Genomic DNA, 57,080 nt, shown 5'->3' with positions numbered 1-57,080 from the left:
CCCAGTCCATAGCACTTAACGGATTCACCGACTGACTCTGCGGCGCCAGAATGCGATGCAGAGACGATGCCCGACGCGGCACTTTTAACGGGCCGGGTAAAATGCCTTCCGTACTGAGGCCGCGGGTAATCGCATTGCGCATGGTTTGCCATATCTGCGCCATGTTTTCTTCCACCTCTTTGCGGCCATAGCGGGCAATCTCATTCTTCATCATCACCGCTGAAATCGACAGGTTATTATCATGGCAATGCGCCAGCAGGTTGCGGGCGGAGTAGAACGGAAAGGGGAGATCGATTTCGTTATCCAGGTTTTTACCGAAATCATCTTCGGTCACGATAAAACCGCCGCCGATGGAATAGTAGGTCTGGGAATGAACGGTTTTGCCGTCACAAAAGGCGGTAATGCTCATACCATTTTCATGTAATGGCAGAAACTCGCTGTGAAAACGCATGCACTCTGCCACCGGGAAGGCAATTTCCCGCTGACCTTCTTTGATACGCAACTGTTGCAGGCTATTCACGTCACGAATGATGGCTGGGATCTTATCAATATCCACGGTGTCAGGCAGATAGCCACTCAGGCCGAGAATAATCGCAATGTCGGTGTGGTGGCCTTTACCGGTCAGAGAAAGCGAGCCATAAATATCCACCACCAGACGAGTCACCTTATCCAGCAGGCCTTTTTCACTCAGCGTATCCACAAAATGTTTGCCTGCCTTCATCGGCCCGACCGTGTGTGAACTGGATGGCCCGATGCTGATTTTAAAAATATCGAAAACGCTAATCATGATTCACCCATGCGGATTGCAATAGGAAAGTGGCGCTCGCCGGGAGGGCGAGCGACGGTCATCAGCTGTGTAATGAATAAGCGATGGCGGAAATAGCAATCAGGCCAATGACGATGACAAAAATATTACTCAGATGACCGCTGTACTTGCGCATCGCCGGGACTTTATTGATGGCGTACATCGGCATCAGGAACAGAATCATGGCGATAACCGGCCCGCCCAGTTTTTCAATCATGCCTAAAATGCTGGGATTCAGGGTGGCGACAATCCAGGTGGTGGCCAGCATAAAGCAGGCGGTGATCCGGTTCAGCTTATTAAGCTCAATGGTTTTGCCTTTGCTGCGCAGCGACTTAATCACCATGCCGTTGAAACCTTCACGCGCGCCCAGATAGTGACCGAGAAAGGATTTGGTAATGGCGATGATGGCGATAATCGGCGCCATCCAGGCAATTAACGGAGAGTTAAAATGGTTAGCCAGATAAGAGAGAATAGAAATATTCTGCGCTTTCGCCTCGGCCAGGTTTTCCGGTGAGAGACTCAGTACGCAGCTGAAGACGAAAAACATCACGGTGAGAACCATCATGATATGGGCGCAGGCTAAAATACGTGAGCATTTTGATGCCGCCTGATCACCGTACTCCTGACGCTTGGCCACCGCAAAGGAGGAGATAATCGGGGAGTGATTGAAAGAGAAAACCATGACCGGAATGGCCAGCCACAGCGTGAACCACAGTCCACCTCCGGTGGTCTCTGAACCACTAAATGAGAGCGTATTCAGAATAGCGCCGTTCCATTGGGGGATCAGATAAAGCGCCAGCAGCATCAGCGCGGCAACAAACGGGAAGACCAGCACGCTCATCGCTTTCACGATCGCTTTTTCACCGAAGCGTACAATAGCCATCATGCCGACAATCAGAATCAATGCCAGTAACGCACGCGGCGGCGATACCAGATGAAGCTGGTGGGTGAGAAAACTTTCGACGGTATTGGTAATCGCCACGCTATAAACCAGCAGAATGGGATAAATAGCAAAAAAGTAGAGCAGGGTAATCAGCTTGCCTGCACCGGTACCAAAATGTTCCTCCACCACTTCAGTAATATTTTCACCCGGATTCCTGCCGGAAAGTACAAAGCGGGTAAGCCCACGATGGGCAAAAAAGGTCATCGGGAAGGCTAACAGCGCCATCACGATTAACGGCAGCAAACCGCCCGTGCCGGCATTGATCGGCAAAAACAGCACGCCGGCACCAATTGCCGTGCCGTAGAGTCCCAGCATCCAGACGGTATCGCTTTTTCTCCAGCGTAGGGTGTCACCTGATAACAGCGTATTTTGAACGGCATCCATAATAGGGTTCCTAATAATAAGAAGAGATAAAATGAATCGGGCAATATTTAAAAACAGGCTTTTTATTTGCTGGCTATTTTAGTAGGGTTTGTCATGGCGGGTTATTTACGGCGATCACATTATTCGGTTTGTAATTTATTTTTTAAGGTATCAAAAGTCATCCCTTATTAATGATGATTTTTAAGGTATCACTTTTAATCCCGCTGTTATCTTTGGCGGCTTTAAATTCCGTGGAAATATCACCAGTGTGATATTCGGAAAATAAATTAACAGAGTTTCTGCGTGGCTGTTATCTACCGGCTTTATCAATTTACCTTTATGTCCGTTTTTTCCCTTCATCCCGCCTTCTAACCGGTTCGTTCTGTCCCGTTCAGTAATCCGCCCGCTTTTGTTCAATGATTTTGAACAGAGGCGTGAACTTTTTCAGCTATCAATCAAACCGCCGCAGGGAGAGACTATAAAAAACATTGAGGAGATTTGAACATGATTTATGTACGCAAAGCAGAAGAACGCGGTCACGCTAACCACGGCTGGCTGGACAGCTGGCACACCTTTTCTTTCGCCAGCTATCACGACGCTAACTTTATGGGTTTCTCCGCGCTGCGGGTGATCAATGAAGATGTGGTGGAAGGCGGCCAGGGTTTCGGTACCCATCCGCATAAAGATATGGAGATTCTGACCTACGTGCTCTCCGGAACGGTTGAGCATCAGGACAGCATGGGCAACAAAGAGCAGATCCCGGCCGGAGAGTTTCAGATCATGAGCGCCGGCACCGGTGTACGTCACTCCGAGTACAACGCCAGCGCCACCGAGCCGCTGCATCTGTATCAGATCTGGATCATTCCTGAGCGTACCGGCATTGAGCCACGCTACGATCAGCGCCGTTTCCCGGATGTGCAGGGACGTCAGCTGGTGCTGAGTCCGGATGCGCGTGAAGGCTCGCTGAAGGTCTATCAGGATATGACCTTATCGCGCTGGGTGCTGGCGGCGGGTGAGCAGGATAACGTGGCGATCGATGCCGGTCGTCGCATCTGGATTCAGGTGGTGAAAGGGGAGGTTACCGTCAACGGTCAGGCGGTGACTACCAGCGATGCGCTGGCAATCTGGGATGAAAGCGCACTCACCATCGAGGCCAGCAGCGCCGCCGAAGTCCTGCTGTTTGATCTGCCACCGGTCTGATTCGGTTACGGGCGCGCCTCGTCGCGCCCGGTTGGCAATCTGTTGTCAGAAAAGTGATAGACTCATCGTACTGAAGCTATAAGGGCGATCCCAGGCGCTACGATGAAGAAGAAAAGACCGGTATTACAGGACGTTGCCGATCGCGTCGGCATTACAAAAATGACCGTCAGCCGTTACCTGCGTAACCCTGAGCAGGTCTCCATTGCCCTGCGCGATAAGATTGCGGTGGCGCTGGATGAGCTGGGTTATATCCCCAACCGCGCGCCCGATATGCTCTCAAACGCGACCAGCCGCGCCATTGGCGTGCTGCTGCCGTCGCTCACCAACCAGGTCTTCGCCGACGTGTTGCGCGGCATTGAAGCCGTCACCGATGAGGCGGGCTATCAGACGCTGGTGGCTCACTTTGGCTACAACCCACAAAAAGAAGAGTTACAGCTGCGCTCGCTGCTCGGCTGGAACATTGATGGGGTGATCCTGACCGAACGCACTCACACGCCCGGCACGCTGCGGATGCTGGAAGTAGCCGGCATTCCGGTGATTGAGGTGATGGACAGCGTGACGCCCTGCCTGGATATGGCGGTAGGCTTCGACAACGTGGAAGCGGCGCGACAGATGACCCAGGCGATCCTCAGCAAAGGTCATCGTCACACCGTTTACCTCGGGGCACGTCTCGATGAACGTACGCTGCAAAAGCAGCGCGGCTATGAAGCGGCGATGCGCGAAGCGGGGCTGACTCCGCGCAGCGTCATGATGGAAGATGCTTCATCCTTCAGCGCCGGCTGTGATCTGCTGCGTGAGGCACAGCGGCTCTATCCTGAAACCGACAGCCTGTTCTGTACCAACGATGACCTGGCCGTCGGCGCGATGTTTGAATGCCAGCGACAGGGTTTGCAGGTGCCGAGCCAGATGGCGATTGCCGGTTTCCACGGGCATGACATCAGTCAGGTGGTGACGCCGCAACTGGCAACGGTCCTGACGCCGCGCGACCGGATGGGGCGTGAAGCGGCAGCACTGCTGCTGGCGCGTATCGGCGGAGAGAGCAGCGCAAATCAGTCGCTCGATGTCGGTTTCGAAATCAGTGAAGGTGGCAGCATCTGATTCTGGCGATTTTATGAGTCAGCTCACACTTTCGTGCTTTTCCCGGTAAAAAGGTTGCCAGGCTGTTAAGTGGTCAAGACAATGAGAAACGACATTGTTATCGGTAACATTGGCAAATCCACACCTGCCGGAGCAGAAAAATGACAACGCAATCCCCGTCGCATCACGTTTTTATCCTGATGGGCGTTTCAGGCAGCGGTAAGTCTGCCGTCGCCAACCAGGTTTCGCATCAACTGAATACCGCCTTTCTCGACGGTGATTTTCTCCATCCGCGCGCCAACATCCTGAAAATGGCTGATGGTCATCCGCTGGATGATAACGACCGCCAGCCGTGGTTACAGGCGCTGAACGATGCTGCGTTTGCGATGCAGCGTACCCAGGCGATTTCAGTGATTGTCTGCTCGGCGCTGAAAAAAAGTTATCGCGATATTCTGCGCCAGGGTAATGACAACCTGCGTTTCGTCTATCTGAAAGGCGACTTCGATACCATCGAAGCCCGTCTTAAAGCGCGCAAAGGTCACTTCTTCAAGCCGCAAATGCTGGTCACCCAGTTTGCGACGCTGGAAGAACCGGGCAGTGATGAGCCGGATGTACTGGTGGTGGATATCGATCATTCACTCGACGAGGTTGTGGCGGCTACGGTTGCGACTATCAGGGACGCAATCAGCCAGGGTTAGAGATGAATACCGCAACACTTGTACTGACCGCAGCAGGCTCCGTCCTGCTGCTGCTTTTTCTGGTGATGAAAGCGCGTATGCACGCCTTTGTCGCCCTGATGTTAGTGTCGATTGGTGCCGGGCTGTTCTCCGGTATGCCGCTGAATCAGATCGCCGAAACCATGCAGAAGGGGATGGGCGGCACGCTCGGCTTCCTAGCCATTGTGGTGGCGCTGGGCGCGATGTTCGGCAAAATCCTGCATGAAACCGGGGCGGTCGATCAGATTGCTATCCGGATGCTGAAAACTTTTGGTCAGAGTCGCGCCCATTACGCAATGGGCATTGCTGGCCTGATCTGCGCGCTACCGCTGTTTTTTGAAGTGGCGGTGGTGCTGTTAATCAGCATCGCTTTTGCCGTGGCGCGGCGTACCGGCGGCAATCTGGTTAAGCTGGTGATCCCGCTGTTTGCCGGGGTCGCCGCAGCCGCCGCTTTCCTGCTGCCGGGTCCGGCACCGATGCTGCTGGCCTCGCAGATGCACGCTGACTTTGGCTGGATGATCCTGCTGGGTCTGTGCGCCGCGATCCCCGGCATGCTGATTGCGGGTCCGCTGTTCGGCAACTTCATCGGGAATCATGTCTCGTTCAGCGCACCGCCGGAAGATCATCAGCCGGATGTGGATGAGAGCAAGCTGCCTTCGTTTGGCTTCAGCCTGTCACTGATTCTGTTCCCGCTGGTGCTGGTTGGCCTGAAAACCATCGGCGCGCGCTTCACCACCGAAGGCACCCCGTTGTATGAGTGGCTGGAGTTTATCGGTCATCCGTTTACCGCGATCCTGCTGGCGTTGCTGGTGGCGATTTATGGTCTGGCCTACCGTCAGGGCATGGACAAAGAGCGGGTGATGCAGGTGTGCGGCAGTGCGCTGCAGCCGGCGGGGATTATCCTGCTGGTGATCGGCGCGGGCGGCGTATTCAAACAGGTGCTGGTCGATTCTGGCGTCGGGCCGGTGCTGGGGAATGCGCTGACCGGTGCGGGACTGCCGATTGCGCTGGCCTGCTTTATTCTGTCGGGCGCAGTGCGGGTGATTCAGGGCTCGGCAACGGTCGCCTGTCTCACCACGGTCGGATTGATCATGCCGGTGATTGAACCGCTGCACTACAGCGGCGCTCAGCTGGCGGCCCTGTCGATCTGTATCGGCGGCGGTTCGATTATCATCAGCCACGTCAACGATGCCGGTTTCTGGCTGTTTGGTCGCTTCACCGGGGCCAGCGAAGCGGAAACCCTGAAAACCTGGACCCTGATGGAAACCATTCTCGGCACCGTCGGTGCAGTGGTGGGGATGATCGCCTTTACGCTGTTATCGTAACGGCGCGGCCTCCGGATGCTCTGTTTAACCGGTCTGTATCGGGCATTGAAATCTGGAGGCCCATCCGTTTTAAATGTTCCTGCTATGTATATTATTGCAACCTAAGGCACGGGCGGCCCTCACTATTCACCGCAATGCTGTTTCTTCACATCTATGATGGGGCGGATAGGCAGCTACAGAGATCATGGTACAAACCAGGGAGAAACGCTGGTGGGATCAACCGCAGCCCGCCAGAACCCAGCTCACCGACAGTAAGTCCGCACTTCCTCCCGGACTCAAATTGCGCGTAATCAGAGCTTTGTCCATCTCTAAAAGCGCCGCTCGATCCCAGCCCTGATCCAGAAGCTGACGCGCATAGCCTTGCACGTAGTGCAACCCGGCCATGCCGCCACGCGATACCAGGTTAGTGTCCTGATTCACGGCCAGCAGACGTAGTAAAAGCTCATGCAGCGTTTCTCCCTGCCAGAGCGCCAGCACCTCGCGCACGGTGGCAAATCCGCTCTCTGCCTCGCCGCGGGCACCGGTTAAGCCAAATTGCTGATACTGTCGCTCGCCTGCCGTCGCCAGGCCTGTGCGGTTCGCGAGTTCATGTTCCACCAGACCCCGACACAGGCGACTGACTTCGAGGCAGAGCCTCCGGGCATCGGGATACGATACGCGTCCGGCGGCAAAGCAAAGTAAGCCCAGTGCAAAAATTCCGCCTTTATGCGTATTTACTCCACCCGTTGCGGTATACATCGCCTGTTCACAAGCGATTCCCATCGGACGAAGCAACCGGAGCTGCTGCTCTGGCGGTTTATCCGCATACTCAAACCCCAATTCGGTAAACCGTGAGAACCAGGGCGTGATGGCGGTAATACTTCGGGCAAACATCGCGTGGTCCATATCACGATGCGAACCGTTATTAAGCGTGTCTACCAGCCCCGGTTTAGGCGTCAACGCCAGTTCAAGCCATAATGCCTCTTCCGCAAGCCTCGCCACGTTCGCTACCCGTGCTTTAGTCGCGAGAAAACCAGTCATTAATCAGTTTCTCCACACATGCAGCGACCTGCTCAACAGGATGCTGACGTGAACGGGAACAGGCATGGGCAGGTTGGTCGCACACCAGGCAACGGCGTAGATTTCTTCCCAGCGAGAGCCGGCCGATATGCCCGTTAGCCGGGCAAATTACGTCCAGATCCCACAGTCTGCCAAGAGGATGTGTCTGTTCCAGCTCAGCACAATGGGCTTTGATTTCTGCCGCTGGATGAGCCACACACCATAACGCCTCCGGCCCGGTTGGTAACCACAAAACATTGCGGTCAAGCACGCGCCAGCGATGCTTTCGCAGCAGTTGATCGCACATTAGCAGCGCCACGCCCATACAGTTGCGATAGCGCTGGTTGTCTTTGACGCTTCCGGGCGTGACCAGCGTCAGGGAAATAATGGGTTGTCTGTAGAGCCTGAGCCAGTCAGCCTGACGCGCCGCGCGCTGCTCACGTGCTGTCAGCAATGCCTCCAGACTGACGCTAGTTCGTGTGTGGGTTTCTGCCGGCATCACGGTTATTCCTTCACTTGTCGAACCGTGTCGATTACGCTGCCGTCACGGTAACGAATGACACCCACAATTCTGTCGGTATACTCAATCGGTGTCGGCTCGCCAACCAAAGAAATTGCCCGGGCATACAACGCTTCGATAGTCACAATGTTTAAACCAGCCGCTTCAAGTCGTTCACGGATTTCCGGGCGGGCCGGGTTTACTGCGATACCCTGATCGGTAACCAATACATCAATACTTTCCCCTGGCGTTAAGCGCGTAGTAACCCGCTTCACGATGGTCGGTATGCGGCTTCGCACTAATGGCGCCACGATAATGGTCAGATTTGCCGCCGCGGCGACATCACAGTGGCCACCGGATGCGCCGCGCATCACCCCGTCTGAGCCGGTGATAACATTCACGTTGAAGTTCGTGTCAATTTCCAGCGCACTGAGGATCACGACATCAAGCTGGTCACAACTCGCGCCCTTGCTCCCGGGATTGGCATAAACGTTGGTGGAAATCTCAATATGATTTTGACTTGTTGCCAGCGAATCTGCGGCCTCACTGTCAAAACACTGCGTATCCAGCAGTGTTTCGATCAGTCCTTTTTTATGCAGATCCACCAGACTGCCGGTAATGCCCCCCAGCGCAAAGCGCGCTTTTATCCCGTGGCGTTCCATTTTATCGCCCATAAAGCGTGTACAGGCCGTAGCTGCTGCGCCAGAGCCGGTCTGCATCGAGAAACCGGGTTTAAAGTAGCCTGAATATTCAATGACCTCTGCCGCGTGGCGGGCAATCAACAACTCCCGGGGATTGCTGGTGGCTCGCGCTGCCCCCACGCTAATCTTCGACGGATCACCTACGCTTTCAACCTGTACAATGTAATCCACCTGATCCTGCACCAGGCTGGCCGGTATATTAGGAAAAGGGACCAGTGCTTCAGTGAGCAGCACGACTTTTTTGGCGAAATGAGCATCGACCATGGCGTAGCCCAGCGAGCCACAGCAGGATTTACCGTGAATACCGTTAGCATTGCCAAATGCATCGCTACAGGGTACGCCTAAGAATGCCACATCGATTTGAAGCTCCCCGTCCTGCAACAGTTTTACGCGGCCACCGTGAGAGTGAATTTGTACTGGTTCGTCCATCAGCCCGTGGGAAATAGCATCGGCGAGCTTGCCGCGCATGCCTGAGGTATAGATTCGGTTGATCACGCCCTGTTCGATATGTTCAATCAGGGTGTCGTTACAGCTCATTAGCGAGCTGGAAGCCAGTGTCAGATTTTTAAAGCCCATTCTGGCCAGCAGGGCAACCACACTGTTAATTACCCGATCGCCTTCACGAAACGCATGGTGAAAGGATATGGTCATTCCATCCTGCAGACCACTGCGCACTACGGCTTCTTCTAAGGAACTACACAGTTTGCGACGCTGTTTCGCCTCAGTATCAGCGAGCCACGGAGTGGTGCTGCAGGCGGTGTCAAACGGGGTTAAGTTCCGCAGATGAGGAAAATTGATATGAAGAAGTTCTGTCTGATTCATGTGAAATCCTTAACGACGTAAGCCTGAGGCAGCCGCGCGTTCCAGTACCCTTTGCGCATGCTCAATAATCGGTGCATCTACCATTTTGCCGTTGAGCGACACGACGCCCAGGCCATTGCGTTCGCCCTCTTTTGCCGCTTCTGTTACCCGCCGGGCGTGTTCTACTTCAGACTGGGTTGGCGCATAGGCGTTATGTAACAGATCGATCTGGCGAGGGTTAATGAGCGATTTACCGTTAAAACCCATTTTGCGGATAAGCTCTACTTCACGCAGGAATCCAGCCTCATCGTTCACGTCTGACCATACGACGTCAAAGGCATCGATCCCGGCGGCACGTGCGGCGTGCAGTACAGCGCAGCGGGCATAAAACAGCTCGGTACCATCCCCGCGTTCCGTCTGCATATCCATCACATAATCAAAACCAGCCAGCGCGATACCGATCAGGCGCGGAGTACTTCGGGCAATCGCCACGGCGTTAATCACGCCAAGTGCGGACTCAATGGCCGCCATCACTCGCGTCGATCCCACTTCACGCCCGCATGCGCCTTCAATTCGGGTTAGATGTTCTTCAAGCTCGTCAATTTCTTCGGGCGTATCCGTTTTTGGCAAACGAATAACATCAGCGCCTCCTCTTACGGCGGCTTCCAGATCCAGCAAGCCAAATGGTGTGTTCAGCGGGTTAATGCGTACGACAGTTTCAATCTCCTGATACATCGGATGTTGCAGTGCATTGAAAACCAGCAGGCGAGCACTGTCCTTCTCGCGCAGAGCGACAGCATCTTCAAGATCAAACATGATGGAGTCGGGATGGTATATGAAGGCAGTTGAGAGCATGGCAGCATTGGCACCGGGTAAAAACAGCATGCTGCGACGAAGTGGGCTCATTGCATTTTTCTCCAGTCGATGGATGTTTCGTCTGTTGCGCGAAGAATCGCGCTTTGCAGACGGGCGCGAATCACGCAGTCCAGTGCGCCTTTATCCTGGATGATAATCAGTCCTTCCTGTACGTTCAGGGCGTGCAATGTCTCATCGACGACCCGGCGAATCTGCTCGCCAAACTGCTTAATGACTTCACTGTTGATGATAATTTCCAGCTCGCCAGCCGCCGGGGCTATCCTGACCATCAGGTCGCTGGATTCCAGCGTTCCAGCCAGCGCTTCCCTTACAATATTCATTTTAATTTCCTGATAATTATGCTGTTTCTTTGCCCGAGCTACAGTGCAATTTAAGGTGTGAGAAGGTGGATTGCGGCACAATCTCCTGGATACGCGAAAACTGGTCTGTTTTTAGTAACCGACGGACTTCGGACGCTGAAATGGCTTTGCCATTCGCTTCTAGCCGCTGAATTTCGATTACCTCGATTTGTGAAGCGAGCAACAGATGCAATGTCTGATTGTATTGACGGGTGATATCGCAAAAGGGTTCGGTACCGATAAAACGATGGGTGATGCCTAACGCGGGTCCGATAAAATTACGAAATATCAGTACGTCGATTTCACTCCATGCCTGTTCTACTTTGACGCTGTCCTTTAGGAAATAGGCCGGAAAAGTCGCACGAGAAATGATGTATTGTGAACCTTCATGTACGGATACATTTGGCAGATGCGCGACACCTGCCCGCACCATATTCAGGCGGGCGGTAAACGAGAAGAACGACGAGTCTTGTTGCACCACAAAGATATGCAACCAGTCGCACTGTTTCACCGCCTGCTCCACTAAGTGACGATGTCCCAGGGTGAAAGGGTTAGCATTCATTACAATCGCACCGATACGATCGCCGTTCTTGCGCAGCGCGCTGAGCGATTGACAGTAACGCGTAATGCCCTGCGGGGTATTCTCCAGTAGAACGGCGTTATTGCCACTTTGCGCAATCGGCCAAAAACCACAACGTGCAAAACGCGTCATATTATTGGGTCGGGAGCAAAGGAATAGGTGAAAATGGCCGCGAGCCAGTGCGGCATTTTCTACTTCTGTCAGCAGTCGGCTGCTCAGATTGGTGCCTCGTAGTTGCTCCCTGACCGCTACACACTTAATTACGTTAGCGGCAAGTCCTGCACATCCCACCAGTTCTGAACCAGACCAGGCTTCTACAAACAGCGTGACATCGTTATCCAGTTCCAGACCGCTGTCTGCCAGCAAACAGCGAATCTGCCTTAATCGTTCCGGATGCGTTGATACCACCGTCAGGTGGAAATCAAGAATAGGTTGTCTGAACATCATGTGTTACCTGGTGCGCTGTTTTCAGCACCTGTGCTGGCGCTTCCATGATCATATTGCTCAAATGGCCGATATTTTCGATTTCAACCTCAATGCAATCGCCATCCTTCATAAACAATGGGGGATTACGCTTTTTACCTACTCCACCAGGCGATCCGGTGATGATGACATCACCCGGGCTCAAACGCGTGAAGGTGCTGATATATTCGATCAACTCAGCGACCTTATGGATCATGCTGCCAGTGTTATCCTCCTGTACCATGCGGCCATTGAGCCAGGTGCGGATCGCAAGTTGATGAGGATCGGGTATTTCATCTGCTGTCACCATCCAGGGACCAAACGCACCGGTCTGGCGCCAGTTTTTACCGGCGGTGAACCAGGAGTGCTGCCAGTCGCGCGCAGAACCATCCATATAGCAGCTGTAACCGGCCACATAGCGGAGCGCGACATCACGACCAATGCTTTCACCGCCTTTTCCGATGATCACCGCCAGCTCTCCTTCATAGTCGAACTCGCTGGAGTGATGTGGCTTAAGCACCGGTGATTTATGGCCGGTCTGAGAGTCAGGAAAGCGGATAAACAGCGTGGGTGCTGGATTATGCTGATCGAATTCCTCGCGTTTCGCGGAATAATTCATGCCTACGCAGAGGATTTTCCCAGGCTGCTCAATAACCGGTAAAAAGGCGATTTCGTCTGTTCTCATATCAACGGTATCGTTGAGATAACGCATCGCCTCAGTTAGCCCGTCGCCCTGCAGCAGCGCTTTCAGATCGATAAAGCGATCGCCCAGTCGCTGGCCCAGGTCTATCACTCCGTTGGCTGTTACGAGGCCGTAACTGCGTTTACCCTTATGGATATAGCTTGCAAGTTTCATTGTGATTTCCTGAAAATTTAAACGAGGAAGTTGCCCAGTATCAGCAAAGAAACGGAGACGTTAATCGCGCCACCGATACGGGTTGCAATCTGGGCGAAAGGCATCAGGCTCATACGGTTACCTGCGGTCAGAATGGCTACGTCGCCGGTACCTCCCTGACCGCTCTGGCAACAAGAGACGATGGCGACATCAATGGGATGCATACCAATTTTTTTACCCACAATGAACCCGGTCGCAACCAGCGCAGAGACGGTGCTGATAATCACCAGCAGATTGCTCAAGGTGAAAGCATTTACCAGCTCTTGCCAGGGGGTGATTGCCACACCAACAGCGAAGAGAATCGGATAGGTCACCGAGGTCTGAAAGAACTTGTATACCACCTGCGAGCCTTCCAGAAGCCGTGGAGAAACCCCGTGACATAGCTTTACCAGTACGGCCATAAAAAGCATGCCAACCGGTGCTGGCAGCCCGATCAATTTGTGGCCGAGCATACCCAGCATATAAAGCAGCACCGCCAGCAGCACACCGGAGGCAATAGTGGTCACGTCCATTTTTCCAGAGAGGGCTGGCTGAGAAGGGGTGGCATCCACATTGGTGCAGTCAGGCATTAACTGACCTTCACCGGTCAATTGTGGGAAGCGTTTACCGAGTTGGTTAAGGCAACCGGAGATAATGATGGCAGTTAAGCTACCCAGCATCACCATCGGCAGTACACGACCAAGCGCAACACCCTGGTCCATATGCAGCAGCGTAGCGTAGCCGATTGAAAGGGGGATGGCACCTTCTCCTACGCCTCCTGCCATAATCGGTAAAATGATGAAAAAGAAGATCTGGAATGGTTCAAGACCAAGTGCGATACCCACACCCATTCCGACGAGCATGCCGACAATTTCGCCGCATACCATCGGGAAGAAAATACGCAGGAAACCCTGAATCAGGACGGTACGGTTCATGCTCATAATGCTGCCGACAATGATGCAGCAGATATAAAGATAAAGAATATTGGTGGATTTATAAAACCGGGTGGTGGACTCTACGACGACATCAGGCAGAAGACCGTAATAGACCATTGCGGAGGGGATAAACGTCGCACAAATTGCAGCGGCACCGAGTTTACCTATAACAGGCAGGCGCTTGCCAAACTCTCCACAGGCAAAGCCGAAGAATGCCAACGTGGCAACCATCACCACGATGTCGCTGGGCAGTTTGCCGCCAAGGCAATCAATCGCAATTAACGCGCCAGCTAATACAAATAGTGGCAGAGGAATGATACCCACTTTCCAGGTATCCATAATGTGCCACCAGCGTTCTTTTAATGACGGGCGTTTGATATTTATCTGATCATGGATTGCTGAGATAGAATCGTCAGTTGTGCTCATAAGTAATCCCCTTAATTATTTAAGGGTTAAGTTTAAGATCGTCGGTGATAATTTTTTGTGAGGGATGGCATATAAAAATTTAAGTTTTTATGGTCTCTATAGTTTTAATGGTTTTTATAGTTTAATGTGATTGAGGGTTTAATTAATTTTGTGGTTTTAATGGTTTTTTTTCATTATCGAACAATCAAATAACATTTGGGTGCTTTTCACGTAAGTAAATATTTTCTGTCGAGGTTTTAATAAATCGCTCTGTGCAAGCGATCGCAACTTTCAGCTAAATAGCTCATCATCCGAAGTAAAAGTGATATATTTTCTGCTCCCGTTGATTCTGCTCATAACAGTGATGAGAGTATCATTTCAGATGAAAGTGTCATTCCAGGTAAAGTTGTTTCTTTCGCTGGTTGTTTTTTTCTCCGGACTGTTTTCGCTTCTGGCAGGGTATTATTACTTCGATGTTTCAAGAGAACTCTATAAAGAAATGAGTATTCGCGCGAAAATACAGGCGGAGGAAATTGCACTTATTCCTGGTTTACGTCAACAAGTGGAGGAAAAAAATGCTTCTGCAATCCATCACCTCATGAATCAAATTGCCGTTCATAGCGATGCCAGCTTCATGGTGGTTGGAGATAATAAAGGGACACATCTGTTTCACTCGGTGCGCGAGGAGCGAGTAGGTACTCCGCTGGTTGGGGGTGATAACGACGCCGTGCTGCAGGGTAAAAGCATTACCACTATCCGGGAAGGTGGTCTGGGCATCTCACTGCGGAGTAAAGCGCCTATCTTTAACGCTACCGGGCAGGTTATTGGTATCGTTTCTGTCGGTTATCTGACCAGTTATCTCAACACTATCACCGTCACGAAGGTCGTAAACATTCTGATTGCTGCGGTGCTGCTGCTTATTGCTTTGTTTATCTTCTCATGGTTCTTCACCCGCAGTATCAAGAAACAGATCTTCTCACTGGAGCCGCGTGAGATTGGATTACTGGTACGCCAGCAAAGTGCCATGATGGAGTCTATTTATGAAGGAGTCATAGTCATTGATCGTGACCTGCGGATTGAGGTAATCAATCAGGCTGCCCGCAAGCTATTGAGTTTGTCTCAAAGCGCACAGCAACTGCGAGGTCAGCTGATAAGCCAGATTATTCGCCCTGTGTCGTTCTTCGAATCCTCAACCATTTTAAGCCAGGATACCCACGATGAAGTGTGTCATTTTAACGATCTTAGAGTATTTGCCAGCCGCGTAAGCGTCATGCTGGAAAATTCGCTACAGGGCTGGGTCATTACCTTTCGCGATCGCAATGAAATCGACACGCTCAGTGCCCAACTCAGTCAGGTCAAATGCTACGTTGATAATCTGCGCGTTATGCGCCACGAACAGCTTAATCTCATGACGATACTTTCCGGCCTGCTGCATATGGGGCGTTATGAGGAAGCGATCGGTTTTATTCAGGCGTTATCGGCGCACGAACAAGAGCTGTTGGACTTCATCTCTTCACGCTTTTATTCACCTATGCTCTGCGGCCTGCTGACAGGGAAATCGGCTCAGGCACGTGAGAAAGGTGTCGAACTGCGTTTTGATCCCGGCTGCCGGATGGACGAACCTTTTGTTTCTATACCGGAAGCTGAGCTGGTTTCCATCATTGGAAACTTACTGGATAACGCAATTGAATCGACCCAACGAACTTCACGCCCATACCAACCTGTTGAAATTTTTATAAAACTAAACGCGAGTGAGTTAGTCATTGAGGTGGCTGACCAGGGGGCTGGAATTAAGCCTGAGATCCGCGACAGACTATTCGAACGGGGCACGACCACAAAAAATCAGGGCGATCATGGCATTGGCCTGTACCTGATTGAGCACTATGTCACCCACTCAGGTGGGGTGATTGAGGTCGCTGATAATATCCCCCGTGGCGCCATTTTCTCGCTTTTTATTCCAGTGACGGCAGCCGCCCGGCCCCTTACGCGGAAGGTGAAAGAGACCGACTATGCAACATGAACCCATTGATGTACTTATCGTTGAAGACGAGAAAGAGCTGGCTCAGCTTCACGCCGAACTGATAAATAAGCATCCACGTCTTCGACTGGTGGGCATTGCCTCTTCACTTGCTGAGGCGCAGGCCCTGCTGACAAGTTTAAAGCCGCAGCTTGTCTTACTGGACAATTATCTGCCCGATGGTAAAGGGCTTAGTCTGGTCAGTAATCCCTTACTGATCCCTGCTCACTGTTCGGTCATTTTTATCACCGCGGCAAGCGATATGGATACCTGCAGCCTGGCGATCCGTAGCGGTGCGTTTGATTATATTCTTAAACCCGTATCCTGGCGGCGACTTAAACAGTCACTGGAGCGCTTCGTGCAATTTGCTGAACAGCAGCGGATCTGGAAGATTGTTGATCAACAAAACGTAGATTCGCTTTATCAGTTACAGGCTAAAAACTACCGTCAGGATAATGGCAACAAAGGTATCGAGGAAAGCACGCTGGCACGGGTGCAGCGCTTTTTTAACGAAAGCGAAAGACACAGCTTCTCTGTAGATGAAGTGGTCAGCAAAACGGGGCTCAGCAAAACGACCAGCCGACGCTATCTGGAACACTGCGTAGAGGCAGGATTTCTGAGCGTGGAAATGTTGTATGGAAAAATTGGACACCCCCGGCGGATGTACAAACGGAGTGAACATTGATGGTGGATTTTTGGCGGCGCGCTTCCCCAATGGAAAGGGGAAGCGCGTACAGGCTACAGCTTGAGGTAGGCCCGAATCCCATCGAGGAACATCTGGGTTGCCAGCATAATCAGAATCAATCCCATCAGCCGCTCCAGCGCATTGACTCCTTTATCACCCAGCAGCCGCAGGAACAGGCCTGACAGCAGCAAAATACCTACCGTCACGCCCCAGGCGATCAACAGCGCGCCAACCAGGTGCGTCATCTGTTGCGGATACTGATGTGACAACAGCATCAGGGTCGCCAGCAGCGAGGGTCCGGCAACCAGCGGGATCGCCAGCGGCACCAGAAACGGCTCTTCACCCGCCGGTAAACCGGTACTGCTGCTCTCTTCCGACGGGAAAATCATTTTGATGGCAATCAGGAACAGAATCACTCCGCCAGAAATCGATACCGTCTCGGTACGCAGGTTGAGAAACGCCAGGATGCGCTCGCCGGTAAACAGAAACAGCAGCATGATGATTAACGCGATCAACATTTCGCGAATCAGCACCACTCGCCGCCGTTTCGGTTCCAGATGCTTTAAAACCGACATAAAAATCGGCAAATTGCCCAATGGGTCCATAATTAACAACAATAATATGGTCGCTGAAATCATTTCAGTCATTCGTTTTACGCCGTCTTGTGTGCCGGAAATGGCTGTTATTAGTTACGCTGCTGAAAAAGTTAGCGTAATCGAATTAATTCACTTGCCAGAAAGCCTGCATTTTGTAGAGTTGATGGTCACAGGTAAATCTTATTATTACGCAGAGCGACGTGCAAAGAACACGTCGTTCTCTCCTCTGACATAAAAGCAGGTGTAAAACCGCCTGAGACGGACACGACATGAAGAATGTAGGTTTTGTTGGTTGGCGCGGTATGGTCGGCTCAGTGCTGATGTCCCGCATGAGCGAAGAGCGCGATTTTGATCTCATCAATCCGGTCTTCTTCTCGACGTCGCAGCACGGTCAGGCGGCTCCCGCCTTTGCCGGTAAGCAGCAGGGCGTACTGCAGGATGCGTTTGATATTGAGGCACTGCGTGCGCTGGATATCATCATTACCTGTCAGGGCGGCGACTACACCAGTGATGTCTATCCGAAGCTGCGCAGCAGCGGCTGGCAGGGTTACTGGATCGATGCGGCCTCTACGCTGCGGATGAAAGACGATGCGATCATCATCCTCGATCCGGTTAACCATCAGGTGATTCGTGAGGGTATCGATCGCGGCATTAAAACTTTTGTCGGCGGAAACTGCACCGTCAGCCTGATGCTGATGTCGCTTGGCGGACTGTTTGCCCAGGATCTGGTGGAGTGGGCTTCGGTTGCCACCTATCAGGCGGCTTCTGGCGGCGGTGCGCGCCACATGCGTGAACTGCTGACCCAGATGGGGATGCTGCACGATCACGTTGCCCCTGCGCTGCAGAACCCGGCCTCCGCCATCCTCGACATCGAGCGTAGCGTGACCGACTTCACCCGTTCCGGTACGCTGCCGACCGATAACTTCGGTGTGCCGCTGGCGGGCAGCCTGATTCCGTGGATCGACAAGCAGCTGGAAAACGGTCAGAGCCGTGAAGAGTGGAAAGGTCAGGCGGAAACCAACAAGATTCTGGCGACCCGTCATGTGATTCCGGTCGATGGGCTGTGCGTGCGCGTCGGTGCGCTGCGCTGCCACAGTCAGGCGTTTACCCTGAAGCTGAAGCGTGACCTGCCGCTGGCTGAAATCGAGCAACTGCTGGCATCCCACAATGAGTGGGTCAAAGTGGTGCCAAACGATCGCGAACTGACGATGCGCGAACTGACGCCTGCCGCGGTGACCGGCACGCTGACTACGCCGGTTGGCCGATTGCGTAAACTGAATATGGGACCGGAGTATCTCTCCGCCTTCACCGTCGGTGACCAGCTGTTATGGGGCGCGGCTGAACCGCTGCGTCGTATGTTGCGGTTGTTAACCAACTAAACAGCAAACATCGCCAAAGGCCGGATTTATGATCAATGCCGATCAGGTGAGACAAAGATGATCGGCTAACCGCCTGGTCGCTATGTAAAAGCCCGTAATCAATACTGATGGTTGCGGGCTTTTTGTTTTTCGTTAAGCATCTGGATGATTTTTTGAGTTTCAGCGAAAAAGCTCTCAGCGTTTTATGACGTATGTTTTGAGACTGATAGGATGGCTTAGGACAGAGACTTGCATCATTGTAATATGCACATTGCATCGCTGCTCAACGGGGCAGATAGCGTCTTAAAAATTGAATTCGTCAGACTGAATCTGCCAACACTCTCATTGAGGTCTTAATCGTCAACAAATCATCATTTATCAAACATACGCAATGCAGGCTTTTTGAGAAGCTAATGCATTTGACGGCATGAGAATGATGGTGTGGTGGTCACTAAGGATGTAATACAGTGGTTAAAAAGAAAAAGCCCCGTGGGGCTTTTTCTATTCAGTATCACTTTTCTTTATAGTGATGATTGTTTTTGCATGGCGGGAATGGATCATCTTTTTTTACATGGCGGTCATAGGCAGTTCCTGCGTATGAATTGTCAGTATCATGATACTGACCATAAGTTCCAGTCTTAGGGCATGGTTGCCCTGACCAATGTTTTGCCATTGTTAATTTCCTTATTAATATAGACATCTTAATTGATGTCTTTTGTTTAGATACGACTAACTCCTCTTGCTTTCAATCATTTTGTTTTAACTTTCACCGCTTCATTTCCAAAGTGTGATGATGTTCAAAACTGAATGAATTATTCATTCTTTAGAATGTTAATTCTCTGTATTTGCAGAGTTGGTAAAGTAAAAAAATAGTTGCGTCATTACAGGCAGCAATGTTTGGAGCGAAGGTAGTGTCTGCGAGTTTCTTTCTGAAATAGACTACCTATACGATGATACTGGTATGCCATTTTAGCGCTGCAGCGATGAGTATAAGTTCATGTCATTATATTTTTTCAGTTGTTTTTTCCGCATTAATCTCTTTCAGCTACGCGTTTCTTTCCGATGCTCTATGCCCGTACATTCCAGTCATCGGTATACTGCACATTTCCATCAACATAACGCCATGTGATTTTGTCATACATCATGGATATCGATTCCATATGATTAATTTGCGCATTACCTGACATTTTAGCGTTTGGCATACCGGGATTCACACCAGTAATCTTTACCCCCTCGATAGTCATGACAAAGTAACACTCTTCCTGTCCTGCATAGTTGATTCTATACCAACGGATTTCCGCACTTTTCAGCGTCTGCCCCGTAGCTACCGCCTTGTAAAGATAAGGACTTGAGCTATCAAACTCCTTTTCGATCATCATCGGTGAGTGTGAACGCTTACCGGTAATCTTGCCGTTGGTGCTGTCTACAGGAATATTCAGCCCATGACTGAAACCAACAATCTCAATGCTGCCCTCGCGATCCCTGACATCAACAGAGCCTTCAATATGAGCACCGCCATCATCTTTGAGCCACATATAAGCAGGAATTGGCATGTCATCATCTCCTTATTTTTCTGATTAACTTCATTGTTATGGAAAAAAGTGCTGTAGTGATAACTATGTTAGTGAGGAAACTAATATAGAAATACGTATCATCTATTGCCTCTGCTCCAATTTCCCCAGGGCCATAAAGCATACTTCCCAGCTTTAAAACGAAATCATAGTGAATCCAGTTATAGGGTTCACCCATAGCCCGGCCCACGAAAATTAAAAGCAGAAGGAAGAGGGCTACCTTCCCTGATTTATGGGCAAGTGTCGCCATAAGTGATGACCTCAATAGTGCCATAGGCTTTTAAGTCTGTGTCCGGAACCGGGATTTTGGACGTTCTTAACAGAGCATTCCTCAACATGTTGAAGTCTGATTGCCAGGCCAGCGTAATGCAGCCCTCTGAGACCTGACCAGGATGAAGTCTGAAACTCCCCCGGTCTACACCCCTAAAGAAAGTGCTATCGTCGATCATGCTATCAGCACGAAAAAGGGCAAACCATTCTGAATGATCAACATGATACTTAAATGCACTTTTTATTTCGTCAATAGCCCATGCTCTGACGCTATTGACCCAATTTCCAGAAGGTCTGTCAACTATGTAGTAATATCCGGCAGGTAATGGCCCCTTATTGATTATCATCCCGCAGCCACCTTTATTACGGTAGATACCATTACCAGAAAAAGCTAAAAATGTGCCTAAACCTGGAAAAATGAGTGGGGAATAATCAGCGTTATTGATTACAAACTTTCCTTGTAAAGCCATAGCAATCCTTTGGCCTCTGACAATGTGTATTTGCATGCTAATGCACAGTAAAAAACAGATGTACGGCTATTTCGTGCAAAGTTTAAGATCGTGAAGCAGATTCACTTCTTACCCTTTTTATGGCGTGATTCTGTTCATGTCAGAAACATGCTGTTAACCATCGATTTACAGCTCATTATCAGGTAGCTTTTCTTAACCGTCGTCTGCACTCATTGATCCTGGCGTCTGACAGGGGTCGGCATCAGCGACACATTTCCGATCCGATGAAAAATGTTGCTTCATCAGTCGGGATATTGCAGGCAGCATAAATGAAAATAATCATTGTTTTTACCCGGTTTTTTTGTCCCTGTCGTACACGAAACAACCTGCCGTTTCGCTTACAAAGTGATCAGCTTCCCTTTTTTGCCGGTCGATGAATAATTTTTTGGTTTCGACCATGGCAACTGCCGCTACCAAGCTATGATTTAACCATGATGTACCGCGAGTTGACTGTTTTGCTTTCCGGACTAAATGGTTGTTGTACACGGCAAAGACCTTTTCCCATGGAATGGCCAGATGCCTTTTGTCGTCGTACGTATGGCTCAATAAAGAGCAGCGCATGTGAAGCGTGACAGGCTGCGTCGCGTTCATTTCGCCTGCCAACTATCACAGGAAGAAAGTCATGTCAGAGCTTCCCGATCGCGATGCGATCAACGCCCTGTTTGCAGGTAATTATGCCGATCCGTTTGCGTTACTGGGGATGCACCAGACTCAGCAAGGCCTGGAAGTCCGGGCGTTGTTACCCGAAGCGCTGGAAGTGTGGGTTATTGAAACCTCCACCGGGCGTAAACTTGCCCAGCTGGCGTGCGAAGATGCACGCGGCTTTTTCAGCGGTGTGATCCCACGCCGCAAAAACCGTTTCCGCTATCAGCTGGCGGTGAACTGGCACGGCCAGCAGAACCTGATCGATGATGCTTACCGCTTTGGCCCGTTGCTGCAGGAGATGGATCTGTGGCTGCTGGCTGAAGGGACCCATCTGCGTCCCTACGAAACGCTGGGCGCGCACGGTGACGTGATCGATGGCGTTACCGGTACCCGTTTCTGCGTCTGGGCGCCGAACGCCCGTCGCGTATCGGTAGTGGGTGATTTCAATTTCTGGGATGGCCGCCGTCATCCGATGCGTCTGCGCAAAGAGATGGGCATCTGGGAGCTGTTTGTGCCAGGTGCGGTAAACGGTCAGCTGTACAAGTTTGAGATCATTGATGCCAACGGCGAGCTGCGTATCAAAGCGGACCCGTTCGCTTTTGAAGCGCAGATGCGCCCGCAAACGGCCTCAATGATTTGTGGCCTGCCGGATGCGATCGAGATGAAAGAGGAGCGCAAAGCGGCCAACGCCTTCGATGCGCCAATCTCTATTTATGAAGTACATCTCGGTTCATGGCGACGCCACACCGATAATAACTTCTGGCTGAGCTACAAAGAGCTGGCTGAGCAGCTGGTGCCCTACGTTAAAGAGATGGGCTTTACCCATATTGAACTGCTGCCGATCAACGAACATCCGTTTGATGGCAGCTGGGGTTATCAGCCGCTGGGCATGTATGCGCCAACCCGCCGCTTTGGTACCCGTGATGAGTTCCGCGCCTTTATCGACAGCGCTCACGCCGCCGGCCTGAACGTACTGCTGGACTGGGTGCCGGGCCACTTCCCGAGCGATGACTTCGGTCTGGCGAAATTCGACGGCACTGAGCTGTATGAACACAGCGATCCGCGTGAAGGTTTTCATCAGGACTGGAACACCCTGATCTATAACTTTGGCCGGCGTGAAGTCAGCAACTATCTGTCGGGCAATGCGCTCTACTGGGTCGAACGCTTTGGCATCGATGGTCTGCGCGTCGATGCGGTGGCGTCGATGATCTACCGCGACTACAGCCGCGCTGAAGGCGAATGGGTGCCGAACCAGTATGGCGGACGTGAAAACCTCGAAGCGATTGAATTCCTGCGCTACACCAACCGCACGCTGGGCACGGTCGCTTCCGGCTCGGTGACGATGGCGGAAGAGTCAACCGACTATCCTGGCGTGACGCGCCCGACCGAGGGCGGCGGGCTGGGCTTCTGGTTCAAATGGAACCTCGGCTGGATGCACGACACGCTCGACTACATGAAGCTCGATCCGATCCATCGCCGTTATCATCACAACCTGATGAGCTTCGGCATGATGTACAACTACACCGAGAATTTTGTCCTGCCGCTGTCACATGACGAAGTGGTGCACGGCAAGCGCTCCATTCTCGACCGTATGCCGGGTGACGCCTGGCAGAAGTTCGCCAACCTGCGCGCCTATTACGGCTGGATGTGGGGCTTCCCCGGCAAGAAACTGCTGTTCATGGGCAACGAGTTTGCTCAGGGCCGCGAGTGGAATCACGACGTCAGCCTTGACTGGCATCTGCTGGAGGGCGGCGACAACTGGCACCACGGCGTGCAGCGTCTGGTACGCGACCTCAACCATACCTATCAGCACTATACGCCGCTGCACCAGCTCGACTTCGATCCGCAGGGCTTTGAGTGGCTGGTGGTCGACGATGCGGAACATTCGGTGTTTGCCTTTGTCCGTCGCGACCGTGAAGGCAATGAAGTGATCGTGGTCAGTAACTTTACGCCGGTGCCGCGTCCGGGTTACCGCTTTGGCGTCAATCAGCCGGGCCGGTGGCGCGAAGTGCTGAACACTGACCAGCATGAGTATCACGGCAGTGACGTGCGCAACCACGGCGTGCATACCGATCAGCAGCCGAGTCATGGGCGACCGCAGTCGCTGAGTCTCAACCTGCCGCCGCTGGCGACCCTGTGGCTGGTGCGGGAGGGCGAATGACCATAACGGCCGGCGATCCGCAGCCGCCTGGCGCCAGTTACGATGGCAAAGGCGTCAATTTCACCCTGTTTTCGCAACATGCCGGGCGCGTCGAGCTCTGCCTGTTTGATGAAAACGGGGTGGAGCAGCGTATGGATCTGCCTGGCCGCAGCGGGGATATCTGGCATGGCTATGTACCCCGACTCAAGCCGGGACAGCGCTACGGCTATCGGGTACACGGTCCCTGGGCTCCGCAGCAGGGCCATCGCTTTAATCCGGCTAAGCTGCTGGTCGATCCCTGCGCCCGCGCCGTTGACGGTGATGTCCCGGACGATCCCCGCTTTCATGGCGGCATTGACGCACCCGATCCCCATGACAGCGCGGCCATCGCGCCAAAGTCGCGGGTGGTCGCCGACGATTTTGACTGGCAGGACGATGTCGCGCCGCGCACGTCGTGGGGCAACACCGTAATTTACGAGGCGCACGTGCGTGGCCTGACCCGCCAGCATCCGGAAATTCCGGAAACGCTGCGCGGCACTTACGCGGCGCTCGGCCATCCTGTTATGGTGGATTACCTGCGTCGGCTCGGCATCACGGCGATTGAGCTGCTGCCGATTGCCCATTTTGCCAGTGAACCGCGGCTGCTTCAGCTGGGGCTGAGCAACTACTGGGGCTACAACCCGTTTGCCTTGTGGGCCGTCGATCCGCGCTATGCCTCGGGTCAGGATGGGCTGACGCCGCTGCAGGAGTTTCAGCAGGCAGTTAAAAACCTGCACGCGGCGGGCATCGAAGTGCTGCTGGATGTGGTGTTTAACCACACCGCTGAGCTGGACGTCATCGGCCCGACAATTTCACTGCGCGGCATCGATAACGCCAGCTACTACTGGCTGGATGAGCAGGGCGACTACCAGAACTGGACCGGCTGCGGCAACACGCTCAATCTGCATCATCCACAGGTGATGGCGTGGGCGCTGGATGCGCTGCGTTACTGGGTGCAGGTCTGTCACGTCGATGGTTTCCGTTTTGACCTGGCTCCGGTGCTGGGCCGTACGCCCGACTACCAGCGCGATGCGCCATTGTTTGAAGCGATACGCGCCTGTCCGGTGCTGTCACAGGTCAAGCTGATTGCCGAACCCTGGGATATCGGCCCCAACGGCTATCAGGTTGGGCATTTTCCTGCGCCGTTTGCCGAGTGGAACGATCGGTTCCGCGATACCGCACGACGCTACTGGCTGCACGGCGCGTTAAGCAACGGCGAGTTTGCCCGCCGCTTTGCCGCCTCCAGCGATCTTTTTCAGCATGAGAACCGGCTGCCACACGCCACTGTCAACCTGATCACTGCGCACGACGGCTTCACGCTGTGGGACGTGGTGAGCTTCGAGCGCAAGCACAATGAAGCCAACGGGGAAGATAACCGTGATGGGCACGGCGACAACTACAGTCACAACCACGGCAAAGAGGGGCTGAGTGTCAGCTTCGATGTGATTGAGCGCCGCCGCCGCAGCGTACGCGGTTTGCTCACCACGCTGTTGCTGTCGCAGGGCACGCCGATGTTGCTGGCGGGCGATGAGCGCGGCAATACGCAGCACGGCAACAACAACGCCTACTGTCAGGACAACGCCCTGAGCTGGCTTGACTGGCAGGCGGACGAGAAAGGACTGGTTGGATTCACCGCCGCCCTGATTCAGCTCCGTCAGCGCATTCCGGCGCTGACGGCGGATCGCTGGTGGCAGGACGGTGATGGCAATGTGCAGTGGCTCAATGCCGGTGGTCAGCCACTGCAACACGATGAATGGGCACAGGGAACGCACAGATTGCAGATCCTGCTGTCCGGCCGCTGGTTAATAACAATAAACGCCACGGATTCGGTGAATGACATCGTCTTACCAGACGGAGAATGGCGTGCCCTTCCTCCTTTCGCCGGGGACGACAACCCCATCCTGTTAACTGTCTGGCATGGTCCCGCACACGGTGTGTGCGTGTTCCAAAAGCAATCATAAGGAGTCAGACATGGTTAAATTAGATAGAACAGAACACCTGATGCTGGCGCGCCAGCTCCCTACACAAACGGTTGCTCTGATCCTCGCCGGTGGACGCGGTACACGCCTGGTCGACCTGACGGCAAAACGCGCCAAACCGGCGGTGCACTTCGGCGGCAAGTTCCGCATTATCGACTTTGCCTTATCCAACTGCGTTAACTCCGGTATCCGCCGCATTGGCGTGATTACCCAGTATCAGTCTCATACCCTGACCCAGCACATTCAGCGTGGCTGGTCGATCTTCAATGAAGAGATGAATGAGTTTGTGGATTTGCTGCCAGCGCAGCAGCGCTTTTCCACCGAACAGTGGTATCGCGGCACCGCCGATGCGGTGACGCAGAACCTTGATGTGATTCGCCGTTATCAGGCGCAGTACATCGTGATCCTTGCCGGGGACCACATTTATAAGATGGATTATTCGCGCATGCTACTGGACCACGTGGTCAACGAGGCGAAATGTACCATCGCCTGTTTGCCGGTGCCGGTGCATGAAGCCACCGCGTTCGGCGTGATGGCGGTGAACGAAGAGAACATGGTGATCGACTTCGTCGAAAAGCCGCCAAAACCGCCGACCATGCCGGGCGATGACACCAAAGCGCTGGCCAGCATGGGGATCTACGTTTTCAACGCCGATTATCTCTATGCGTTGCTGGAAGAGGATCTGCAGACGCCAGGCTCTAATCACGACTTCGGCAAAGATATCCTGCCGAAAATCGTGGCGAGCGGTGAGGGCTATGCGCACTCTTTTGCGCTCTCCTGCGTACAGAACGACGACAACGCGCCGCCGTACTGGCGCGATGTCGGCACGCTGGAAGCCTACTGGCGCGCCAACCTTGATCTGGCTTCGGTGATGCCTGAACTGGATATGTATGACGTCACCTGGCCGATCCGCACCCATATGGAGCCGCTGCCGCCCGCCAAGTTTGTTCAGGATCGTTCCGGCAGTCACGGCATGACCATGAACTCGCTGGTATCGGGCGGTTGCATCATCTCCGGCTCAGTGGTGGTGAACTCGGTGCTGTTTCCCCGGGTGCGCGTTAACTCGTTTTGTAACATTGATTCAACCGTGCTGCTGCCCGATGTGGTGGTTGGCCGATCCTGCCGTCTGCGCCGCTGTGTGATTGATCGCGCCTGCGAGCTGCCAGAAGGAATGGTTATCGGCGAAAACCCTGATGAAGACAGTCGCCGGTTTCACCGTTCGGATGAAGGCATCGTACTGGTTACCCGCGCCATGCTGGCTAAACTGGCCAGGGCCGGGCAGTAAGCGATAGCGGAACACACGCAATCGGCACGCGGATCGTGCCTGATAACTTAATGAGGTCGAGGATGCAGGTTTTACATGTCTGTTCAGAACTTTTCCCGCTGCTTAAAACGGGCGGACTGGCTGATGTAGTCGGGGCATTACCTCAAGCACAAATTGCGGGTGGCACGGATACGCGGGTGTTATTGCCCGCTTTTCCAGCATTGCGCAAGGGCATACCTGATCTTCAGGTGGTTACAGAACTGGATACCTTTGCCGGACATGTGCGATTACTGTTTGGTGAGTTTAACGGGGTAGGCATCTACCTGATTGACGCGCCGGGGCTCTATGACCGTCCGGGCAGTCCGTATCATGATGAGTCGCAGTTTGCCTACGTCGATAACTATCTGCGCTTCGCGCTGCTCGGCTGGATGGGCTGTGAGCTGGCGTGCGGGCTGGATGCGATGTGGCGACCGGATATTGTTCATGCCCATGACTGGCATGCTGGCCTGACCTGCGCCTATCTGGAGGCGCGCGGTCGCCCGGCGAAATCGGTGTTCACCGTGCATAACCTGGCCTATCAGGGGCTATTCGCGGCGCATCACATGGAAGAGATTGGTCTGCCGTGGTCGTTTTTCAGCATGTATGGCCTGGAGTTTTTCGGCCAGATCTCGTTCCTCAAAGCGGGCCTCTACTACGCCGATCACGTCACGGCGGTCAGCCCGACCTATGCGCATGAAATCACCTCGGCCGAGTTTGGTTATGGTATGGAAACCTTACTGGCACAGCGGATGCTCGAAGGCCGCCTGAGCGGCATTCTCAACGGCGTGGACCCGTCAATCTGGGACCCGGCGCATGACCTGCTGCTCAGCGCGCGCTATAACCGCGACACGCTGGAAGCCAAGGCGGAAAACAAACGTCAGCTGCAGGTGGCGATGGGGCTGAAGGTGGATGATAAGGCGCCGGTGTTCTGCGTCATCAGCCGTCTCACCAAACAGAAAGGGCTGGATCTGGTGCTGGAAGCGCTGCCGGGCCTGCTGGCGCAGGGCGGACAGCTGGTGCTGCTGGGGCAGGGCGACGCCGAGCTGCAACAGGGCTTCCTCGCCGCGGCGGCCGAGCATCCGGGCAGCGTCGGCGTTCAGATTGGCTATCACGAGGCGTTTTCGCACCGCATTGTCGGCGGCGCGGACGTGATTGTGGTGCCGAGCCGATTCGAGCCGTGCGGTCTGACCCAACTCTATGGCCTGAAGTATGGTACGTTGCCATTGGTGCGTCGCACCGGCGGCCTGGCCGATACGGTCAATGACAGTTCATTAGAGAACCTGGCGGACGGTATCGCCAGCGGTTTCAGTTTTGAAGATGCTAACGCCTGGTCGCTATTGCGGGCTATCCGGCGTGCCTTTGTGTTGTGGTCTCGTCCTTCGCTGTGGCGTTACGTTCAGCGCCAGGCTATGGGGATGGATTTTAGCTGGCAGGTGGCGGCACAAGCCTACCGTGATCTCTACCAACGTTTGATGTAACGGATTGGGAAAACTGGATATGAATGCACCTTTCACTTACGCCTCACCAACGTTGACGGTTGATGCCTTAAAGCATTCGATTGCCTACAAGCTGATGTTTACCATCGGTAAAGATCCTTCTATCGCCAATAAGCATGAGTGGCTTAACGCCTCGCTGCTGGCGGTGCGCGACCGGATGGTTGAGCGCTGGCTGCGTTCCAGCCGTGCTCAGCTGTCGCAGGATGTGCGGCAGGTCTATTACCTGTCGATGGAGTTCCTGATGGGCCGCACGCTGGGCAATGCGCTGCTGGCGATGGGGATTTATGACGATCTGAACCAGGCGCTGGATGAGATGGGGCTGGATCTGGCCGAGCTGATGGAAGAGGAGAACGATCCTGGCCTCGGCAATGGCGGTCTGGGTCGCCTGGCGGCCTGCTTCCTCGACTCGCTGGCGACGCTGGGGATGCCCGGTCGCGGCTACGGCATTCGTTATGATTACGGCATGTTCAAACAGAACATTGTGGAAGGTGAGCAGAAAGAGTCACCGGATTACTGGCTTGAATATGGTAATCCGTGGGAATTTCAGCGCTTCAATACCCGTTACAAAGTGCGGTTCGGTGGCCGGGTGCAGCATGAAGGCGCGAAGGTGCGCTGGCTGGAGACAGAAGAAATTCTGGCAATGGCCTATGACCAGATCATTCCTGGCTTTGACACCGATGCTACCAATACGCTGCGGTTATGGGGCGCGCAGGCGAGTAACGAAATCAACCTCGGTAAATTCAACCAGGGCGACTATTTCGCGGCGGTTGAAGATAAAAACCACTCCGAGAACGTGTCCCGCGTGCTCTATCCCGATGACTCAACCTATTCTGGTCGTGAACTGCGTCTGCGTCAGGAGTATTTCCTGGTCTCGGCCACCGTACAGGACATTCTCAATCGTCACTGGCGGATGCACCAGACCTGGGATAACCTGGCCGATAAAATCGCCATCCACCTGAATGACACGCACCCGGTGCTGGCGATCCCTGAACTGATGCGCCTGCTGATCGACGAACATAAGTTCAGCTGGGACAACGCGTTTGACGTCTGCTGTCAGGTCTTCTCTTACACCAACCACACGCTGATGACTGAAGCGCTGGAGACCTGGCCGGTCGATATGATTGGCAAAATTCTGCCGCGCCATCTCAGCATCATTTTCGAGATTAACGACTTCTTCCTGAAAACCATTCAGGACTACTACCCGGATGACTGGGATCTGCTGTCGCGCATTTCGATTATCGACGAGAACGACGGACGCCGGATTCGCATGGCGTGGCTGGCGGTGGTGGTCAGCCACAAGGTTAATGGCGTCTCTGAATTGCACTCCAACCTGATGGTGCAGTCGCTGTTTGCCGATTTCTCGCGTCTGTTCCCGGGCCGTTTCTGCAACAAGACCAACGGCGTTACACCGCGTCGCTGGCTGGCGCTGGCCAATCCGGCACTCTCTGAGGTGCTGGATGAGGAGATCGGCCGCAACTGGCGTACCGATCTCAGCCAGCTCGGTGAGCTCAAGGCGCAGATCGATTATCCGGCCTTTATTGAAAAAGTGGCGGTCGCCAAGCACCAGAACAAGCGGCGTCTGGCTGACTGGGTGGCGAAAAACCTCGATGTGGTGCTGGACCCGAACGCGCTGTTCGATGTGCAGATCAAGCGTATCCATGAGTACAAGCGGCAGCTGCTCAACGTGCTGCATGTGATCACCCGCTATAACCGCATTAAAGCCGATCCCGATGCAGAGTGGGTACCGCGCGTCAATATCTTCGCCGGTAAAGCCGCCTCGGCCTACTACGTTGCCAAACACATCATTCATCTGATCAATGATGTCGCTAAAGTGATCAACAACGATCCGCAGGTGAAGAACAAGCTGAAGGTGGTTTTCATCCCGAACTACAGCGTCAGTCTGGCGCAGATCATCATCCCGGCCGCCGATCTCTCCGAGCAGATCTCCACTGCCGGTACCGAAGCCTCCGGTACCAGTAATATGAAGTTTGCTCTGAACGGCGCACTGACCATCGGCACGCTGGATGGGGCCAACGTCGAGATGCTGGATCACGTCGGTAAAGAGAATATCTTCATTTTCGGTAATACCACGCCGCAGGTGGAAGCGCTGCGCAAAGGGGGATATAACCCGCGCCAGTATTACGAAGAGGATCAGGAACTGCATCAGGTGCTGACGCAGCTTGCCTCCGGCGTCTTTAGTCCGCAGGAGCCAGGCCGTTACCGTAACCTGTTCGATTCACTGGTCAACTTCGGCGACCACTACCAGCTGCTGGCGGATTACCGCAGCTATGTCGATACCCAGGATAAGGTGGATGCGCTTTATCGTCAGCCGGAAGAATGGCAGCGGCGTGCCGCGATGAATATTGCCGGCATGGGCTACTTCTCCTCGGACCGTACCATTCAGGAGTACGCCGATGAGATCTGGAATATCTCCCCGATAAGGTTGTAACGCGATTTCACTCTGCGGCTGAAGCCCTGGCCGCAGAGTGAGCGCCGGTCATCTCCGCCACCGCATTCGCTGTGACCTTCCGCTCTCCCGCCTGACCGCGGCGCCTCGCGCACTCTCCTTCCCGGACTGCCCTGATGGCGCAGGATCGCCGGGATCTTTTCGATCGACTCCCCGGCTGCCTTGCCAGATCATATCGGCCTGGCTGACGCATACGTTATTATGCAGCCCGGTTTTTTATGCGTTTCACCTTTTGACCAGACAGGCAGAGCAGACAATGAGTGACAATATTAATCACGAGATTACTTTCCGTAAGCTCAGTGTCTTCATGATGTTTATGAACAAAGGCAATATTGCCCGCACCGCAGAAGCGCTGGAGCTGAGCAGCGTCAGCGTTCACCGCGCCCTGCATACGCTGGAAGAAGGCATCGATTGCCCGCTGTTTATTCACAAGGGACGCAACCTGGTGCCGCTACCCGCCGCCTGGACGCTGCTGGAATATTGCCGCGATGTGACGGCGCTGATGGGTAAAGGCATTGAGGAGGCGCGGCTGGTGGCGGGTGTCGGCTGTGGCCGTCTGCGCATCGGCACGCTTTACTCGCTGACGCTGGAGACCATTCCGCGGCTGATTATGGGAATGAAGCTGCGTCGGCCGACGCTGGAGCTTGATCTCACTATGGGCTCCACTCAGATGCTGCTTAACATGCTTGAGGATGAGGCTCTTGACGCGGTACTGATCGCCACCCACAACGGCGAGTTCAGCGACTCGAACTTCGATGTGGTCCCGCTGTTTTATGATGACATTTTCCTGGCCGCACCAGCCGGTGAGCCGCTGGATATGACGCGCCAGGCGGATCTGCGTGACTATGCCGATCGCGATTTTGTTTCGCTGGCCGAAGGCTTTGCCACCTATGCCGGTTTTCAGGAGGCGTTTCAGGTAGCGGGTTTTGAACCGAGAGTGGTCACCAGGGTCAATGACATCTTTTCGATGGTCAGCCTGGTGCAGGCCGGTGTCGGGCTGGCGCTGATTCCGGGCCGGATGAAAAAAGTCTACGAAAACAATATCCAGCTGCTCAGCCTGGCCGAGCCTTATCAGATGCGCCAGCAGATTTCGATCGTCTATTCACATCGCCGTGAACGCGATCATGACCTGCTGGCACTGGCGGCAGAAGGGCGGATGTATGCCCGTAGCCTTACTGACTCAGCCGTTTAGCCAGATGCCGCGCCACCTCAACGCTGTTGCGCTCCATGCAGATGGCTTCGCCCTGCCAGCCCGCCTGCAGCGTCAGGCCAGTCAGCACATTGCCTGGCGGCATTTCTATCGCCAGCCGGGCATCGCGCTGGTTGGCTGAAATCACCGCATCATTCCACCGCACCGTCCGCGCCATATTAAAGGCGAGATCGTCGGCAATCTTCTCTGGCTCCCAGATAACCCGTCCCGTCGAACCGCTCAGGTAAGCACAGGTGGGACGCGAAAGTTGGACAGACTCAAACGCGGTAGCCAGTTCAGCGGCAGGTTTATCCAGCAGCGCGCAGTGGGAAGGCACACTCACCGCCAGCCTGACGGCTTTACTCGCCCCGGCGTCCAGCGCGGCTTGCGTCACCTGCGCCATATCCTCATCCCGTCCGGCAATCACTATCTGCGTTTCCGCATTAAGGTTGGCGATATAGGTATTGCTGTCGACCAGCAGCTTCTCCAGCCGGCTGAGCGTCAGCCCGGTGATGGCGGTCAGGCCATAACCCTGCGGATAGGCCTGCTCCATCAGATCGCCGCGCAGCGCCACCAGCCGCAGCGCATCGCTGAAATCGAGCGCGCCTGAGATGACCGCGGCGGGATAGGCACCAATCGACAGGCCGCTGACGATATCGGGTTTTAGTCCATGTCTGATCAGCTCGCGCGCCCAGCCAACACCGGCAATCAGCAGGCTGAGCTGGACCGCACGGGTATGGCGCAGCGCATCAGCACTGTCCAGCCGATCGGTCTCATCACCCAGTACGGCGCGTACGCTGTTTAACAGCGCCTCGCCGTCAGGAAGATGCTGCAACATGCCGACCCGCTGCGTGCCCTGGCCGGGAAAAGTAAAAAGAATTTTCATGCGGAATCTCTGCTCCAGGGAGAGGGGGTCAGAACCGGTCCGGTGGCGGTTTTCAACAGCACGCGGCCTTCACGCAGCCACTCGTTAAGGGCAAACGCGCCGAGCGGCGTTTCCACCTGGGTATCCACACGGCACGGCAGCGTTTCGGTTTGGGCCTGCCACTGCTGCAGGTCGTCGCGTGCCAGCGGCTGCGGCGCGCGAATCAGTAAGTCGAGATCGCTGGCAGCGTGCAGCGTCGGTATCCGGGTGGCCAGCGCGTAACCGGTACTGCCGGTGACGCCCCAGCTCCAGGGCCAGACGCTGTCGCTGAGCGCCATCGCCGCCTTTACCGGTGGGTAATCCGCAAACGGCGAACCGAACAGATGTTGCCGTTCGGCCAGCATCTCCGGCGTGACGATGCGCGTAATCCCGGCCGGGTCTGCCCAGCCGGCAGCGCGCTGTTCGCGTGTTACACCGCGCACACCCACCGGAATCAGCCCGGAACGATTCACATCGCGCCTGACCACCACCGGCAGCGCGTGATGCCAGTGCTGACTGACCCACGCTTCGCTGATGGCTGACAGGGCGCGATCTGAACTGAGCCAGAGCAGATCGTGGGGACGCGGTGAACAGCTCATATTACATTCCGGATGTGAGGGTAATGAACAGCGGTAACGATAAAATACACAGAATCGAACTTAATAGCAGCACGGCTTCGGCATCGGGCGACTGCACACCAAAACGGTTGCCGAATACCACGCCAAAGAAGCCCGCTGACAGGGCAATCATCAGAATCGCAGTAATCGCCACCGGACCACTCAGACCCAGTGCCAGTACCAGACCCCAGGCGATAAACGGTTGAATTAACAGTTTAGTTATCGTACCGAAGCCAACTACCGCATTCAGTTTCAGTTTACGTGCCGAGAGGATCACACCGGTCAGGAACAGGGCGGCGGCGGTTGCTGCCAGGCCGAGCGGTTTAATCGCCGCCAGCACCAGATCCGGCATTTTAATACCCAGCGCCGACAATACCACGCCGATCAACGGACCCATCACGATCGGTTTTTTCAGCGAGCGCCACATTAACACCGGCAACATCGTCATGGTTGAACCGTGCGCGGTACCGGCAGCAAACGCCTTTTCACGTTCCAGAATCAGCAGGCACAGCGGTGTCAGCAGCACTGAACCACAGGCGATCGATACCGCAACAGAGAGTGAGGTCGCACCATTTTCACCCAGCACGCTGGAAAGAATCGGCAGGCCCAGCGCGGCGTAGTTCGGCAGCGCAACGGTCAGCGTCAGGACAGCAGCATCCTGAGGCGATTTTTTGAAAACTTTGGTCGCGGTAAAATAGACCGCCGCATAGGTGATCCACATAGCACCGGTAATCACCACGATTAATGGCCATTGCGCCACGATGCCCGGCCAGGGCGTCTGAACCGTCGCACTGAACAGGGCGGCGGGCAGCGCAAAATCCATCACAAAAATATTGAGCAGTGAAACGTCTTTATTATTAACCATTCCAGCCTTACCGGCCCAGAAACCCAGCAGCATGATCACAAAGATTGGAGCAAGAGCATGAACAATTGTATAGATCATAAATCACCTGTATTTAAGAAGAATTCTTGACTAACACGATGTTTATAATTCTAAAAAGCGGCCCTGATTGCGGGGCGGTCATCCGCCCCGTCCAGGCCGTTTCCGGCAGGCTTATTTTTTGTTTTGTAGTCGGTTTACCAGCTGGCGCGCATACGTTCGCGGACCAGAGAGGAGCTGTGGCGATTTTCAGCGCCCAGCCGGTTTTTCAGGCTTGGGTCCTGACGTGCATCAGCGATAGCTTTCTGCAGAGAGATCTCAACCATCGCCAGATCGGCATCTGACGGCGCATCAGGATCGGTCACGGTCAGCATGTCAGAGAGCAGGCCCAGCGTGGCGAAGTTGCTGACGTCATACGCCATCGGTGGAATGGTCGCCGCCAGTTTCTCCAGCGCGTCGACGGTACGCAGCGTGATACGCGCAGCGGACTCTTTACCCATCGCATGGACCAGCACGCCCTGATCGTTGAGCGCGATCAGACGGTTCGCCTGGTAGCCGTGCGCCAGGAATGCGCCGGACATCGCCTTACCGACGATCAGACCAATCACCGGGTGACCGGCCAGACGCGCTTTAGCATAGGCTCCGGCGGCACCGGCCAGCGCCTGATGAATGCCAAACGCCTCTTCACGACGACCATATGCCTGACTTGGCACATCGATGACTGCCACAATCGGCCGTTTCACCGCGCTGTTGCTATCGGCTTCCAGGGTTTCGTTCACCACTTTCGCCAGCGTCCAGCCTTCCAGCAGACCGACTTCGCCTCTGGCGGCACGCGGATAGTGGTTTTCAGCATCCGGGACCACGGCGATAAAACGTACGCTTTCGCCATTGAGTTCGCCGTCAGCCACCTGAACAGAAGGGCACAGCCCGCTCAGGCGCTGCGCATTGGGTGCGAGTTTTTCCAGCCATGTTGCACCGCGGCTGCTTGTCTGGCTCATTATTTTTCCTCCCGGGCGAAAAGCTGTTTGATGATGGCGGTATCAGCCTGCTGACGCGTATCAAAGTTGCTCAGACGCGGCAGGAAATCCGCATACTTATCACTGCGGTGCTGCGCCGGTACGCCTTTGGCAATAAAGTCGTTCATCGCGGTTTTCACCGCATTGACGCCATCGCTGACCAGCGCGTCCACCAGGCCACTGGCATAGCGGATTTCGCCGCCGGTCATGCTCCAGATAAACGGGCGATCGCGGGAGTCATACTCTTCAATACCCGCTTCCTGCTCAATAACCTGCGGGCCGTTAAGGCCGAGGCGTGCTTCGCGAGTGACGATCAGGTAGCTGCAGAGCGCAGCCGCGATAGACATCCCGCCGAAGCAGCCGACGGTACCGGCAATGATGCCGATCACCGGGGTGTAGCGACGCAGGTCAACAATTGCGGCATGGATATCGGCAATCGCCGCCAGCCCCAGATTCGCCTCCTGCAAGCGGACGCCACCGGTTTCGAGGCACAGCACCGCCTGAGTCGGGATGCCGTTGCGGTTATCTTCGGCGGCCAGCTCCAGCGCTGCGGCCATTTTCGCGCCGGAAACTTCGCCCATGCTGCCGCCCTGGAAGGTCCCTTCGATGGCAATCACCACCGCAGGCTGACCGTTCAGCGTACCGCGTGCCACCACCATGCCGTCATCTGACTGCGGAATCACACCCTGCGGTGCCAGCCACGGTGACATGATGCCTTCAAAAGGGTCGAGCAGTTCGCGGTAGCTGCCGTCGTCCAGCAGCGCACGCGCGCGTTCGCGGGCACGTAATTCAATAAAACTGGCATCGTTACGCATGACTCACCTCCTCAAATACCTGTTCAATACGGATGCGCGCGACGCCAGGCGTGGCGCCAAAGTCGTGAATAACCAGCTGTCCGGCAGGCAGGCCGTTGATCAGATTCAGGCGGTCAAACAGCGCCTTCCAGCGGGCGTCGCTGTTATCCAGTGAGGTGGTGATATCAATATTCAGCGTTTGCCCTTCGGTTGCGGTGTACAGCACTTCCATATCACCGGAACCAACGACCCCTGCCAGGGCTTTACCGCTGAGTGCGCGGTTAGCAGGGAAAGATAATGTGATGTGTTCCATAACGACCTCTAATTAAAAGAGTGGTGGGCGGCCGGAGAGATCCGGTCGACAAACAGCGTCGCGGCCAGCAAATCGGCGGCACCGCCTGGCGAGGCGTTCAGCGCCAGCATGCGGTGATCCAGACGGGCGAGGGCGGCCTGACCTTCAGCGGTGCGGCAACCACCGGCCAGCAGCACCGCGCGGGCGCCGCGCTGCATGGTTTCCAGTCCGGTCATGCCGGCGCGTGACAGCACGCAGGTATCGCTGAGCGAGGTCATAATCGCCATCAGTGCGTCCAGGCGGGCTTCGCTTTCGCGGGCACCGGCGGCCCGGCTGCGCAACAGCTGCGGCAACGCCCGTTTCATCACGTGTGGAAACGCCTGTTGTGCCTCCTCACGCGCGCCGGGCACCTGATAGCGGTGGCTCGCTTTCAGCCCCTTACTGAACAGTTTCGGTGCCGCCCGGTCGGGCAGACTCGCCAGCGTCGCTGCGGTACGGGTCAGCTGATCGGCACTGGCTTCACCGCCGTGCATCGCCGCCGCGCTGACCAGCAGGCCCAGCGCCCAGATCGCGCCACGGTGAGTATTCACGCCGCCGGTGGCCGCCATCATCTGCTGCTCGCCTTCCCGTCCCAGACGTCCCACCGTTTCGCGCAGGGCGATATCGGCCGGGCGCATCCAGCTCTGCCGGGCCAGCGCCAGGAAGGTCGGTACCAGGCTCTCGGCGGAACGCTCCATCAGGGCAAGCGTTAAATCGAGATGCGCGCCGTTTCCCCGGCTGTCGACCAGCCCCGGCTTTGGACTCAGCCGCGCTTCGTCGGTCAGACAATCGCGCGCTGTCATCGCCAGCCGGCTGGCCTGCGCCTCAGGTTGAGTCTGCGACAGGAGTTTCATTACCAGCTCCGGAATTTAGCGGGTGGGTTATAAAGACCGCCCGACCATTCCACCAGGTCAGAGACGCTGCTGGCGGCCAGCAGTGAGCGCGTCGCATCGGAGCGACGGATGCCCATATCTTCCGGATAGACCACTTTGCCGCTTTTACGCAGCGCAGCGACACGCGCCGCATCGACGCCAAGACCGATATCGGTGATGCCGGCTACCGCAGCGACCATCGCGCGGCGCTCTTCAAGGCTTTCAGCACGATAGAGATAGGCAATCCCCTCTTCAGTCAGCACATGGGTAACGTCATCGCCATAAATCATCACCGGGGCCAGCGGCATACCGGTCGATTTCGCCACTTCAACGGCATCCAGGGTTTCAACGAAGGTTGGTTTTGCCCCGGCCTGGAAGGTTTCCACCATCTGCACCACCAGTTTTTTCCCGCGCTGCATTGGGTCAGGCTCGGTGATCATATTGAGCCAGGCAGGCGAGGCATGACGTCGGCCGTGGGGATCGTGTCCCATGTTAGGCGCACCGCCGAAGCCTGACAGGCGACCAAGGGTAACGGTCGAAGAGTTTGCCAGCCCATCAACCTGCAGAGTGGCGCCGATAAACATATCGACCGCGTACTGACCGGCCAGCTGACAGAAGGCGCGGTTAGAACGCATCGAGCCGTCGCTGCCGGTGAAGAAGATGTCGGGACGGGCGCGAATGTACTCTTCCATACCCAGCTCGCCGCCGAAGCAGTGCACGCTCTCCACCCAGCCGCTCTCGATGGCCGGGATCAGCGTTGGATGCGGATTCAGCGTCCAGTGTTTACAGATTTTGCCTTTCAGGCCGAGCTGTTCACCGTAGGTCGGCAGCAGTAGCTCAATCGCGGCGGTATTAAAACCGATGCCGTGGTTAAGCGACTGCACCTGATGCTCGGCGTAGATGCCTTTGATCGCCATCATCGCCATCAGGATATGTTCCTGCTTGATCAGGCGCGGATCGCGGGTAAACAGCGGTTCGATAAAGAACGGTTTGTCTGCCACCACGATGTAGTCGATCCAGGAGCCAGGGATATCGACGCGTGGCAGGTCGGTTTCGTCATCGACCAGTTCATTGACCTGGGCAATCACGATACCGTCACGAAACGCGGCGGCTTCCACCAGCGCAGGGGTATCTTCCGTACTTGGACCGGTATAAAGATTACCTTTGCGGTCCGCTTTATAACCGGCAATCAGCGCGACGTTCGGGCTGAGATCGACGTAGAGACGGGAATAGAGTTCGATATAGGTATGGATGGCGCCGATTTCCAGCTGGCCATCTTCTAACAGCTGAGAAATACGCAGGCTTTGCGGACCGGAAAAAGAGAAGTCGAGTTTACGGGCAATGCCTTTCTCGAAAATATCCAGATGCTCGCTGCGACCGACGCTTGGCATAATCATGTGCAGGTCGTGGATTTTGGCCGGATTCACCTCAGCCAGCGTGCGTGATAAGAAATCAGCCTGTTTCTGGTTGTTCCCTTCCAGCACCACGCGATCACCCGGTGCAATCAGTTTTTCGAATGCTTCAACGGCTCTTTCAGTAGGAATGACTTTGCCATCAACAGGAAAAGAAGCCAGACGCCGCGCTTTTTCACTGCGGCGTGTGTTCCATTCCCGGGCAGGCGTTTGGCCTGTGTTCATTTCAACCTCCTGATTAAAATAACGGATATGTCGTTTTGCTAAGAGAAGTCTCTACTTTCTTGATCGGTGGTTCAATTAAGCAAAAAGCCTGAACGTTAGATTTACAGTAACAATAAGAGATGACCGTTTTGATAAGCGAAACAGAAAGATTTGAGTTTAGGCGCTCAGGAAATATCTGAATGGAGAACGGGTATTCCGTGTAAAGAATGGTGTGGGAGTCGCATAATAAATAAATAAGTGGCGGTAAAAATAAAAAGTCTGCTAGCGAAGCGTGGGGGCGACGCAGACGCAGTAAAACCGTCCTGGCCTGTGCTGCGCGGATAAAAAAAGCAGGCCGGAGCCTGCTTTCTGATGCGGTATCGTCAGATTATGACGCCAGCGACAGGGCGGGTTTCGCTTTCTGCGCCAGCCATTCTGCCACGCGGGCCTGCTGCTCTTTACTCAGCCACATGCCCTGCTTGGTACGACGCCAGATCGCATCCTCTACTTCACGCACCCATTCATGCTGCACCAGGTAACGTAACTCGGCTTCATAAAACTCATGACCGAAGTTCTCGCCCAGATCGTCCAGGCTCTTCGCACCGGCCAGCAGCGTTTCGGTATTGCTGCCGTAAGTGCGGGCAAAGTGGCGCGCCATGTTTTCGCTGATGAACGGATAGCGGCGACGCAGGCTGGCGGCGTAATCTTCGCGGGTGCCGGAAATATTGCCGCCCGGCAGCACGCAGTTCTTCGTCCAGGCCGGACCGGCATTCGGGTAGTACTTCGCCAGCTTCTCCAGCGCATGTTCCGCCAGCTTACGGTAAGTGGTCAGCTTGCCGCCGAACACCGACAGCAGCGGTGCCTGACCGTTATCGTCACGCACATCCAGCGTGTAATCACGGGTAATCGCCTGCGGTGAATCTGATTCATCGTCACACAGCGGACGAACACCGGAATAGGACCAGACAATGTCATCAGCGGTCAGCTGCTTTTTAAAGTGACCGTTGAACACTTTCAGCAGATAGTCGGTCTCGCTGTCGTCGATATGCACGTTTTTCGGATCGCCTTTGTACTCCACGTCGGTGGTACCGATGATAGAAAATTCATCCATCCACGGGATGACAAACACGATACGATTATCTTCGTTCTGCAGAATGTACGCCTGCTTCTCGGTATGCACGCGCGGCACCACGATGTGGCTGCCTTTGATCAGGCGAATACCATACGGCGATTTTAACTTCAGACCGTCGTCAAACAGCTGTTTGACCCACGGACCCGCCGCGTTGACCAGGCCTTTGGCACGCCAGGTATAGGTCTTGCCGCTGTCGACATCTTCCGCTTCAACCATCCACATGCCACCTTCACGCCAGGCGCGGTTAACGCGGGTGCGGGTACGTACTTCACCGCCACGCTTCACCACTTCCTGCGCATTCAGTACCACCATGCGAGCATCGTCGACCCAGCAGTCTGAGTATTCGAATCCGCGCGTGATTTCTGGCTTCAGGGCCGAATCCGCGCCAAAACGCAAACTCTTACTGCCCGGCAGGCTGGTACGCTTACCCAGATGGTCATACATAAACAGGCCGGTGCGGATCATCCACGCCGGACGCAGATGCGGACGATGGGGCAGACGGAAGCGCATCGGGAACGCGATATGCGGTGCCATTCTCAGCAGCACTTCACGTTCGGCCAGCGCTTCGCTCACCAGACGAAATTCGTAATGTTCCAGGTAGCGCAGGCCACCGTGAATCAGTTTTGAACTGGCGGAAGAGGTCGCGCAAGCCAGGTCCCGCGCCTCCAGCATCAGCACCGACAGTCCGCGTCCTGCAGCATCTGCTGCAATGCCGGCACCGTTGATGCCGCCGCCGATCACGATCAGGTCTTTGGTTTCCACGTCATCTCCTCCGATGTTCGGAATAGTTCATTAATGTTCGTTTTCGAGCATAATCATAATCGCAAACCAACATTGATGCCAGCTTTTAACCCGGTAAAAACATTTTTGCGTGATATAGCTAACATTCTGCCCGTGAAAAAAATACAAAGCCGCAATGATTGTCAGGTTATCGGCGCTGATTCTCGGGTTACACTAGGCGCCATTGTGACGATGTATGAGAGAGACCATGGAAACGTTTGAATGTATTAATGTGCAGCAGGCGCAGGACCATCTGACGCAGGGTGCGCTGCTGGTCGATATCCGTGACCCGCAAAGTTATGCCCTTGGTCACGCCACCGGTGCACTGCATCTGACCAACAGCAACCTCAGCGCGGTGGTTGCCGGTGCAGACCACAGCCTGCCGGTGCTGGTAATGTGTTATCACGGCAACAGCAGTAAAGGTGCTGCCCAGTATCTGCTGGAACAGGGTTTCAGCGCGGCGTACAGCATTGATGGCGGCTTCGACGCCTGGCGTGCCGCGTTCCCTCAGCAGGTTGCTCACGGCAGCGAATAAATTGCCGCTCGTCACATGGAGAGTTACTGATGCGCATTACCCAATTTAGCCAGCCGCGAATGGCGCAGGCGTTTGTTGACTACATGGCAACGCGCGGCGTCACGCTGCGTATTGAACGTGAAAACCATTACGTCATCATGCTGGATGATGAAAGCCAGCTTTCGATGGTCGAAAACGAACTTCAGCAGTTCGTCAGCGATCCGAACCATCCGCGCTATCAGGCCGCAAGCTGGCACAGCGGCAAGACCGACAGCGGCTTGCGCTATGAGCGCAGCAACATCTGGGCCAATATCCGCGAGCGCGCCGGCCCGCTGACCATGACGGTGATGCTGCTCTGTATCGCGGTGTTTATTCTGATGCAGATTCTGGGCGATCGTACCGTGATGTACTGGCTGGCGTGGCCGGATGCCGATCAGCATCTTGAGGTATGGCGCTGGTTCAGCCATGCGCTGCTGCACTTTTCACTGCTGCACATCCTGTTCAACCTGATGTGGTGGTGGTATCTGGGCGGGGCGGTAGAGAAGCGGCTCGGCAGCGGAAAACTGTTTGTGATTATGCTGATCTCCGCGCTGCTCAGCGGCTGGATGCAGGCGAAGTTCAGCGGTATCTGGTTTGGCGGTCTGTCGGGCGTGGTCTATGCCCTGATGGGCTATTGCTGGCTGCGCGGCGAACGCGATCCCGACAGCGGCATCTATCTGGAACGCGGCCTGATCGGTTTTGCCCTGGTCTGGCTGGTGATTGGCTGGTTTGGCGTGTTTGGCCTGGCGATCGCCAACGCGGCGCACGTCGCCGGTCTGGTGGTCGGCTTAGCCATGGCGCTGGTCGATACGCGAAAAATCACGCGCCGTTAGTTGTGGCATAACAGGAATAAGCGAGTAAACAGGAGAGGAACGTGAAGCAGACGCAACGTCATGACGCGATTATCGATTTAGTCCGACGTCAGGGATATGTCAGTACTGAGGAGTTGGTGGATCATTTCGAGGTCAGTCCGCAGACCATTCGTCGCGATCTGAACGATCTGGCTGACCAGAATAAAATTCAGCGCCATCACGGCGGCGCGGCGCTTCCCTCCAGTTCTGAAAACACCGCCTGGCACGATCGTAAAATGATGTTGTCAGCGGAAAAGGCGCGCATTGCGCAGCGGGTGGCCAGCCAGATCCCGGATGGCGCCACGCTGTTTATCGATATCGGCACCACGCCGGAAGCAGTGGCCCATGCGCTGCTGAATCATAACGATCTGCGGGTGGTCACCAACAACCTGAACGTGGCGATGCTGCTGATGGGTAAACCCGATTTTCGGGTGATCATTGCCGGTGGCGAAGTGCGGACCCGTGACGGGGCGGTGATGGGCGAAGCCACGCTCGACTTTATCTCTCAGTTCCGCCTGGATTACGGCATTCTCGGCATCAGCGGTATCGATATGGATGGCTCCCTGCTGGAGTTCGACTATCACGAAGTGCGGACCAAGCGCGCCATCATCGAAAACTCACGCTGTGTGATGCTGGTGGCAGACCACTCTAAATTTGGCCGTAACGCGATGGTTAACCTCGGCAATATGAGCCTGCTGGATCATCTCTACACCGATAAAACGCCGCCAGCCAGCGTGATGAAAGTGATTGAGCAGCATGAGGTCCATCTCGAACTCTGCTGATTCTCCCCGCCGCCAGCCATTCCGCTGGCGTTTTTCTTTGATCGCTGTCGCTTTTTTCTTCACTCCCGTCTTTACTTAACACGTCGCTGGCAGCCTGTTGCCAGCCCGTGCGCTTGCTATTTTGTGCTTCACCTCATTGCGTAACAGAAGGGAGTGATATGCCGCAGCAGAAATTCAATAAAGCCCGTTTCAACGCCGCATTAACCCGTCAATGGCAACACTCAGGTCTCACCTCCGCACAACAGATGACAACGCACCAGTGGTGGCAGGCGATTAGCGCAGCGCTGGCAGAATTGCTGGCGGCGCAACCGTCGCCCCGCGTCTCTGAGCGCCAGCGCCACGTCAATTACCTGTCGATGGAGTTTCTGATCGGCCGTCTGACCGGCAACAATCTGATCAATCTGGGCTGGTATGACGAGGTGAAGGCGCTGCTGGCTGAGCAGCAGATCGATTTAACCGAGCTGCTGGAGCAGGAGGTCGATCCGGCGCTTGGCAACGGCGGACTGGGGCGGCTGGCGGCCTGCTACATGGACTCGATGGCAACGGTGGGTCAGTCTGCCACCGGACACGGACTCAACTATCAGTACGGCCTGTTCCGCCAGTCCTTTCATCAGGGACATCAGATTGAAGCGCCCGACGACTGGCAGCGTGACCGCTATCCGTGGTTCCGCCACAATGCGGCACTGGATGTTGAGGTGGCGATGGGCGGCAGCGTGGTGAAGCTGGAGCAGGGCGGCGTCCGCTGGCAACCCGATTTCTTTCTGCGCGGCGAGGCGTGGGATCTGCCGGTGACCGGTTACCGCAATGGCACTACGCTGCCGCTGCGTTTGTGGCAGGCGACCAGTGCTCATCCTTTCGATCTGACCCGCTTTAACAACGGGGAGTTTTTGCAGGCGGAGCAGCCCGGCATTGACGCGGCCAAACTGACTAAGGTGCTCTATCCCAACGATAATCACCTGGCGGGCAAACGGCTGCGGCTGATGCAGCAATATTTCCAGTGCGCCTGTGCGGTCGCTGACATCCTGCGCCGCCATCATCAGGCGGGGCGCAGCATCCACAGCCTGCCCGATTACGAAGTGATTCAGCTCAACGATACCCATCCCACCATCGCCATTCCGGAGATGCTGCGACGGTTGCTGGACGAGCATCAACTGAGCTGGGATGAGGCCTGGCATATCACCAGCCGGTTGTTCGCTTACACCAACCACACGCTGATGCCCGAAGCGCTGGAGCGCTGGGATGAAAAACTGCTGCGCAGCCTGCTGCCGCGTCACATGCTGATTATTAAAGAGATCAATCAGCGGCTGAAGAAGCAGGTGAAGCAGCGCTGGCCGGATGACAAAGCGCTCTGGCACAAGCTGGCGGTGGTGGCTGACGGCGAAGTGCGTATGGCGAATCTCTGCGTGGTCAGCGGTTTCGCGGTTAACGGCGTAGCAGCGCTGCACTCCCGGCTGGTGATTACCGATCTGTTCCCGGAGTATTACCAGCTATGGCCGCATAAATTTCACAACGTCACCAACGGGATTACTCCGCGCCGCTGGCTGAAGCAGTGTAATCCGGCGCTGGCGTCGCTGATTGATGAGACGCTTGAGGGAGAATGGGCCAGCAACCTCGATGCGCTTAAAGGGCTGGAGGCCTATGCCGACGATCCGGCGTTTTGCCAGCGTTATCACAGCATCAAGCAGCAGAACAAAGCGCGGCTGACCGACTACATTGCGCAGCGCACCGGTATTATTGTCAATCCGACGGCGATGTTCGACGTGCAGATCAAGCGTTTACATGAGTACAAACGCCAGCATCTCAGCCTGCTGCATATCCTGCACTGCTATCAGACCCTGCTGAATAACCCGGAAGATGCGCACTTTATTCCGCGGGTCTTTCTGTTTGGTGCCAAAGCGGCGCCGGGCTATTACCTCGCGAAAAATATTATTTACGCTATCAATAAAGTGGCGGAAGTGGTCAACAACGATCCGCGGGTCGGCGACAGACTCAAAGTGGTGTTTATTCCCGATTACCGTATCACCGTGGCGGAGTTGATCATCCCGGCGGCGGACTTGTCTGAGCAGATTTCCACTGCCGGCTATGAAGCCTCCGGCACCGGCAATATGAAGCTGGCGCTGAACGGCGCGCTGACCATCGGCACGCTGGACGGGGCCAATGTCGAAATCGCCGAACAGGTCGGCGAGGAGAATATTTTCATCTTCGGGCATCACGCTGATGAGGTGAAAGCCCTGAAAGCGGCCGGTTATAACCCGAAAAAAGTGCGCAAGCAGAATAAGGCGCTCGACGCGATACTCAAATCGCTGGAGAAGGGCAAGTTCAGCGACGGGGACAAACAGGCGTTTGACCTGATGCTGGCGAGCCTGACCAAAAACGGCGATCCCTGGCTGGTGCTGGCAGATTATCAGGCCTACATCGAGGCGCAACAACGGGTGGAAGCGCTATGGCGCGACCCGCAGCGCTGGACGCGCGCCGCCATCCTTAACACCGCGCGAACCGGCATGTTCAGCTCGGATCGCGCCATTCGTGATTATCAGCAACGTATCTGGCAGGCAGCACGCTAAGGAGCAGCATGAAACAGAACTCACTTGATCAGGCCGCCCGGGCGGCCGGTATTTCGCTGGATTACATCAACGTTAACGGCGAAAAAGAGGCGATCAGCGACGACACCAAACGCGCGTTGCTGGCGGTGATGGGCGATCCGCATGACGCAAAGAAGGCGCCACTGCCGCCGGTCGCGGTGTTCAGCGGCAGCGGTAAACGTCAGCTTACCCCGCAGGGCAGCGGGGTTTATCACTGGCAGTTGCAAACCGAAAACGGCAAACAGCTCAGCGGGGAACTGACCGCTGGCGAACCTTTTACGCTGCCGGGTCCGCTGGCGCAGGGCTATCACCAGCTGACGCTCAGCAAAGGAAAAAAGCAGTGGCAGACCCGCATTATTGTCACTCCGCGCCGCTGCTATCTGCCGCCGGCGCTGGAAGCGGGCGAGAAGCGCTGGGGCGCGCTGGTACAGCTCTACACGGTGCGTTCGGCGCAGAACTGGGGCATCGGTGATTTTGGCGATCTGCAAATCCTGCTGGAGCAGCTGGCGGCGCGCGGCGGCGATTTCGTCGGGCTCAATCCCCTGCATGCGCTCTATCCGGCCAGTGCCGATTTCGCCAGTCCTTACAGTCCGTCATCACGTCGCTGGCTGAACGTTATCTACATCGATGTCGCTCAGGTAGTCGATTTCCAGCAAAGCCCGGCGGCGCAGAAGTGGTGGAAAAGCGCTAAAACGCAGCGGGCGCTGAGTAAAGTGCGTGAGGCGGAGCTGGTTGATTATGAGGCGGTGATGGCGCTCAAACTGGCCGCGTTACGCCTCGCCTGGGAACATTTCCAGGCGCGGGATGCGGAGAGCGACGATAAACAGTCGTGGTCCGCTTTTGTGCGCGAAGGCGGCGACAGCCTGCGTTATCAGGCAGCCTATGACGGCATACAACTTGAGCGGCGAGCAGGCAATGCGCAGCACTGGGGCTGGCCCGCCTGGCCGGAAGGCTGGCGCAACAGCCAGTTGCCGGAGGTGCAGCGCTGGTGTGAGCGGCATGAAGAGGAGATCGCCTTCTGGCAGTGGCTGCAATGGCTGGCGCAGCAGCAGTTTTCTCACTGCTGGGCGCGCAGTCAGGCGCTGGGGATGAGCGTCGGGCTTTACCGCGATCTGGCCGTCGGCGTGGCGGAAGGCAGCGCCGAAACCTGGCACGATCCGGAGCTCTATCGTCTGCAGGCGTCGATTGGCGCACCGCCCGATCGCCTGGGTCCGTTAGGCCAGAACTGGGGCTTACCGCCGATGGACCCGCATGTGATGCAGGCGCGCGGCTATCAGCCATTCATCGACATGCTGCGCGCTAACATGCGTGATTGCGGCGCGTTGCGTATCGACCATGTGATGTCACTGCTGCGTCTGTGGTGGGTGCCCGCCGGTGAAACGGCGGATAAAGGGGCCTACGTGGCTTATCCGGTGGATGATCTGCTCGGCATTCTGGCGCTGGAGAGCCACCGGCTGCGCTGCATGGTGATCGGAGAAGATCTCGGCACCGTACCAAAAGAGATCGTCAGCCTGCTGCGCAAAAGCGGGGTGTTTTCGTGGAAGGTACTGTGGTTCGAGCAGGAAAAAAACGGCAGTTACCGTGCGCCAGCGGACTATCCGCGGCAGTCGATTGCCAGCGCCAGTACCCATGATCTGCCGACGCTGACCGGTTTCTGGCAGCAGGGCGATCTGTCGCTGGGGGAGAAGATTGGCCTCTATCCGGGCGATGCGGTCAACGCGCTGCATCAGCAGCGGGCAGAGCAGAAGCAGGCGCTGCTGGATGCGCTGCATCAGGCAGGCGCGCTACCGGCCCGCAGCCCGAAAAAAGCGGATAAGCTGGCAATGACGCCGACGCTGAATCGGGCGATTCATCGCTTCCTGGCCGATACCGACAGTGCGTTACTCGGCCTGCAGCCAGAGGACTGGCTCGGGATGACCACGCCGGTCAATGTACCGGGCACGGTTGAGCAATACCCCAACTGGCGGCGCAAACTGAGTAAAACGCTGGAAGAGATATTTGCTGACGAGGAAGTGAATAAGCTGCTCAAAGCGGTCAGCCAGCAGCGTAAGCCTGGCTGAGAAGGTCAGCGCGACAGCTGAGCTGTCGCGCTGACGTCATCAGTAGAACGAGTGTTCGCCGCGCTGGTGCTCGGTGATGTCGCGCACGCCTTTCAGTTCCGGGAAGGCGGCCAGCAGCTCTTTCTCGATGCCATCTTTCAGGGTGACGTCAATCATGGAACAGCCGTTACAGCCGCCGCCGAACTGCAGGATGGCGTAACCGTCATCGGTGATCTCCATCAGCGACACGCGGCCACCGTGGCCCGCCAGCTGTGGGTTGATCTGCGCCTGCAGCAGATACTCAACGCGTTCCACCATCGGCGCATCATCAGAGACCTTGCGCATTTTGGCGTTAGGCGCTTTCAGCGTCAGCTGCGAACCGAGGTTATCGGTGACGAAATCGATTTCAGCGTCTTCCAGATAAGGTGCGCTCAGTTCATCCACGTAGGCTGACAGTTTTTCGAACTTCAGCTCGGTATCGGTTGCTTCGACCGCGTCAGGTGGGCAATAAGAGACACCACACTCGGCTGTTGGCGTACCCGGGTTAATCACGAATACGCGAATCTGGGTGCCATCTTCTTGTTTGGATAGCAGTCTGGAAAAATGCTCTTGGGCAGAATCAGTAATTCGGATCATGTCGATTGCTCAATAGTTGACTAATTTAGTTGGTTATAATACGCCCATCAATGACGCTCTACAAGGTACGGCACAGGCACCAGACCTGCACGCTGGCCGCGCCCTGCGCCAGTAACAGGCGACTGATTTCTTCTGTGGTACTGCCGGTGGTGACCACATCGTCCAGCAGGGCGATATGCCGTCCGCGCACCGCCATTTCAAGGCGGAAAGCACCGCGTAAGTTGCTGCGGCGCTGACGGGCGTTCAGCTGATGCTGTAGCGCCCCTTGTCGCTGACGGTGTAATCCGGTTCCCCACTCACAACCCAGCCAGTGCGCCAGCGGCGCGGCCAGCAGATCGGTCTGATTGTAGCCGCGCTGCCAGCGTCGTCGCCGATGCAGCGGGACCGACAGTAGCAGGTCAGGGCGCGGCAGGTTGCCACGCCGGTAGACATTCAGCCAGCTTAGCAAAAGCAGCCGCGCCAGCATCACCCTGAGTGCGGTTACGCGAGAAAATTTGAGCTGGTTCACCCACAGGCTGAACGGCGGGCGATAGCTGTTAACGCAGATCAGTGCCTGCCACGCGGGTGGCTTCTGCAGGCAGCGTCCGCAGGGCTGCCGCACGTTAGCGGCGGGTAAGCCACAGCGTGGGCAGAGCAGCGGCAAAGCGGGCAACTGGCGCATACAGGGAGTACACAGGCCGTGTTGCGCCATCTGCAACGGTAACCGGCATAGCCAACACAGGGCAGGCATTGATAGCATAGCGACCTCCTTATCACTTTCGGGATAGTAACTGATGACGTCGCTTTACTGGCACACCTGTGGAACAGGGAATGTTGATCTTGTGCTGCTGCACGGATGGGGACTGAATGCGGAAGTCTGGCAGAGCATTATTCCGCGACTCAGCCCGCACTATCGTCTGCATCTGGTCGATCTGCCCGGTTATGGTCGCAGCCAGGCCTTTGGCGCGCTGTCGCTGGCAGAGATGGCGCAGCAGTTGCTGCCTGCGCTGCCTCCGCAGGCGGTGGTTGTCGGCTGGTCACTGGGCGGACTGGTCGCAACCGAGCTGGCGCTGACCGCGCCGCAACGGCTGCGGGCGCTGATTACCGTTGCCTCTTCACCCTGTTTTACCGCGACAGAGAACTGGCCAGGCATCAAACCCGATACGCTGCAAAATTTCCAGCAGCTGCTCAGTAACGATTTTCAGCGCACGGTCGAGCGCTTTCTGGCGTTGCAGACGCTGGGAACAGAGACCGCCCGGGCCGATGCGCGCCGCCTGAAAGAGGTGGTGCTGTCGCAGCCGATGCCGTCGGTGGCGGTGCTGGATGGCGGGCTGGAAATTTTACGGCAGGTTGATCTGCGCGACGCGTTACCGCAGCTATCGCTGCCGTTTCTGCGACTGTATGGCGCGCTGGATGGCCTGGTGCCGCGCAGCATCGCTGCCCGCCTTGACCAGACGCTGCCCGCTTCGCCGTCGTGGGTGATCGACAAGGCGGCCCATGCGCCGTTTATCTCTCATCCTGAGGCGTTTTGTCAGCATATTATGAACTTCATCAACGATTTGCCGACTTAATTGCGCCGGTGACTGGCAAATCTGGCCGCAGCGGCAATACTTCTCTTCGTGAGCAAGGCCGCTGCAATTTTATGTGATTAGTCCCGGACGACTATGCTGTTCCATGCTGCCTTACGCGTTTCGCGGTTGCTTACATCTCACAATGGACCATGAATGAGGGTAAACATAATGAAGGTTTTTAAATGGGTTGTGGCTTCAATGATGATGGGCGCGATTTCATTTTCTGCGATGGCAGCGAAAGAAGTCACCAAAGAAGAAGTTAAAACAATGAACCTGCAGAAGATTGGCACCGTTAACACCACGGCGGAAACCACCTCGCCGATGGATGCGAAAAAAGCGCTGTCTCAGCTGGCTGACGAAAAGGGCGGCAAATATTTCCTGGTCATCGCCGGTCGTGAACACGGTAAATTCAGCGCCACGGCTGACGTCTATAAATAATTAGCGTAGCCACATAAACTGCCAGGCATCCAGCCTCACCGGCTGGGTGCCATCAATCTTCCTGCCGCTCACCACATCCTGCAGCCTATGCGCCACCGGCAACCGGGTTTCAACCGGGCGTCCGCTGAGATTAAACACGCACAGTAATCCCTCGCCACTTTCTGGCTGATGCCGGCGCATCACCAGCAGTGCGTTTTCGCTATCATAAAGCGTCATCGGATTGTCAGGATGAAACGCCGGCTGGCGACGCCGCAGCTGAATCAGCTGACCCAGTTGGGTATAGACCTGATGGCGCAGCCAGTCTTCTCCTGCCAGCGCCGCCTCAATCTGCGTAAGATCGTATTTCTGACGGTTAATCGCCCGGTTATGACCCGCCGCCCGCACGCCATCGTAATGGTTGCGTGAGCCAAGAATGCTTTGAATATAGATAGCCGGCACGCCAGGAAAGGCCAGCAGGATGGCGTGTGCCAGCAGAAAGCGCTGCAGGCGGGTCGCGTCATCGTCGGCTTCACGGTTTAACGCATCCAGATAGGTGACGTTGATTTCATACGGGCTGGTCGTGCCGTCCGGGTTATTTTTGTAGGAAACCAGCGCGCCCTCCAGCGCCAGATCGCGCACCAGCGCCACAATCTCTACCTCGCTCAGAATGCCGCGTGCCGGGTTCAGCCCGATACCATCGTGCGACGCCAGAAAGTTGAAGAAGGTGGTGTCGTTACTGCTGAGATCGAGGCTGCTGGCCCATTGACGCAAGGCGCGCGCCGAGCCGGTATGAATGCCGTGCAGCACCAGCGGCGGCAGGGAGAACTGATAGACCATCTGCGCCTCATCGTGGCCGTTGCCCAGATAGCTGATGTTGTCCTGATGCGGCACGTTGGTCTCGGTGACGATCACCGTACCGGGCGCGACAATATCGGCGATGGCGCGGAACAGTTTCACCAGCTGATGTGTCTTTTCCAGATGAATACAGCGGGTACCGGGCGTTTTCCACATGTAACCGACCGCATCCAGCCGCACATAATCAGCACCGCGTTTCAGGTAGTCGAGCAGCACATTGACCATGCGCAGCAGCACCGCCGGATTGGCAAAGTTGAGATCAATCTGATCGGCGCTGAAGGTGGTCCAGATAAAGCGGGTCTCGCCATCGGCCATCTGAAACGGTGTCAGCAGTGGGGAAGTCCGCGGGCGCGTCACCGCGCTGAGATCGGTGGCGGGTGGCATACTGATGAAGAAGTCATCCCAGCCGGGGTCCTGCGCCAGAAAGTGCCGGAACCAGGCGCTGTGCGACGACATGTGGTTACAGACGAAATCAAACATCAGGCGGGTTTCCTGATGCAGCCGCGCAACGTCCTGCCAGTCGCCACAGATCGGATCGACCTGATGATAATCAATCACCGAGAAGCCATCGTCAGACGACCAGGGGAAGAACGGCAGCAGGTGCACCAGCGGGAAAATCGATTGCAGGTGCTGCTGATAGAAACGGGAAAAAGTGCTGAGCGTTGGCTTATCGGCTTCGCGAAACTGATCGGCGTAACTGATCAGCACCACGTCCTGCTCATCCCAGTGTGCTTTGCGCGGCAGCTTGATGGCATCGCGCGCGTCTGCAATATCCGCCAGCAGCTGCGTACGCGTTGCCTCAGGAAAAGTGCCGGCATAAATCTTATCGATTAGATCGGTGATCGTTTCCATCGTGAGTTGGGTGCCACTGCAGGTGTTGTTTTTATGACAGGCGTCTTTCTAGCGTAGCGCTATGGCGGGGATTTTCCACTGAGGGAGCGAGATTGAAAGGGGGACGACAGGCGTCCCCCTGAAAAACTTAGCGTTTCTTACCGAAGGCGGCCGCCAGCGCATCACCCATCGCGCTGTTACCCGCAGGCTGACTGGCCGGACGGGCGCGTCCTTTACTGGCTGCCGGGCGCTTCTCATCACGCGGCGCAGCGTTCTTCCCGCCACCGCGGGCATTGCCTTCACCGGGCTGCTCATCCAGACGCATCGTCAGGGCAATTCGCTTACGGGGCAGATCGACCTCCATCACCTTTACTTTAACGATATCGCCTGCCTTCACCACCTGATGCGGATCCTCGACGAAGCGGTCGGAGAGCGACGAGATATGCACCAGACCATCCTGATGCACGCCGATGTCGACGAACGCGCCGAAGTTAGTGACGTTGGTCACCGCGCCTTCCAGAATCATGCCTGGCGTCAGATCGTTCAGCGTCTCGACGCCTTCGGCAAACTGCGCGGTTTTAAACTCAGGACGCGGATCGCGGCCCGGCTTCTCCAGCTCTTTCATAATGTCGGTGACGGTCGGTAAACCGAAACGCTCATCGGTGAAATCGTGGGCGCGCAGGTTACGCAAACTGCCGGCGTTCCCCATCAGATCACTCAGCGCCTGTTCGGTGGCAGCCAGAATCCGCTCCACTACCGGATAGGCTTCCGGGTGAACGGTCGAGGCGTCCAGCGGGTTATCGCCGTGGTTGATGCGCAGGAAGCCCGCGCACTGTTCAAAGGCTTTCGGGCCGAGACGGCTGACTTTCAGCAGCTGCTGACGATTCTGGAAACGACCATTTTCATCACGCCAGCCGACAATATTTTGCGCCATCATGCGCGTCAGGCCAGCCACGCGGGTCAGCAATGGCACCGAGGCGGTATTCAGATCGACACCGACGGCGTTCACACAGTCTTCCACCACCGCATCCAGTTTCTTCGCCAGCTGGCTCTGACTGACGTCATGCTGATACTGGCCAACCCCGATCGATTTCGGATCGATCTTCACCAGCTCCGCCAGCGGGTCCTGCAGACGACGGGCAATGGAAACTGCGCCACGCAGCGAGACATCGAGATCCGGAAACTCCAGCGCCGCCAGCTCAGACGCTGAGTAGACCGAGGCACCGGCTTCGCTGACAATCACTTTCTGCGCCGTGACCTTCGGGAACTGCTGTTGCAGATCGAGGAAGAAACGCTCGGTTTCGCGTGAGGCCGTGCCGTTACCGATCGCCACCAGCTCAACCTGATGCTTGATACAGAGTGCGGCGACGGCAGCGGCGGCTTTCGCCGTCTGGCCGGTGTGCGGATAGACGGTATCGGTCGCCACCAGTTTGCCGGTGGCATCCACTACCGCCACTTTGACGCCGGTGCGCAGGCCCGGATCGAGACCCATGGTGGCGCGCATCCCAGCCGGTGCCGCCATCAGCAGATCGTGCAGGTTACGGGCGAAGACGTTGATCGCTTCATCTTCAGCACGCTCACGAACCGTGCCCATCAGCTCGGTTTCCAGATGCAGCATCACCTTGATGCGCCAGGTCCAGCTCACCACCGCTTTACGCCAGCTATCGGCCGGGGCGTTATTCAGGCGCAGGTTGAGGTGCTCCGCAATCAGCGTTTCGCCATAGCTTTCACGCGGCGCTTCATCAAACTGCGGATCGGCGTTGAGCGACAGTTGCAGTACACCTTCATTGCGGCCACGCAGCATCGCCAGCGCACGGTGTGACGGCACGCTGCTCAGCGCTTCATGGTGATCAAAATAGTCGCGGAACTTGGCCCCGGCTTCCTCTTTGCCTTCCACCACGCGTGAGACCAGATGGGCATTCTTCCATAGGTAGTTACGCACTTTCGCCAGCAGCGTCGCATCTTCGGCGAAACGCTCCATCAGAATGTAGCGGGCACCGTCCAGCGCGGCGCGCACGTCGGCAACGCCTTTATCCGCATCGACGTAGCGCTCAGCCAGCTGCTCCGGCTGGTGGGATGGGTCCTGCCACAGCGTCTCCGCCAGCGGTTCCAGACCGGCTTCAATCGCGATCTGGCCGCGGGTGCGGCGTTTCGGTTTATAGGGCAGGTAGAGATCTTCAAGCTCGGTTTTGCTGAGGGTAGTGTTGATGGCGCGCGCGAGGTCGTCGGTGAGTTTTCCCTGCTCATCAATCGACTTCAGAATCGACTGACGGCGCTCTTCAAGTTCACGCAGATAGCTGAGGCGGGTTTCCAGCTGGCGCAGTTGGGTATCATCCAGCCCACCGGTGACCTCTTTACGATAACGTGCGATAAACGGCACGGTATTCCCTTCATCCAACAGGCGAACGGCGGCGTCAACTTGCTCTGCCCGCGCCTGTAGCTCGCTGGCAATTATCTGGCTCAGAACTTTCATCATCAGGACTGTCTTGCTTTCCGGGTTGAGAAATAGCGGACAGTTATACGGATTGATGGTTGAAATTGCCAGAGATGCGGGCGGCTTTCAGCGATATTCTGAATCGCTATTGCTGATAGCGGATTTCGTTGACGTACCACAGCGCCGGACCGGCTGGCGTCTCAACGGTAGCGGCATCGCCGACCTCTTTTTTCAGCAGGGCGCGCGCCATTGGCGAGTCGATGGAGATGTAATCTTTGCGGCCAAAAATCTCATCATAGCCGACGATGCGGAAGCGCTTGATGTCACCGTCATCGTTTTCAATTTCGACCCAGGCACCAAAGAAGACTTTGCCATCCTGCTGCGGTGAGTAATCCACAATCCGCAACTGCTCCAGGCTTTTGGTCAGATAGCGAACGCGGCGGTCAATTTCACGCAGGCGCTTTTTATTGTACTGATAATCGGCATTTTCACTGCGGTCGCCGAGGCTGGCGGCCCAGGTGACTTTTTTGGTCACTTCCGGTCGCTCTTCACGCCACAGGTAATCGAGTTCTGCTTTCAGCTTATCGAAGCCTTCGCGGGTAATCAGTCGGGTTTTCATGCTGCACTGGCCAGAAAAAATCAAAGAGCGTCAGTGTAAGGCAAAGGGGGCGTGGCAAAAAAGAGTCGGGGAAAGGGTTTTTAAAGTCTAAAAACCCACGTTGACTTCCCCGGCGGCGAAAAGGGTTGCTGCAAAAGTGTGTTCTGAAGCCAATAGCGGCTGAGGCCAATCGAGCAGAGGGTAAAAATTATTTTCCGGCGTGCGTCGCCGTGGTGGTTGAGGTGCTGCCGTGTCCGTCTCCGCCACCGCCCGCAGTAGCCAGCGCTACGCCGAGCAGTGCCGCAACCGCGCCCACGCCGATGGCATTTGAGTTGCCCTGTGCGGTGGTCGTCGCCTGAGCGCCCGCCGCTTCACCGGTAGCGGTAGCGGCATAAACCGGGCTGACGCTCGCTAATGCCAGCGCGCTGAGCAGTAAAATTGTTTTTTTCATTGTGTTATCCCCGTTGAGACGTCAATTGATGCCAGAGCAGTCTGGTTGAAATTATTCGGGGCGAAAAGTTGGCTTTACTGATTGATTTAACGCACTTTAATTTTCACTGGCCTTGCGAATGAGGCGAATCCAATTAATCCGAGAGGAGTCAGGCGGCAATAAGCCGTTTGCTGGAATTTTATGCTGTGAATCTTGCAATGCTGTAGATTATCTGGAGCTAATCAATAATGATGGCTGATGTTTAAGTCAAATTATCTGATAACCTGCTGAAATTGCTCACTGAATAAACGCTGGCGCGCTTCTGACGCCAGCAATGAAGAGAAATTTCGCCAAAATTTCGGAATTGCCGTAACGCTTTGCTAACAGGGTGAAAAGGGTTATATCCCGGTCCTGATGCGCGTAAATTAAATATAAGCTGCTGTTTAATATGCTTTGTAACAATTTTGGCTAGAATATAAACCATTAATGACTGTCACTATAAGGCATCTTTTTTTAACAATGTTGGCTCAGGCAATAGCGCCTTTGGGAGTTGAAAATGCAAGAGAACTACAAAATTCTGGTCGTCGATGATGATATGCGTCTGCGTGCACTACTTGAACGCTATCTCACCGAGCAGGGCTTTCAGGTGCGCAGTGTTGCTAACGCCGAGCAGATGGACCGTTTGTTAACCCGTGAATCTTTTCATCTGATGGTGCTTGATCTGATGTTGCCAGGCGAAGATGGTCTCTCGATCTGTCGTCGTCTGCGCAGCCAGAGCAACCCGATGCCGATCATTATGGTGACCGCCAAGGGCGAAGAAGTGGATCGTATTGTCGGGCTGGAAATCGGCGCGGATGACTACATTCCAAAACCCTTTAACCCGCGTGAGCTGCTGGCCCGTATCCGGGCGGTGCTGCGTCGTCAGGCTAATGAGCTGCCGGGCGCGCCTTCGCAGGAAGAGGCGGTTATCGCCTTTGGTAAGTTCAAACTTAACCTCGGTACCCGTGAAATGTTCCGCGAAGATGAGCCAATGCCGCTCACCAGCGGTGAGTTCGCGGTGCTGAAAGCGCTGGTCAGCCATCCGCGCGAGCCACTGTCGCGTGACAAGCTGATGAACCTGGCGCGAGGCCGTGAATACAGCGCCATGGAACGTTCGATCGATGTCCAGATCTCCCGCCTGCGCCGCATGGTGGAAGAGGACCCGGCGCATCCGCGTTATATCCAGACCGTCTGGGGCCTGGGCTACGTCTTTGTGCCGGACGGCAGTAAAGCATGAGGCGACTGCGCTTCTCGCCACGCAGTTCGTTTGCCCGCACCTTGCTGTTGATCGTGACCCTGCTGTTTGTCAGCCTGGTCACGACCTACCTGGTGGTGCTGA

53 protein-coding genes (2 of these 53 running past the window's edge) are annotated in these 57,080 nt (G+C 55.5%); 23 read left to right on the top strand and 30 right to left on the bottom strand.

Annotation, left to right across the window (positions count from 1 at the left end; all coding sequences use genetic code 11):
* A protein-coding gene (locus ACX3P5_RS17330) for an L-serine ammonia-lyase (RefSeq protein ID WP_233986876.1) crosses the window boundary here: on the bottom strand, positions 1-787 show its 5' portion. The gene continues 581 nt to the left of window position 1, outside the view; 787 of the gene's 1,368 nt are visible here — the first part of the coding sequence; its start codon is at positions 785-787; the stop codon falls past the left edge of the window.
* A gap of 61 nt (positions 788-848) precedes the next feature.
* A complete protein-coding gene (locus ACX3P5_RS17325) occupies positions 849-2,132 on the bottom strand; it encodes an HAAAP family serine/threonine permease (protein WP_458969043.1) in 1,284 nt (427 codons plus the stop codon).
* 483 nt (positions 2,133-2,615) lie between these two features.
* Here ACX3P5_RS17325 and ACX3P5_RS17320 point away from each other — a divergent pair, with 483 nt between their 5' ends.
* From ACX3P5_RS17320 to gntU, 4 genes are all read left to right on the top strand, one after another.
* The gene (locus tag ACX3P5_RS17320) at positions 2,616-3,311 is read left to right on the top strand and encodes a pirin family protein (RefSeq protein ID WP_233986878.1); all 696 of its coding nucleotides are present in this window, start codon (positions 2,616-2,618) and stop codon (positions 3,309-3,311) included.
* A gap of 102 nt (positions 3,312-3,413) precedes the next feature.
* Complete coding sequence (gntR, locus tag ACX3P5_RS17315) at positions 3,414-4,409, top strand: gluconate operon transcriptional repressor GntR (protein WP_233986879.1); 996 nt, start codon at positions 3,414-3,416, stop codon at positions 4,407-4,409.
* A gap of 140 nt (positions 4,410-4,549) precedes the next feature.
* Positions 4,550-5,086, top strand: coding sequence for a gluconokinase (gene gntK, locus ACX3P5_RS17310; protein WP_233986880.1), 537 nt, complete (start codon positions 4,550-4,552; stop codon positions 5,084-5,086).
* A gap of 2 nt (positions 5,087-5,088) precedes the next feature.
* Positions 5,089-6,429 carry a gluconate transporter gene (gene gntU / locus ACX3P5_RS17305; protein ID WP_069729847.1) on the top strand — a complete coding sequence of 447 codons (1,341 nt, stop codon included), beginning with the start codon at positions 5,089-5,091 and terminating at the stop codon, positions 6,427-6,429.
* A 216-nt stretch (positions 6,430-6,645) separates the two neighbouring features.
* On the opposite strand, the gene citG is transcribed toward gntU, so the two are convergent.
* The 8 genes from citG to ACX3P5_RS17265 are packed head-to-tail and all read right to left on the bottom strand — an operon-like array spanning position 6,646 to position 13,959.
* Positions 6,646-7,449, bottom strand: a complete 804-nt coding sequence (citG, locus tag ACX3P5_RS17300) for a triphosphoribosyl-dephospho-CoA synthase CitG (protein ID WP_458969042.1) — start codon at positions 7,447-7,449, stop codon at positions 6,646-6,648.
* Positions 7,427-7,966: a citrate lyase holo-[acyl-carrier protein] synthase gene (gene citX, locus ACX3P5_RS17295; protein WP_458969196.1), complete on the bottom strand. Its 540-nt coding sequence runs from the start codon at positions 7,964-7,966 to the stop codon at positions 7,427-7,429. Before citX ends, citG begins: the two co-directional genes overlap by 23 nt.
* A 5-nt stretch (positions 7,967-7,971) precedes the next feature.
* Entirely contained in the window at positions 7,972-9,489 is a 1,518-nt protein-coding gene (citF, locus tag ACX3P5_RS17290; RefSeq protein ID WP_458969041.1) for a citrate lyase subunit alpha, read from the bottom strand.
* Between the two features lie 9 nt (positions 9,490-9,498).
* Positions 9,499-10,374: a citrate (pro-3S)-lyase subunit beta gene (gene citE / locus ACX3P5_RS17285; RefSeq protein ID WP_458969040.1), complete on the bottom strand. Its 876-nt coding sequence runs from the start codon at positions 10,372-10,374 to the stop codon at positions 9,499-9,501.
* Entirely contained in the window at positions 10,371-10,664 is a 294-nt protein-coding gene (gene citD / locus ACX3P5_RS17280) for a citrate lyase acyl carrier protein (protein ID WP_458969039.1), read from the bottom strand. The genes citE and citD overlap by 4 nt, the downstream gene beginning before the upstream one ends.
* A gap of 16 nt (positions 10,665-10,680) precedes the next feature.
* Positions 10,681-11,706 carry a [citrate (pro-3S)-lyase] ligase gene (gene citC / locus ACX3P5_RS17275; protein WP_458969195.1) on the bottom strand — a complete coding sequence of 342 codons (1,026 nt, stop codon included), beginning with the start codon at positions 11,704-11,706 and terminating at the stop codon, positions 10,681-10,683.
* A complete protein-coding gene (locus ACX3P5_RS17270; protein WP_458969038.1) occupies positions 11,684-12,580 on the bottom strand; it encodes a fumarylacetoacetate hydrolase family protein in 897 nt (298 codons plus the stop codon). The genes citC and ACX3P5_RS17270 overlap by 23 nt, the downstream gene beginning before the upstream one ends.
* Before the next feature lie 17 nt (positions 12,581-12,597).
* Positions 12,598-13,959 (bottom strand): 2-hydroxycarboxylate transporter family protein, encoded by a 1,362-nt coding sequence (locus ACX3P5_RS17265; protein ID WP_458969037.1) that lies wholly within the window; start codon positions 13,957-13,959, stop codon positions 12,598-12,600.
* Positions 13,960-14,320: 361 nt separating this feature from the next.
* Here ACX3P5_RS17265 and ACX3P5_RS17260 point away from each other — a divergent pair, with 361 nt between their 5' ends.
* Complete coding sequence (locus ACX3P5_RS17260; protein WP_458969036.1) at positions 14,321-15,958, top strand: ATP-binding protein; 1,638 nt, start codon at positions 14,321-14,323, stop codon at positions 15,956-15,958.
* Entirely contained in the window at positions 15,948-16,640 is a 693-nt protein-coding gene (locus ACX3P5_RS17255) for a response regulator (protein ID WP_458969035.1), read from the top strand. The genes ACX3P5_RS17260 and ACX3P5_RS17255 overlap by 11 nt, the downstream gene beginning before the upstream one ends.
* A gap of 53 nt (positions 16,641-16,693) precedes the next feature.
* Here ACX3P5_RS17255 and ACX3P5_RS17250 read toward each other — a convergent pair whose 3' ends face one another.
* On the bottom strand, positions 16,694-17,245 hold the full coding sequence (locus tag ACX3P5_RS17250; protein ID WP_233988115.1) for a YhgN family NAAT transporter: 552 nt from the start codon (positions 17,243-17,245) through the stop codon (positions 16,694-16,696).
* Between ACX3P5_RS17250 and ACX3P5_RS17245 the strand changes: the two genes are divergently transcribed.
* Positions 17,136-17,471: a hypothetical protein gene (locus ACX3P5_RS17245; RefSeq protein WP_458969203.1), complete on the top strand. Its 336-nt coding sequence runs from the start codon at positions 17,136-17,138 to the stop codon at positions 17,469-17,471. The genes ACX3P5_RS17250 and ACX3P5_RS17245 overlap by 110 nt on opposite strands.
* Positions 17,472-17,505: 34 nt before the next feature.
* On the top strand, positions 17,506-18,615 hold the full coding sequence (asd, locus tag ACX3P5_RS17240) for an aspartate-semialdehyde dehydrogenase (protein ID WP_233986881.1): 1,110 nt from the start codon (positions 17,506-17,508) through the stop codon (positions 18,613-18,615).
* Positions 18,616-19,105: 490 nt separating this feature from the next.
* Here the strand turns inward: asd and ACX3P5_RS17235 are convergent, their stop codons facing one another.
* From ACX3P5_RS17235 to ACX3P5_RS17220, 4 genes are all read right to left on the bottom strand, one after another.
* Positions 19,106-19,267 carry a hypothetical protein gene (locus tag ACX3P5_RS17235; protein ID WP_336756769.1) on the bottom strand — a complete coding sequence of 54 codons (162 nt, stop codon included), beginning with the start codon at positions 19,265-19,267 and terminating at the stop codon, positions 19,106-19,108.
* 394 nt (positions 19,268-19,661) lie between these two features.
* On the bottom strand, positions 19,662-20,147 hold the full coding sequence (locus ACX3P5_RS17230) for an Hcp family type VI secretion system effector (protein ID WP_336756767.1): 486 nt from the start codon (positions 20,145-20,147) through the stop codon (positions 19,662-19,664).
* Between the two features lie 248 nt (positions 20,148-20,395).
* Positions 20,396-20,905 carry a DUF2778 domain-containing protein gene (locus ACX3P5_RS17225; protein ID WP_458969034.1) on the bottom strand — a complete coding sequence of 170 codons (510 nt, stop codon included), beginning with the start codon at positions 20,903-20,905 and terminating at the stop codon, positions 20,396-20,398.
* 327 nt (positions 20,906-21,232) lie between these two features.
* Positions 21,233-21,535 (bottom strand): hypothetical protein, encoded by a 303-nt coding sequence (locus tag ACX3P5_RS17220; protein WP_233986884.1) that lies wholly within the window; start codon positions 21,533-21,535, stop codon positions 21,233-21,235.
* A gap of 31 nt (positions 21,536-21,566) precedes the next feature.
* On the opposite strand from ACX3P5_RS17220, the gene glgB reads away from it, so the two are divergent.
* The 6 genes from glgB to ACX3P5_RS17190 all read left to right on the top strand — a co-directional run bounded on the left by glgB (position 21,567) and on the right by ACX3P5_RS17190 (position 32,205).
* The gene (glgB, locus tag ACX3P5_RS17215) at positions 21,567-23,750 is read left to right on the top strand and encodes a 1,4-alpha-glucan branching enzyme (protein ID WP_233986885.1); all 2,184 of its coding nucleotides are present in this window, start codon (positions 21,567-21,569) and stop codon (positions 23,748-23,750) included.
* Positions 23,747-25,729: a glycogen debranching protein GlgX gene (glgX, locus tag ACX3P5_RS17210; RefSeq protein WP_458969033.1), complete on the top strand. Its 1,983-nt coding sequence runs from the start codon at positions 23,747-23,749 to the stop codon at positions 25,727-25,729. Before glgB ends, glgX begins: the two co-directional genes overlap by 4 nt.
* 10 nt (positions 25,730-25,739) lie before the next feature.
* Positions 25,740-27,032: a glucose-1-phosphate adenylyltransferase gene (gene glgC, locus ACX3P5_RS17205; RefSeq protein WP_233986887.1), complete on the top strand. Its 1,293-nt coding sequence runs from the start codon at positions 25,740-25,742 to the stop codon at positions 27,030-27,032.
* A 62-nt stretch (positions 27,033-27,094) separates the two neighbouring features.
* Positions 27,095-28,528, top strand: a complete 1,434-nt coding sequence (gene glgA, locus ACX3P5_RS17200; RefSeq protein WP_233986888.1) for a glycogen synthase GlgA — start codon at positions 27,095-27,097, stop codon at positions 28,526-28,528.
* 19 nt (positions 28,529-28,547) lie between these two features.
* On the top strand, positions 28,548-30,995 hold the full coding sequence (gene glgP / locus ACX3P5_RS17195; protein WP_336756762.1) for a glycogen phosphorylase: 2,448 nt from the start codon (positions 28,548-28,550) through the stop codon (positions 30,993-30,995).
* A gap of 274 nt (positions 30,996-31,269) precedes the next feature.
* Positions 31,270-32,205 carry a LysR family transcriptional regulator gene (locus ACX3P5_RS17190; protein ID WP_336756761.1) on the top strand — a complete coding sequence of 312 codons (936 nt, stop codon included), beginning with the start codon at positions 31,270-31,272 and terminating at the stop codon, positions 32,203-32,205.
* Here the strand turns inward: ACX3P5_RS17190 and mdcH are convergent.
* The 9 genes from mdcH to glpD all read right to left on the bottom strand — a co-directional run bounded on the left by mdcH (position 32,186) and on the right by glpD (position 41,126).
* A complete protein-coding gene (gene mdcH, locus ACX3P5_RS17185) occupies positions 32,186-33,088 on the bottom strand; it encodes a malonate decarboxylase subunit epsilon (protein ID WP_458969032.1) in 903 nt (300 codons plus the stop codon). The genes ACX3P5_RS17190 and mdcH overlap by 20 nt on opposite strands.
* A complete protein-coding gene (locus ACX3P5_RS17180; RefSeq protein ID WP_233986892.1) occupies positions 33,085-33,705 on the bottom strand; it encodes a malonate decarboxylase holo-ACP synthase in 621 nt (206 codons plus the stop codon). Before ACX3P5_RS17180 ends, mdcH begins: the two co-directional genes overlap by 4 nt.
* Position 33,706: 1 nt before the next feature.
* On the bottom strand, positions 33,707-34,666 hold the full coding sequence (locus tag ACX3P5_RS17175) for an AEC family transporter (RefSeq protein ID WP_233986893.1): 960 nt from the start codon (positions 34,664-34,666) through the stop codon (positions 33,707-33,709).
* 134 nt (positions 34,667-34,800) lie between these two features.
* Positions 34,801-35,601 (bottom strand): biotin-independent malonate decarboxylase subunit gamma, encoded by an 801-nt coding sequence (gene mdcE / locus ACX3P5_RS17170; RefSeq protein WP_233986894.1) that lies wholly within the window; start codon positions 35,599-35,601, stop codon positions 34,801-34,803.
* The gene (locus ACX3P5_RS17165) at positions 35,601-36,434 is read right to left on the bottom strand and encodes a biotin-independent malonate decarboxylase subunit beta (protein ID WP_336756756.1); all 834 of its coding nucleotides are present in this window, start codon (positions 36,432-36,434) and stop codon (positions 35,601-35,603) included. The genes mdcE and ACX3P5_RS17165 overlap by 1 nt, the downstream gene beginning before the upstream one ends.
* Entirely contained in the window at positions 36,427-36,726 is a 300-nt protein-coding gene (gene mdcC, locus ACX3P5_RS17160) for a malonate decarboxylase acyl carrier protein (protein ID WP_233986896.1), read from the bottom strand. Before mdcC ends, ACX3P5_RS17165 begins: the two co-directional genes overlap by 8 nt.
* Positions 36,727-36,734: 8 nt before the next feature.
* Entirely contained in the window at positions 36,735-37,598 is an 864-nt protein-coding gene (locus tag ACX3P5_RS17155) for a triphosphoribosyl-dephospho-CoA synthase (RefSeq protein WP_233986897.1), read from the bottom strand.
* A complete protein-coding gene (gene mdcA / locus ACX3P5_RS17150; protein WP_458969031.1) occupies positions 37,598-39,253 on the bottom strand; it encodes a malonate decarboxylase subunit alpha in 1,656 nt (551 codons plus the stop codon). The genes ACX3P5_RS17155 and mdcA overlap by 1 nt, the downstream gene beginning before the upstream one ends.
* A gap of 367 nt (positions 39,254-39,620) precedes the next feature.
* Positions 39,621-41,126 (bottom strand): glycerol-3-phosphate dehydrogenase, encoded by a 1,506-nt coding sequence (glpD, locus tag ACX3P5_RS17145; RefSeq protein WP_233986898.1) that lies wholly within the window; start codon positions 41,124-41,126, stop codon positions 39,621-39,623.
* 226 nt (positions 41,127-41,352) lie between these two features.
* Between glpD and glpE the strand changes: the two genes are divergently transcribed.
* From glpE to malQ, 5 genes are all read left to right on the top strand, one after another.
* On the top strand, positions 41,353-41,679 hold the full coding sequence (gene glpE / locus ACX3P5_RS17140) for a thiosulfate sulfurtransferase GlpE (RefSeq protein WP_336756753.1): 327 nt from the start codon (positions 41,353-41,355) through the stop codon (positions 41,677-41,679).
* Between the two features lie 29 nt (positions 41,680-41,708).
* A complete protein-coding gene (gene glpG / locus ACX3P5_RS17135; protein WP_336756752.1) occupies positions 41,709-42,530 on the top strand; it encodes a rhomboid family intramembrane serine protease GlpG in 822 nt (273 codons plus the stop codon).
* Between the two features lie 41 nt (positions 42,531-42,571).
* Positions 42,572-43,330 (top strand): DeoR/GlpR family transcriptional regulator, encoded by a 759-nt coding sequence (locus ACX3P5_RS17130; RefSeq protein WP_094120216.1) that lies wholly within the window; start codon positions 42,572-42,574, stop codon positions 43,328-43,330.
* A gap of 158 nt (positions 43,331-43,488) precedes the next feature.
* A complete protein-coding gene (malP, locus tag ACX3P5_RS17125; protein WP_233986901.1) occupies positions 43,489-45,894 on the top strand; it encodes a maltodextrin phosphorylase in 2,406 nt (801 codons plus the stop codon).
* An 8-nt stretch (positions 45,895-45,902) separates the two neighbouring features.
* Positions 45,903-47,972, top strand: coding sequence for a 4-alpha-glucanotransferase (gene malQ, locus ACX3P5_RS17120; protein WP_458969030.1), 2,070 nt, complete (start codon positions 45,903-45,905; stop codon positions 47,970-47,972).
* Positions 47,973-48,011: 39 nt separating this feature from the next.
* Here the strand turns inward: malQ and nfuA are convergent, their stop codons facing one another.
* Positions 48,012-48,587, bottom strand: a complete 576-nt coding sequence (gene nfuA, locus ACX3P5_RS17115; RefSeq protein ID WP_094120218.1) for a Fe-S biogenesis protein NfuA — start codon at positions 48,585-48,587, stop codon at positions 48,012-48,014.
* A gap of 58 nt (positions 48,588-48,645) precedes the next feature.
* Positions 48,646-49,326, bottom strand: coding sequence for a DNA utilization protein GntX (gene gntX / locus ACX3P5_RS17110; protein ID WP_458969029.1), 681 nt, complete (start codon positions 49,324-49,326; stop codon positions 48,646-48,648).
* A 34-nt stretch (positions 49,327-49,360) separates the two neighbouring features.
* Here gntX and bioH point away from each other — a divergent pair, with 34 nt between their 5' ends.
* Together bioH and ACX3P5_RS17100 are read left to right on the top strand one after the other, a co-directional pair.
* On the top strand, positions 49,361-50,137 hold the full coding sequence (gene bioH / locus ACX3P5_RS17105; protein WP_233986904.1) for a pimeloyl-ACP methyl ester esterase BioH: 777 nt from the start codon (positions 49,361-49,363) through the stop codon (positions 50,135-50,137).
* A 168-nt stretch (positions 50,138-50,305) separates the two neighbouring features.
* The gene (locus ACX3P5_RS17100) at positions 50,306-50,575 is read left to right on the top strand and encodes a YdgH/BhsA/McbA-like domain containing protein (RefSeq protein WP_233986905.1); all 270 of its coding nucleotides are present in this window, start codon (positions 50,306-50,308) and stop codon (positions 50,573-50,575) included.
* On the opposite strand, the gene ACX3P5_RS17095 is transcribed toward ACX3P5_RS17100, so the two are convergent.
* From ACX3P5_RS17095 to yjbE, 4 genes are all read right to left on the bottom strand, one after another.
* Positions 50,576-52,261 (bottom strand): alpha-amylase family glycosyl hydrolase, encoded by a 1,686-nt coding sequence (locus ACX3P5_RS17095; RefSeq protein ID WP_458969028.1) that lies wholly within the window; start codon positions 52,259-52,261, stop codon positions 50,576-50,578.
* A gap of 127 nt (positions 52,262-52,388) precedes the next feature.
* Positions 52,389-54,716 (bottom strand): Tex family protein, encoded by a 2,328-nt coding sequence (locus ACX3P5_RS17090; RefSeq protein ID WP_233986907.1) that lies wholly within the window; start codon positions 54,714-54,716, stop codon positions 52,389-52,391.
* Positions 54,717-54,819: 103 nt separating this feature from the next.
* Positions 54,820-55,293, bottom strand: coding sequence for a transcription elongation factor GreB (greB, locus tag ACX3P5_RS17085; RefSeq protein ID WP_233986908.1), 474 nt, complete (start codon positions 55,291-55,293; stop codon positions 54,820-54,822).
* Between the two features lie 187 nt (positions 55,294-55,480).
* Positions 55,481-55,723, bottom strand: a complete 243-nt coding sequence (yjbE, locus tag ACX3P5_RS17080) for an exopolysaccharide production protein YjbE (protein ID WP_233986909.1) — start codon at positions 55,721-55,723, stop codon at positions 55,481-55,483.
* A gap of 535 nt (positions 55,724-56,258) precedes the next feature.
* Between yjbE and ompR the strand changes: the two genes are divergently transcribed.
* Positions 56,259-56,978: an osmolarity response regulator transcription factor OmpR gene (gene ompR, locus ACX3P5_RS17075; RefSeq protein WP_001157751.1), complete on the top strand. Its 720-nt coding sequence runs from the start codon at positions 56,259-56,261 to the stop codon at positions 56,976-56,978.
* On the top strand, positions 56,975-57,080 hold the 5' portion of the coding sequence (gene envZ / locus ACX3P5_RS17070; protein ID WP_233986911.1) for a two-component system sensor histidine kinase EnvZ. It continues 1,262 nt past the right edge of the window; 106 of the gene's 1,368 nt are visible here — the first part of the coding sequence; its start codon is at positions 56,975-56,977; the stop codon falls past the right edge of the window. The genes ompR and envZ overlap by 4 nt, the downstream gene beginning before the upstream one ends.

This window comes from Pantoea sp. S-LA4 (assembly GCF_054482835.1).
The sequence above is the reverse complement of the archived record's forward strand: the minus strand, read 5'-3'. Positions and strand labels throughout refer to the sequence as shown.

What these genes read in the sequence shown, in the direction of transcription:
- ACX3P5_RS17325 (WP_458969043.1), bottom strand. Translation starts at nt 2,132, where the DNA reads ATGGATGCCGTTCAAAATACGCTGTTATCAGGTGACACCCTACGCTGG.
- ACX3P5_RS17320 (WP_233986878.1), top strand. Translation starts at nt 2,616, where the DNA reads ATGATTTATGTACGCAAAGCAGAAGAACGCGGTCACGCTAACCACGGC.
- gntR (WP_233986879.1), top strand. Translation starts at nt 3,414, where the DNA reads ATGAAGAAGAAAAGACCGGTATTACAGGACGTTGCCGATCGCGTCGGC.
- gntK (WP_233986880.1), top strand. Translation starts at nt 4,550, where the DNA reads ATGACAACGCAATCCCCGTCGCATCACGTTTTTATCCTGATGGGCGTT.
- gntU (WP_069729847.1), top strand. Translation starts at nt 5,089, where the DNA reads ATGAATACCGCAACACTTGTACTGACCGCAGCAGGCTCCGTCCTGCTG.
- citG (WP_458969042.1), bottom strand. Translation starts at nt 7,449, where the DNA reads ATGACTGGTTTTCTCGCGACTAAAGCACGGGTAGCGAACGTGGCGAGG.
- citX (WP_458969196.1), bottom strand. Translation starts at nt 7,966, where the DNA reads ATGCCGGCAGAAACCCACACACGAACTAGCGTCAGTCTGGAGGCATTG.
- citF (WP_458969041.1), bottom strand. Translation starts at nt 9,489, where the DNA reads ATGAATCAGACAGAACTTCTTCATATCAATTTTCCTCATCTGCGGAAC.
- citE (WP_458969040.1), bottom strand. Translation starts at nt 10,374, where the DNA reads ATGAGCCCACTTCGTCGCAGCATGCTGTTTTTACCCGGTGCCAATGCT.
- citD (WP_458969039.1), bottom strand. Translation starts at nt 10,664, where the DNA reads ATGAATATTGTAAGGGAAGCGCTGGCTGGAACGCTGGAATCCAGCGAC.
- citC (WP_458969195.1), bottom strand. Translation starts at nt 11,706, where the DNA reads ATGTTCAGACAACCTATTCTTGATTTCCACCTGACGGTGGTATCAACG.
- ACX3P5_RS17270 (WP_458969038.1), bottom strand. Translation starts at nt 12,580, where the DNA reads ATGAAACTTGCAAGCTATATCCATAAGGGTAAACGCAGTTACGGCCTC.
- ACX3P5_RS17265 (WP_458969037.1), bottom strand. Translation starts at nt 13,959, where the DNA reads ATGAGCACAACTGACGATTCTATCTCAGCAATCCATGATCAGATAAAT.
- ACX3P5_RS17260 (WP_458969036.1), top strand. Translation starts at nt 14,321, where the DNA reads ATGAAAGTGTCATTCCAGGTAAAGTTGTTTCTTTCGCTGGTTGTTTTT.
- ACX3P5_RS17255 (WP_458969035.1), top strand. Translation starts at nt 15,948, where the DNA reads ATGCAACATGAACCCATTGATGTACTTATCGTTGAAGACGAGAAAGAG.
- ACX3P5_RS17245 (WP_458969203.1), top strand. Translation starts at nt 17,136, where the DNA reads ATGATGATTAACGCGATCAACATTTCGCGAATCAGCACCACTCGCCGC.
- ACX3P5_RS17250 (WP_233988115.1), bottom strand. Translation starts at nt 17,245, where the DNA reads ATGGACCCATTGGGCAATTTGCCGATTTTTATGTCGGTTTTAAAGCAT.
- asd (WP_233986881.1), top strand. Translation starts at nt 17,506, where the DNA reads ATGAAGAATGTAGGTTTTGTTGGTTGGCGCGGTATGGTCGGCTCAGTG.
- ACX3P5_RS17235 (WP_336756769.1), bottom strand. Translation starts at nt 19,267, where the DNA reads ATGGCAAAACATTGGTCAGGGCAACCATGCCCTAAGACTGGAACTTAT.
- ACX3P5_RS17230 (WP_336756767.1), bottom strand. Translation starts at nt 20,147, where the DNA reads ATGCCAATTCCTGCTTATATGTGGCTCAAAGATGATGGCGGTGCTCAT.
- ACX3P5_RS17225 (WP_458969034.1), bottom strand. Translation starts at nt 20,905, where the DNA reads ATGGCTTTACAAGGAAAGTTTGTAATCAATAACGCTGATTATTCCCCA.
- ACX3P5_RS17220 (WP_233986884.1), bottom strand. Translation starts at nt 21,535, where the DNA reads ATGAACGCGACGCAGCCTGTCACGCTTCACATGCGCTGCTCTTTATTG.
- glgB (WP_233986885.1), top strand. Translation starts at nt 21,567, where the DNA reads ATGTCAGAGCTTCCCGATCGCGATGCGATCAACGCCCTGTTTGCAGGT.
- glgX (WP_458969033.1), top strand. Translation starts at nt 23,747, where the DNA reads ATGACCATAACGGCCGGCGATCCGCAGCCGCCTGGCGCCAGTTACGAT.
- glgC (WP_233986887.1), top strand. Translation starts at nt 25,740, where the DNA reads ATGGTTAAATTAGATAGAACAGAACACCTGATGCTGGCGCGCCAGCTC.
- glgA (WP_233986888.1), top strand. Translation starts at nt 27,095, where the DNA reads ATGCAGGTTTTACATGTCTGTTCAGAACTTTTCCCGCTGCTTAAAACG.
- glgP (WP_336756762.1), top strand. Translation starts at nt 28,548, where the DNA reads ATGAATGCACCTTTCACTTACGCCTCACCAACGTTGACGGTTGATGCC.
- ACX3P5_RS17190 (WP_336756761.1), top strand. Translation starts at nt 31,270, where the DNA reads ATGAGTGACAATATTAATCACGAGATTACTTTCCGTAAGCTCAGTGTC.
- mdcH (WP_458969032.1), bottom strand. Translation starts at nt 33,088, where the DNA reads ATGAAAATTCTTTTTACTTTTCCCGGCCAGGGCACGCAGCGGGTCGGC.
- ACX3P5_RS17180 (WP_233986892.1), bottom strand. Translation starts at nt 33,705, where the DNA reads ATGAGCTGTTCACCGCGTCCCCACGATCTGCTCTGGCTCAGTTCAGAT.
- ACX3P5_RS17175 (WP_233986893.1), bottom strand. Translation starts at nt 34,666, where the DNA reads ATGATCTATACAATTGTTCATGCTCTTGCTCCAATCTTTGTGATCATG.
- mdcE (WP_233986894.1), bottom strand. Translation starts at nt 35,601, where the DNA reads ATGAGCCAGACAAGCAGCCGCGGTGCAACATGGCTGGAAAAACTCGCA.
- ACX3P5_RS17165 (WP_336756756.1), bottom strand. Translation starts at nt 36,434, where the DNA reads ATGCGTAACGATGCCAGTTTTATTGAATTACGTGCCCGCGAACGCGCG.
- mdcC (WP_233986896.1), bottom strand. Translation starts at nt 36,726, where the DNA reads ATGGAACACATCACATTATCTTTCCCTGCTAACCGCGCACTCAGCGGT.
- ACX3P5_RS17155 (WP_233986897.1), bottom strand. Translation starts at nt 37,598, where the DNA reads ATGAAACTCCTGTCGCAGACTCAACCTGAGGCGCAGGCCAGCCGGCTG.
- mdcA (WP_458969031.1), bottom strand. Translation starts at nt 39,253, where the DNA reads ATGAACACAGGCCAAACGCCTGCCCGGGAATGGAACACACGCCGCAGT.
- glpE (WP_336756753.1), top strand. Translation starts at nt 41,353, where the DNA reads ATGGAAACGTTTGAATGTATTAATGTGCAGCAGGCGCAGGACCATCTG.
- glpG (WP_336756752.1), top strand. Translation starts at nt 41,709, where the DNA reads ATGCGCATTACCCAATTTAGCCAGCCGCGAATGGCGCAGGCGTTTGTT.
- malP (WP_233986901.1), top strand. Translation starts at nt 43,489, where the DNA reads ATGCCGCAGCAGAAATTCAATAAAGCCCGTTTCAACGCCGCATTAACC.
- malQ (WP_458969030.1), top strand. Translation starts at nt 45,903, where the DNA reads ATGAAACAGAACTCACTTGATCAGGCCGCCCGGGCGGCCGGTATTTCG.
- nfuA (WP_094120218.1), bottom strand. Translation starts at nt 48,587, where the DNA reads ATGATCCGAATTACTGATTCTGCCCAAGAGCATTTTTCCAGACTGCTA.
- gntX (WP_458969029.1), bottom strand. Translation starts at nt 49,326, where the DNA reads ATGCTATCAATGCCTGCCCTGTGTTGGCTATGCCGGTTACCGTTGCAG.
- bioH (WP_233986904.1), top strand. Translation starts at nt 49,361, where the DNA reads ATGACGTCGCTTTACTGGCACACCTGTGGAACAGGGAATGTTGATCTT.
- ACX3P5_RS17100 (WP_233986905.1), top strand. Translation starts at nt 50,306, where the DNA reads ATGAAGGTTTTTAAATGGGTTGTGGCTTCAATGATGATGGGCGCGATT.
- ACX3P5_RS17095 (WP_458969028.1), bottom strand. Translation starts at nt 52,261, where the DNA reads ATGGAAACGATCACCGATCTAATCGATAAGATTTATGCCGGCACTTTT.
- ACX3P5_RS17090 (WP_233986907.1), bottom strand. Translation starts at nt 54,716, where the DNA reads ATGATGAAAGTTCTGAGCCAGATAATTGCCAGCGAGCTACAGGCGCGG.
- greB (WP_233986908.1), bottom strand. Translation starts at nt 55,293, where the DNA reads ATGAAAACCCGACTGATTACCCGCGAAGGCTTCGATAAGCTGAAAGCA.
- yjbE (WP_233986909.1), bottom strand. Translation starts at nt 55,723, where the DNA reads ATGAAAAAAACAATTTTACTGCTCAGCGCGCTGGCATTAGCGAGCGTC.
- ompR (WP_001157751.1), top strand. Translation starts at nt 56,259, where the DNA reads ATGCAAGAGAACTACAAAATTCTGGTCGTCGATGATGATATGCGTCTG.